This window comes from Streptomyces sp. NPDC056527 (assembly GCF_042794475.1).
Lineage (GTDB): Bacteria > Actinomycetota > Actinomycetes > Streptomycetales > Streptomycetaceae > Streptomyces.
Genome location: NZ_JBHTTQ010000068.1, coordinates 1 through 41248 on the forward strand (window position 1 = coordinate 1; position 41248 = coordinate 41248).

36 protein-coding genes are annotated in these 41248 nt (G+C 72.9%); 17 read left to right on the top strand and 19 right to left on the bottom strand.

What is annotated here, in order from left to right; translation table 11 throughout:
* Window positions 1-130 precede the first annotated feature (130 nt).
* Window positions 131-937 carry a BTAD domain-containing putative transcriptional regulator gene (locus tag ACFQ7Q_RS26440; RefSeq protein ID WP_383559346.1) on the bottom strand — a complete coding sequence of 269 codons (807 nt, stop codon included), beginning with the start codon at window positions 935-937 and terminating at the stop codon, window positions 131-133.
* A gap of 101 nt (window positions 938-1038) precedes the next feature.
* Between ACFQ7Q_RS26440 and ACFQ7Q_RS26445 the strand changes: the two genes are divergently transcribed.
* Genes ACFQ7Q_RS26445 through ACFQ7Q_RS26455 form a run of 3 tightly spaced genes read left to right on the top strand, consistent with a single transcriptional unit; the run spans window position 1039 to window position 5182 of the window.
* Window positions 1039-3228 (top strand): MMPL family transporter, encoded by a 2190-nt coding sequence (locus ACFQ7Q_RS26445; RefSeq protein ID WP_383559347.1) that lies wholly within the window; start codon window positions 1039-1041, stop codon window positions 3226-3228.
* A 53-nt stretch (window positions 3229-3281) separates the two neighbouring features.
* Window positions 3282-4520 (top strand): sensor histidine kinase, encoded by a 1239-nt coding sequence (locus ACFQ7Q_RS26450; protein WP_383559348.1) that lies wholly within the window; start codon window positions 3282-3284, stop codon window positions 4518-4520.
* On the top strand, window positions 4517-5182 hold the full coding sequence (locus tag ACFQ7Q_RS26455) for a response regulator (RefSeq protein ID WP_383559350.1): 666 nt from the start codon (window positions 4517-4519) through the stop codon (window positions 5180-5182). Before ACFQ7Q_RS26450 ends, ACFQ7Q_RS26455 begins: the two co-directional genes overlap by 4 nt.
* Before the next feature lie 202 nt (window positions 5183-5384).
* Here ACFQ7Q_RS26455 and ACFQ7Q_RS26460 read toward each other — a convergent pair whose 3' ends face one another.
* The 3 genes from ACFQ7Q_RS26460 to ACFQ7Q_RS26470 form a co-directional block, all read right to left on the bottom strand.
* Window positions 5385-6131, bottom strand: coding sequence for a maleylpyruvate isomerase family mycothiol-dependent enzyme (locus tag ACFQ7Q_RS26460; RefSeq protein WP_383559401.1), 747 nt, complete (start codon window positions 6129-6131; stop codon window positions 5385-5387).
* A 223-nt stretch (window positions 6132-6354) separates the two neighbouring features.
* On the bottom strand, window positions 6355-7575 hold the full coding sequence (locus tag ACFQ7Q_RS26465; RefSeq protein ID WP_383559351.1) for an MFS transporter: 1221 nt from the start codon (window positions 7573-7575) through the stop codon (window positions 6355-6357).
* 250 nt (window positions 7576-7825) lie between these two features.
* On the bottom strand, window positions 7826-8473 hold the full coding sequence (locus ACFQ7Q_RS26470; protein WP_383559352.1) for an endonuclease: 648 nt from the start codon (window positions 8471-8473) through the stop codon (window positions 7826-7828).
* Between the two features lie 85 nt (window positions 8474-8558).
* Between ACFQ7Q_RS26470 and ACFQ7Q_RS26475 the strand changes: the two genes are divergently transcribed.
* Both ACFQ7Q_RS26475 and ACFQ7Q_RS26480 read left to right on the top strand, forming a co-directional pair.
* Window positions 8559-9785, top strand: coding sequence for an ROK family protein (locus ACFQ7Q_RS26475; RefSeq protein ID WP_383559354.1), 1227 nt, complete (start codon window positions 8559-8561; stop codon window positions 9783-9785).
* Window positions 9786-9943: 158 nt separating this feature from the next.
* On the top strand, window positions 9944-10708 hold the full coding sequence (locus ACFQ7Q_RS26480; RefSeq protein ID WP_383559355.1) for an SAM-dependent methyltransferase: 765 nt from the start codon (window positions 9944-9946) through the stop codon (window positions 10706-10708).
* Here the strand turns inward: ACFQ7Q_RS26480 and ACFQ7Q_RS26485 are convergent.
* Both ACFQ7Q_RS26485 and ACFQ7Q_RS26490 read right to left on the bottom strand, forming a co-directional pair.
* A complete protein-coding gene (locus ACFQ7Q_RS26485; RefSeq protein WP_383559357.1) occupies window positions 10681-11295 on the bottom strand; it encodes a DUF4865 family protein in 615 nt (204 codons plus the stop codon). The two genes, ACFQ7Q_RS26480 and ACFQ7Q_RS26485, sit on opposite strands and share 28 nt — an antisense overlap.
* 29 nt (window positions 11296-11324) lie before the next feature.
* Complete coding sequence (locus tag ACFQ7Q_RS26490; RefSeq protein WP_383559359.1) at window positions 11325-11897, bottom strand: TetR/AcrR family transcriptional regulator; 573 nt, start codon at window positions 11895-11897, stop codon at window positions 11325-11327.
* 180 nt (window positions 11898-12077) lie between these two features.
* On the opposite strand from ACFQ7Q_RS26490, the gene ACFQ7Q_RS26495 reads away from it, so the two are divergent.
* From ACFQ7Q_RS26495 to ACFQ7Q_RS26505, 3 genes are read left to right on the top strand one after another with little or no spacing between them, the layout of a single operon-like run.
* Complete coding sequence (locus tag ACFQ7Q_RS26495) at window positions 12078-12362, top strand: SHOCT domain-containing protein (protein ID WP_383559360.1); 285 nt, start codon at window positions 12078-12080, stop codon at window positions 12360-12362.
* Window positions 12359-13162 carry an ABC transporter ATP-binding protein gene (locus ACFQ7Q_RS26500; RefSeq protein WP_383559362.1) on the top strand — a complete coding sequence of 268 codons (804 nt, stop codon included), beginning with the start codon at window positions 12359-12361 and terminating at the stop codon, window positions 13160-13162. The genes ACFQ7Q_RS26495 and ACFQ7Q_RS26500 overlap by 4 nt, the downstream gene beginning before the upstream one ends.
* Window positions 13159-15720 carry an ABC transporter permease gene (locus tag ACFQ7Q_RS26505; protein WP_383559364.1) on the top strand — a complete coding sequence of 854 codons (2562 nt, stop codon included), beginning with the start codon at window positions 13159-13161 and terminating at the stop codon, window positions 15718-15720. The genes ACFQ7Q_RS26500 and ACFQ7Q_RS26505 overlap by 4 nt, the downstream gene beginning before the upstream one ends.
* Before the next feature lie 118 nt (window positions 15721-15838).
* Here ACFQ7Q_RS26505 and ACFQ7Q_RS26510 read toward each other — a convergent pair whose 3' ends face one another.
* Complete coding sequence (locus ACFQ7Q_RS26510; RefSeq protein WP_383559366.1) at window positions 15839-16450, bottom strand: ATP-binding protein; 612 nt, start codon at window positions 16448-16450, stop codon at window positions 15839-15841.
* Between the two features lie 196 nt (window positions 16451-16646).
* On the bottom strand, window positions 16647-16952 hold the full coding sequence (locus tag ACFQ7Q_RS26515) for a hypothetical protein (protein WP_383559368.1): 306 nt from the start codon (window positions 16950-16952) through the stop codon (window positions 16647-16649).
* Window positions 16953-17127: 175 nt separating this feature from the next.
* On the opposite strand from ACFQ7Q_RS26515, the gene ACFQ7Q_RS26520 reads away from it, so the two are divergent.
* Window positions 17128-18270 carry a PLP-dependent cysteine synthase family protein gene (locus tag ACFQ7Q_RS26520; protein ID WP_383559370.1) on the top strand — a complete coding sequence of 381 codons (1143 nt, stop codon included), beginning with the start codon at window positions 17128-17130 and terminating at the stop codon, window positions 18268-18270.
* Here the strand turns inward: ACFQ7Q_RS26520 and ACFQ7Q_RS26525 are convergent.
* From ACFQ7Q_RS26525 to ACFQ7Q_RS26535, 3 genes are read right to left on the bottom strand one after another with little or no spacing between them, the layout of a single operon-like run.
* A complete protein-coding gene (locus ACFQ7Q_RS26525; RefSeq protein WP_383559371.1) occupies window positions 18230-18730 on the bottom strand; it encodes an SRPBCC family protein in 501 nt (166 codons plus the stop codon). The genes ACFQ7Q_RS26520 and ACFQ7Q_RS26525 overlap by 41 nt on opposite strands.
* Window positions 18731-18786: 56 nt before the next feature.
* Window positions 18787-19224 carry an SRPBCC family protein gene (locus ACFQ7Q_RS26530; protein ID WP_383559373.1) on the bottom strand — a complete coding sequence of 146 codons (438 nt, stop codon included), beginning with the start codon at window positions 19222-19224 and terminating at the stop codon, window positions 18787-18789.
* Entirely contained in the window at window positions 19221-20051 is an 831-nt protein-coding gene (locus ACFQ7Q_RS26535; protein ID WP_383559375.1) for a DeoR/GlpR family DNA-binding transcription regulator, read from the bottom strand. Before ACFQ7Q_RS26535 ends, ACFQ7Q_RS26530 begins: the two co-directional genes overlap by 4 nt.
* A 136-nt stretch (window positions 20052-20187) precedes the next feature.
* On the opposite strand from ACFQ7Q_RS26535, the gene ACFQ7Q_RS26540 reads away from it, so the two are divergent.
* Window positions 20188-22629 carry a hypothetical protein gene (locus ACFQ7Q_RS26540; protein ID WP_383559377.1) on the top strand — a complete coding sequence of 814 codons (2442 nt, stop codon included), beginning with the start codon at window positions 20188-20190 and terminating at the stop codon, window positions 22627-22629.
* On the opposite strand, the gene ACFQ7Q_RS26545 is transcribed toward ACFQ7Q_RS26540, so the two are convergent.
* From ACFQ7Q_RS26545 to ACFQ7Q_RS26560, 4 genes are all read right to left on the bottom strand, one after another.
* On the bottom strand, window positions 22599-25013 hold the full coding sequence (locus ACFQ7Q_RS26545; RefSeq protein ID WP_383559379.1) for a right-handed parallel beta-helix repeat-containing protein: 2415 nt from the start codon (window positions 25011-25013) through the stop codon (window positions 22599-22601). The two genes, ACFQ7Q_RS26540 and ACFQ7Q_RS26545, sit on opposite strands and share 31 nt — an antisense overlap.
* Before the next feature lie 186 nt (window positions 25014-25199).
* Window positions 25200-25808, bottom strand: coding sequence for a hypothetical protein (locus ACFQ7Q_RS26550; protein WP_383559381.1), 609 nt, complete (start codon window positions 25806-25808; stop codon window positions 25200-25202).
* 105 nt (window positions 25809-25913) lie between these two features.
* Window positions 25914-26738 carry an MOSC domain-containing protein gene (locus ACFQ7Q_RS26555; protein ID WP_383559382.1) on the bottom strand — a complete coding sequence of 275 codons (825 nt, stop codon included), beginning with the start codon at window positions 26736-26738 and terminating at the stop codon, window positions 25914-25916.
* A gap of 37 nt (window positions 26739-26775) precedes the next feature.
* Window positions 26776-27249, bottom strand: coding sequence for a DUF6643 family protein (locus ACFQ7Q_RS26560; RefSeq protein WP_383559383.1), 474 nt, complete (start codon window positions 27247-27249; stop codon window positions 26776-26778).
* A gap of 260 nt (window positions 27250-27509) precedes the next feature.
* Here ACFQ7Q_RS26560 and ACFQ7Q_RS26565 point away from each other — a divergent pair, with 260 nt between their 5' ends.
* Complete coding sequence (locus tag ACFQ7Q_RS26565; RefSeq protein ID WP_383559384.1) at window positions 27510-28814, top strand: TerD family protein; 1305 nt, start codon at window positions 27510-27512, stop codon at window positions 28812-28814.
* Here ACFQ7Q_RS26565 and ACFQ7Q_RS26570 read toward each other — a convergent pair whose 3' ends face one another.
* The gene (locus ACFQ7Q_RS26570; protein ID WP_383559385.1) at window positions 28815-29996 is read right to left on the bottom strand and encodes a glycosyltransferase; all 1182 of its coding nucleotides are present in this window, start codon (window positions 29994-29996) and stop codon (window positions 28815-28817) included. It lies immediately after the preceding gene.
* A gap of 58 nt (window positions 29997-30054) precedes the next feature.
* Between ACFQ7Q_RS26570 and ACFQ7Q_RS26575 the strand changes: the two genes are divergently transcribed.
* Window positions 30055-30840, top strand: a complete 786-nt coding sequence (locus ACFQ7Q_RS26575; RefSeq protein WP_383559387.1) for a glutamate racemase — start codon at window positions 30055-30057, stop codon at window positions 30838-30840.
* Between the two features lie 61 nt (window positions 30841-30901).
* On the top strand, window positions 30902-31477 hold the full coding sequence (locus tag ACFQ7Q_RS26580; RefSeq protein ID WP_383559389.1) for a hypothetical protein: 576 nt from the start codon (window positions 30902-30904) through the stop codon (window positions 31475-31477).
* A 180-nt stretch (window positions 31478-31657) separates the two neighbouring features.
* Here the strand turns inward: ACFQ7Q_RS26580 and ACFQ7Q_RS26585 are convergent, their stop codons facing one another.
* On the bottom strand, window positions 31658-32692 hold the full coding sequence (locus tag ACFQ7Q_RS26585; protein WP_383559391.1) for an O-antigen ligase family protein: 1035 nt from the start codon (window positions 32690-32692) through the stop codon (window positions 31658-31660).
* Window positions 32693-32943: 251 nt separating this feature from the next.
* On the opposite strand from ACFQ7Q_RS26585, the gene lnt reads away from it, so the two are divergent.
* From lnt to ACFQ7Q_RS26605, 4 genes are all read left to right on the top strand, one after another.
* Complete coding sequence (gene lnt / locus ACFQ7Q_RS26590; RefSeq protein WP_383559393.1) at window positions 32944-34545, top strand: apolipoprotein N-acyltransferase; 1602 nt, start codon at window positions 32944-32946, stop codon at window positions 34543-34545.
* Between the two features lie 123 nt (window positions 34546-34668).
* Complete coding sequence (locus tag ACFQ7Q_RS26595; RefSeq protein WP_383559395.1) at window positions 34669-35151, top strand: NUDIX domain-containing protein; 483 nt, start codon at window positions 34669-34671, stop codon at window positions 35149-35151.
* A gap of 154 nt (window positions 35152-35305) precedes the next feature.
* Entirely contained in the window at window positions 35306-36067 is a 762-nt protein-coding gene (locus ACFQ7Q_RS26600; protein WP_383559403.1) for a 3-hydroxybutyrate dehydrogenase, read from the top strand.
* Window positions 36068-36124: 57 nt separating this feature from the next.
* Window positions 36125-38014 (top strand): helix-turn-helix domain-containing protein, encoded by a 1890-nt coding sequence (locus ACFQ7Q_RS26605; protein ID WP_383559397.1) that lies wholly within the window; start codon window positions 36125-36127, stop codon window positions 38012-38014.
* A gap of 123 nt (window positions 38015-38137) precedes the next feature.
* Here ACFQ7Q_RS26605 and ACFQ7Q_RS26610 read toward each other — a convergent pair whose 3' ends face one another.
* Window positions 38138-39514, bottom strand: coding sequence for an MFS transporter (locus ACFQ7Q_RS26610; protein WP_383559398.1), 1377 nt, complete (start codon window positions 39512-39514; stop codon window positions 38138-38140).
* A 262-nt stretch (window positions 39515-39776) separates the two neighbouring features.
* Entirely contained in the window at window positions 39777-41141 is a 1365-nt protein-coding gene (locus ACFQ7Q_RS26615) for a tetratricopeptide repeat protein (protein WP_383559400.1), read from the bottom strand.
* Between the last annotated feature and the right edge of the window lie 107 nt (window positions 41142-41248).

Below are 41248 nucleotides of genomic sequence, written 5' to 3' on the forward strand. Positions count from 1 at the left end.
CGAAGGGCTACGGGGGAGTGCGTGCCTGGGGGTACCTCCCAGCGGTAGCTGGGGGAGCGTCGCGGGGCAGGCGGGACTTTCGCAACACGCCCTAGGGCCTGCTGTCCCGGGCCTGGCCCGAAGCCCCGCCTCAGGCCGCCGAACCCCGCTGTGCCGGGCCCCGCCCCACCATGTCCGCGACCCCGCCGAGCAGTGTCGGGTCCTGTCGCAAGATCCGCTCGTGCAGGGCGCGCAGGGCGGGGCCAGGGTCGGCGCCCATGGCGTCCGCGATCCTGTGTCGGGCCTCCTCGTACGCGACCAGCGCGTCGGAGGAACGCCCACCCCGGTACAGCGCCAGGACCAGCAGCGCCACCGGCCGCTCCCGCAACGGATGGGCGGCCACCAGGCGCACCAGCTCGTGGACGCACTCGTCGTACCGCCCCTGCGCGATCGCCCCCTCCAGGCGCGCCTCCAGGACCAGCATCCGCTTCTCCGCCCAGCGTCGCCGCTCGGCCTCCAGATAGGGACCGGGCAGCCCCTCCGCGTACTCGCCGCGCCACAACGACTCGGCCTCGCCCGCCAGTTCCCCCGCCCGGCGCAGATCCCCGGCCTCCCGCGCCGCGATCGCGCTGCGCAGCAACTCCCGCCGCTCGCACAGGTCGTCGATCCGGGCCCCGGTCAGCCGATAGCCGCTGCCCGTCCACTCCAGTCGGGGACCGTCCTGGCCCAGGGCGCGGCGCAGCCCGGAGACGTACTTCTGGACGAGATTGCGTACGTGCACGGGGGTTTCGGGCCCCCAGACGGCGTCGACGAGGCTCTCGTACGCCATCGACCGCCCGTCGAGGTGCAACAGGACGGCGAGCACCGCCCGTTGCTTCGGCGGTCCGAGCGGCACCTCGACGCCTGCGCGCAAAGCCCGCAGCGGTCCCAGGAGTTCCCATCGGATCGTTTCGGCCATGGGCCGAGAGTATCCCGCCGCCTGCCTTCCGGTGGATCTTCCAGTGGATCTTCCAGCGGGCGTTCCAGCGACCGGTCAGTACGTCGTCCGAACGTGGCCCCATGCAGCAAGAACCGTCGCCGCAAGCCGGCCCCCGCACCCCCCTCGCTCCGCTCACCCGCCTCGGTCGACTCGCGGTCCGACGCAGCGGAGCCGTGCTCGTCACCGCACTGCTCCTCTTCCTCGGCCTCGGGGTGTACGGCGCCGGTGCCCAGGCCGATCTCGACCTCGCCCGCTGGGACGCCCCCGGCACCGAGTCCGCCACCGCCGCCCGCATCCTGAGTGAGGACTTCTCGACCGGAAACCCCAACCTGGCCCTCCTCGTCACCGCCCGCGGCGGTGACATCGACGCCCCCGCCACCGCCCGCGCCGCGCGGGCCCTCGCCGACGAGGTCGCCGCCCTGCCGGGCGTCGTGGACACGCGTGCGTACGGGAACGGCGCGAGCCCCGCCCTGCGCTCCGACGACGGCAGCCGCGCCCTGATCCTCGCCCGGCTGGAAGGAAGCGCCACCGAGACCCGTGCCCGGCTCGCCACCCTCTCGCCCCTGCTGACCCGCACCACACCGGAGCTCACCGTCCAGGTGGGCGGCCAGGAGGAGATCTCCCGTCAGGTCGGAGAGCAGGCACGCGCCGACTTCCTCACCGCCGAGATACTCGTCCTGCCGGCCGTCGTCCTGCTCCTGATCCTGGTCTACCGCCGCACCACCGCCGCTCTGATCACCGTCGGGACCGGGCTGCTGTCCGTCGTCGGCACGCTCGCCGGACTGCGGCTGCTCGCCCAGTTCACCCAGGTCTCCACCTTCGCCGCCAACATCGCGCTCGTACTGGGCCTCGGACTCGGCATCGACTACAGCCTCTTCCTCATCACCCGCTACCGCGAGGAACGCGCCTCCGGACACCCCCAGCCGGAAGCCGTCGTCCGGGCCACCGCGGCCGCAGGGCGCACCGTGCTCTTCAGCGGCGTCACCGTCGCCGTCTCCCTATCCGCCCTCCTCGTCTTCCCCTTCTTCTTCCTCAGCTCCTTCGCCTACGCCGGTGTCCTCGTCGTCCTCACGGCGGTGGCCGGCGCCGTCCTCGTCCTGCCGGCCGCCCTTGCCCGCTGGGGCCACCGCATGGAGCGCCCCGCCTCGTCCTCGGCCGGGCGCGGCCTGTGGCACCGGATCGCCCTGCGCGTCCTGCGCCGTCCCGCGCTCAGCGCCGCAGCCGTGCTCGGCGTGCTGCTGATCGCCGGCTCTCCGCTCCTGGGCCTGCGGTTCGGCCTCCCCGACGAACGGACCCTGCCGGCCGGCACCTCCTCCCGTACGACCTCGGAGATCGTCCACCGGGAGTTCGCCGCCGAACCGACCGACACCGTGCATGTCGTCGTGCCCTCGCCGGTGGACCGGACGGAACTCGCCGCGTACGCCGCCGGACTCGCCCGCATCCCGGGCGTCCACAGCGTGGAGCCGCCCCGGTACGGGAAGAGCGGCGCGGCCCTCCTGGCCGTCGTGCCGACCCAGCGGGCGATGTACGGGGACGTGCCGGCGTTCGTGGAGCGGATCCGCACCGCCGACGGTCCGCCCGGCGCCCTGGTCGGCGGCTACCCCGCCGAGACCACCGACTTCCGCGCCACCCTGCTCGAACGGCTGCCGATCGTCGTCGGACTCGTCCTCGCGGCGACGTTCGTCATCCTCTTCCTGCTCACCGGCAGCCTGCTGCTCCCCGCCAAGGCCACGGTCCTCAATCTGCTCAGCCTGTCGGTGATGTTCGGCTGCCTCGTCTTCGTCTTCCAGGACGGCCACTTCGCCTCGGTGCTCGGCTTCACCCCCACCGGCTCGATCGAGCCGAGCATCCCGATCCTGATGTTCTGCATCGTCTACGGACTGTCCATGGACTACGAGGTGTTCATGCTGGCTCGCATCAAGGAGGAGTACGAGCGGACCGGCGACACGGATCGTGCCGTCGTCGAGGGCATCCGCCGCAGCGCACCGCTGATCACCGCCGCCGCCGGAATCCTCGCCCTCAGCTTCGCCGCGTACGCGACCGGCGGTGTCGTCTTCCTCAAGGAACTCGGTGTCGGAGCGGCCCTCACCATCCTGGTCGACGCCACCCTCATCCGGGTCGTACTCCTGCCGGCGACCATGCGGCTCGCGGGCCGCGCCAACTGGTGGGCGCCCGCGCCGCTGCGCCGTCTCCACCGCCGCATCGGCCTGAGCGAGGCGCCGGCTCCCGACAGGGCGCCGGGCGGCGTACTCCGGCGGGAGTACGTGTGATCACCACGCCCGGCTGACGCCCGCGCGGCCCGACCGCGTCTAGCGTGGCGGGCATGGACGAACTGCGCAGAGACGGCGAGGGCGGCCCGCCGCGGGCCCGCCGCAGTCAGGCCGGCCCGCCCTGGCTGCGGCAGTGGGCCGAACGGGAGCCCGGGACCGGGCTGCCCTGGCGGTCCACCTTGCTCCTCGCCGTCTTCGTGATGGTCGGCTCCGGCTTCGCCGCGCGGAACCAGCCGGACCGGGAGTCGCTGGACGCCCTCGGCCGCTCGCTGCTGCTCGTCGGCTCCGCGCTGCTCCTGCTGCGCCACCGCCACCCGGTCCCCGTGGTCTTCGGGACGGCGGCGCTCACCCTGGGCTACTTCGCCGCCGGCTACCCGTACGGCCCGGTCTTCCTCCTCGTCGCCGTCGCCTGTTACGCGGCGGTCGTCCAAGGCCACCGGCGGTCGGCCTGGTGGGCGCTGGGCCTGCTCTGGGTGGGGCATCTGCTCTTCGCCCACTGGCTCTACCGCTATCTGCCCCCGAAGGGGGACTCCGCCGCGCCCTGGGGCCAGGAGATCCCCGTCGCCCTCTTCGTCGTCGCGATCCTCGCCGCCTCCGAACTGGTCCGCGTCCGCCGCGAGCAGTGGGCGCAGCAGCGCGCCGAACGCGCCGCGGCCGAGCGGCGCCGCGCCGACGAGGAGCGCCTGCGGATCGCCCGTGAACTGCACGACGTCCTCGCCCACTCGATCTCCGTCATCAACGTGCAGGCGGGCGTCGGTCTCGCCCTGCTCGACACCGACCCCGAGCAGGCGCGTATCGCGCTCACCACCATCAAGACGGCCAGCAAGGAGGCGCTGGGCGAGGTCCGGCAGGTGCTCGCCACCCTCCGGGCACCGGGCGAGGCCCCGCGCACGCCGGCGCCCGGCCTCGACCGGCTCCCGGAACTGGTCGAACAGGCGGCGTCCGCGGGTCTGACCGTGCGCACCTCGACCGAGGGGAAGCCCGTGGCGCTGCCGCCCGGCACCGACCTCGCGGCTTTCCGGATCGTGCAGGAGGCGCTGACCAACGTGGTCCGGCACTCCGGTTCCCGCACCGCCCGCGTCGTCATCGCGTACCGGTCCGGCGGCGTCGAGCTCCGTGTCGACGACGACGGACCCGCGACCGGCGGCGACAGCGGCGGCAGCGGCAACGGACTCGCCGGAATGCGGGAGCGGGCCGCGGCGCTCGGTGGCACGATCGAGGCGGGCACCCGTCCGGACGGCGGCTTCCGGGTGCATGCCGTCCTTCCCGCCCGCCCGAAGGAGACCCCGTGATCCGAGTCCTGCTCGCCGACGACCAGTCGCTGGTACGGGCCGGCTTCCGCGCGCTCCTGGACGCCCAGCCGGACATCGAGGTCGCGGGGGAGGCCGCCGACGGTGACGAGGCCGCGGTGAAGGCGGGCGAACTGCGCCCGGACGTCGTCCTGATGGACATCCGGATGCCGCGACTCGACGGTCTGGCCGCCACCCGGAGGATCACCGGCGACCCGGCCCTCGGCGAGGTGAAGGTGGTCATGCTGACCACGTTCGAGCTGGACGAGTACGTCTTCGAGGCCATCCGCTCCGGCGCCTCCGGCTTCCTCGTCAAGGACACCGAACCCGAGGAGCTGCTGCGGGCCGTGCGCGCCGTCGTCGAGGGCGACGCGCTGCTCTCACCGGGGGTGACGCGGCGCCTCATCGAGGAGTTCGCCGCCCGCTCGAAGGCCCCGGCCGGGGAGTCAGGACTCGACGAACTCACCGAGCGGGAAAGGGAGGTGATGGCCCTGGTCGGCATCGGCCTCTCGAACGAGGAGATCGCCCGGCGCCTGGTCGTCAGCCCCCTGACGGCCAAGACCCATGTGAGCCGGGCGATGGTGAAGCTGGGCGCCCGCGACCGGGCCCAACTGGTCGTCCTGGCCTACGAGTCGGGCCTGGTACGCCCGGGCTGGCTGGGCTGAGTACGGGTACGGGCCGGGGCCTCGGGGCGGATCCGGCCACGCGTTCCGGATGCGGTGCGGCCCTGCGCCGGGGTCTCGGGGTGGATCCCGCTACGCGTTCCGGGTGCGGTGCGGCCCTGCGCCGAGGGTCTCGGGCGGTCCGGGGTCTCGGGCGGTCCTGGGTCGCGTTCCGCGGGCGGGTCGGTTGTGCGGCGCCGTTCCGTCACGACCAGGTGATGCCCGACGTCTCCCGCCATAGCCGCGCGAGCGACGCGTCTCCCGTCACGGTCACCGCGCCCTCCGGCAGCCGGTTCCAGAGCGTCAGATAGAGACGGTCGGCGGGACCGCTCAGCTCGCAGTCGGCCGGGCCCGCCGCGTCGCGCTCCGTGCGCGGCGCTTCCTGGGAGAGCCGTACGGTCCATACGTCCCCGGTGTCGGTCGCCCGGACCCGCAGGGTCTTCGGCTCCGGTGTGCGGACGCGGCTGCGGCCGCGCGCGTGGAAGGCGCGCAGCAGCTCGTCGATGCCGTCCACGGCGACGACCGGGTCGACCGGGCCCGGAACCCCCGTCGGCAGGGCCGACTCGGCGTCCGCGCGGTGCACGGTCGTCTCGTGCGTCTGCCGCCGCGCCCAGAAGGCGAGCGGGGAGGGAGCGGGCAGGAACGTCCAGCACTCCAGGGTGTCGGGCGCCGCACGCAGGGCGGCGACCAGCAGGGCGTGGCCCTCACGGAAGTGGGCGATGAGTTCCTCGCCGTCGAGGTCCGGCTCGCCGCCGTCGGGGTGGTAGGAGGTGTGGCCCTCGGCGACGAACGCCGTGGCCCAGCGGTGCACCATCGTCGTGTGGCGCAGGAGATCCCGCACCCGCCACCCCGGGCAGGTCGCCACATCGGCGTCCGTGCCCGCCGCTGCCGCGGCGTCCGCCAGGCCCCCGCCCGCCGCGTCCAGGGCCTCGATGTGCTCGTCGATCTTCATGATCCCCATGCGGCGGATTGTGCCAGGGGCGGGCGCGAGAAGGGGTGGAATCCCGCCTGCGGGAGCGACGCGCTGCCCGTGGACGACTGCGAGTGGGCGGCTGCTGGGGTTCGGCTCCGGTAGGCGGCCGACCGTGGGCGGCTGCTGGGGTACGGCTCCCGTGGACGGCCGGCCGTGGGTGGCTGCTGGGATACGGCTCCGGTGGGCGGCTGCTCCGGTACGGCTACTCGGCCGGTGCCGGCACCCGTGCGTTCCGGGCGGCGTAGCCGATCACCGCGGCGCCCGCCGCGAGGACGGCCACGGTGGTCAGGGCGACCGGCAGGGAGAACCAGTCGGCGAGGAAGCCGATCGACGGCGGGCCGAGCAGCATGCCGCCGTAGCCGAGGGTCGAGGCGGCGGCGACCCCGCTCGGGCCGGCGAGCGCTCCGGCGCGGGCCACGGCCACCGGGAAGATGTTGGCCAGGCCCAGACCCGTGATCGCGAAGCCGAGCAGCGCGGCCCACACGCTCGGGGCGAGCGCGCCGAGCACCATGCCGGCGGCCGCCGTCGCCCCTCCCGCCACGAGGGTGCGGGTCTGGCCCAGCCGTTCGAGGAGCGCGGTGCCGGAGAGCCGGCCGGCGGTCATGGTGAGCGCGAAGAGGGAGTAGCCGGCGGCGGCGACGCCCGGGTGCGCGTGGAGGTCCTGTTCCAGGTGGAGCGCGCCCCAGTCGGCCAGTGCGCCCTCGCCGTACGCCGTGCAGAGCGCGATCACCCCGAAGACGAGGACGAGCCCGCGTGAACCGGCCTTCCCGCGGGGTCGGTCGGCGGTGGCGACCGCTTCCGGCGGGGCGGGGGAGGGCTGCCGGAGCAGTACGGGACCGGCGACCGCCGTCAGGAGCAGTCCGACGACCGTCAGGCCGAGGAGATGGGTCGCGGGGGCGAGGCTTCCGGCGACGAGCCCGCCGAGTCCGGCGCCGACCATCCCGCCGAGGCTGAACGCGGCGTGGAAGCTGGGCATCACGGGGCGGCGCAGGGCGGCGACGAGGTCGACGGCGGCGCTGTTCATGGCCACGTTGATGCCGCCGTACGCGGCGCCGAAGACCAGCAGGACGAGGCCCAGGGCGAGCGGGGAGTGGGTGAGGGCGGGCAGCGCGATGGAGAGCGAGAGCAGCACGGCGGTGGCGACGGTGACGGCGTGGCTGCCGTGGCGCCGGCAGAGGCGCCCGGTCAGGGTCATGGTCACGACGGCGCCGGCCGAGACCCCGAGCAGCGCGAGCCCGAGGTCGCTGGCGGAGGCCCCGGTCTGCTGCTTGATCGCGGGGATGCGGACCACCCAGCCGGCGAAGAGGAAGCCGTCGAGGGCGAAGAAGAGGGTGAGGGCGGTGCGGAGGCGGGACAGGGAGGGAGCGGTGTCTCCGCCAGGGCCCCCCGGTACGGCCGTCCGTACTTTGTTTAGTAGCGGCACAAACTCAGGATAGGGGTCGGCGGACACGGATTCAACCCGAGGCGTCGGCGGTGCTCGTCCGGGACGTGGGCGGCGCGCATCCGCGACGTCGGTGGTGCTCGTCCGCGACATGGCAGCGTGCCCGCGACATCGCCGACGCGTACCCGGGACGCGGGCGGCGGCTACCAGGGACGTCGGCCGCGCGTACCGGGACATCGGCGGCGCGCATCCGCGGGACCGGCAGTGCCCGACCGGGAGCCCGACGGGGGCTTCACCCCGAGCTGTCGGCGGTGTCCCTTCTCAGTGACGCCCGCACGAGCGCCGCGGCAAGGAGCGGCAGGTCCTCGCGGGGCACGAGGCCCGCCAGCGCGGCGGGGTCCGTGGGGAGATGCGCGCGCCGGGCGCCCCGCAGGGCGCGCTCGTCCAGGTAGGGGGAGAGTTCCGGCCAGATTCCCTGGACCTCGCGCAGAAAGATGTCGGCGCCGGCCGGGCCGATGCCCGGCATCTCCTGCAACTCCGACCGCAGAAGCTCCACGGAGCCGTCCGCCGCCGCCCGCATCCGCCGCAGATCGCCGCCGTACTCCGCGAGGACCAGCTCGGCCTCCTCGCCCAGCTGCGTCGACGTCCGCTCGTCGTAGCGCCGGTAGCCGCCCTCGCCCAGTACGTCCACCCGCTCCTGCCAGGTGGCGTCCCGCATCCGGCGTGGGCTGCGCATCCCCGCGTCGAAGAGCGCCCTGGCCGTCGCGACGGCCGTCTCCGCGCGGATCCGGGCGCTCAGCAGATGGGCCAGGACGAGCAGCTGGTACAGCGGCTGCGGGGTGTCCTTGAGCCGGATGCCGGCCTCTTCCGCGTACGTCCCGTGCCCCTCGTGCTCCAGCAGGGCCCGGACGCGGGTGGCCGACGTGTCGGAGCGTGCCATGACACCTCCCGTTTCCCGCCGCGTCGGTACCCGCTGGGCACCCGCCGAAACCGCGCCACCGCCCGATCATGGGAGACTCGCCCCCATGAACGGCAAGGCGACGACGACCAAGACACGGCTGGACAGGGGGCGCGGCGCGCTCGGGCCCGCACTGGAGCTGGTGCACACCGGCCGCGCGCCGACGCGTGCCGTGCTCACCGCCGAACTCGGCGTCACCCGCGCCACCGCCGGTGCCGTCGCCGCCGAACTGGAGGCCCTCGGCCTCATCCGCGTCGACTCCAACCCCGGCGCGGCCGCCGGGTCCCAGGGGCGCCCCTCGCACCGCCTCGCCGTCGACGACAAGGGTCCCGTGGCCCTCGCCGCGCAGGTCCACGCCGACGGCTTCCGCGCCGCGCTCGTCGGCCTCGGCGGCACCATCGTGGCCACCGCGCCCGGCTGCGTCACCGTCTCCGCCGACCCCGCCCAGGTCCTGGGCGCCGTCGTGGACGCCGGCGCCGCCCTGCTGGAGGAGAGCGGCCGCCGCTGCGTCGGCGCGGGCCTCGCGGCGCCGTCGGCCGTCGCCGAGCCCGAGGGCACCGCCCTCAACCCGCTCCACCTCGCCTGGCCGGCCGGCGCTCAGGTACGGGAGATCTTCGCGGAACGCGTCCGCGCCGCCGGTATCGAGGGCCCGGCCTTCACGGGCAACGATGTCAACCTCGCCGCCCTCGCCGAGCACCGCCACGGCGCCGGCCGCGGCGCGAAGGACCTCCTCTGCGTCGCCACCGGCCACCGGGGCGTCGGCGGCGCGCTCGTCCTCGACGGCCGTCTGCACACCGGGAGTTCGGGCCTCGCCCTCGAGGTCGGGCACCTCACGGTCAACCCCGAGGGGCGCCCGTGCCACTGCGGCAGCCGCGGCTGCCTCGACGTCGAGACCGACCCGCTCGCCTTCCTCACCGCCGCCGGACGCGACCCCGGACCAGAGGTCTCGCTGCTCCAGCAGTCGCGCGACCTGCTGCGAACCAGCCCCGACGACCCGGGCGTACGGGCCGCGACGGCGGAGCTGATCGACCGTCTGGGGCTCGGTCTCGCCGGCCTCGTGAACATCCTGAACCCGGACCGGATCATCCTCGGCGGTCTGCACCGGGAGCTGCTCGACGCCGACCCCGACCGACTGCGCGCTGTCGTCGCGGACCGCAGCCTGTGGGGTCGCAGTGGTGGAGTGCCGATCCTCGCCTGCACGCTCGACCACAACAGCCTGGTGGGCGCAGCGGAGTTGGCCTGGCAGCCGGTGCTCGACGACCCGCTGGCCGCTCTGGGCAGGCCGGTGATGTGAGGGACCGGACGGTTCGACGCGGCGCGAAGACCCCGCACGCCGGACGGTCCCGCGCGGCGTGAAAACCTCGCACGCCGGACGGTCCCGCGCGCCGCGTGAAGGCCTCCGCGCGATATCGGCTTGGGCGGACGGTACGGCTCGCACTAACGTTCCGCTCCATGACCGATAACGATCTTCCTCCGCGCCTCGGCAGCCTGACCTTCCACGGGCCGCTCTCCGAGGCCCGCGCCACCCGCATGATCGAGCGGCTCGCCGCCGCGTCGCCCGCCACCGTGCTCGACATCGGCTGTGGCTGGGGCGAGTTGCTGATGCGCGTCCTGGAGGCCGCGCCCGGATCGACCGGCGTCGGCATCGACATCAACGCCGAGGACCTGGCCCGAGGCCGGGACCTCGCCAAGGAACGCGGACTCGCGGACCGGGTCGAGTTCGTGGAGGAGTCGGCGCTCGGCACCACCCGCGGGCCGGTCGACGCGATCCTCTGCCTCGGCTCCAGCCAGGCCCTCTGCGACCCCGACCAGCCGCACGACCCGGCAGCCGCCCTGCGCGAACTGCGCCGCCTGGTACGGCCCGGCGGCCGGGTCATCCTCGGCGAGGGCTTCTGGCAGCGCACACCGACGGACGAGGAGCTCGCCGGGATGTGGCCCGGCGCGCACGCCGGTGAGCACTTCCTGCTCGGACCGCTCGTCGACCTGGCGATCGAGGCCGGCTTCCGCCCCGCGTGGATCGAGACGGCCGACGCCGACGAGTGGGAGGAGTTCGAGTCCGGCTACCGCAACGACACCGAGCTCTGGCTGGCCGCCCACCCCGACCACCCGCTCGCCGCCGAGACCCGTGAGAAGGCCGACCGCCAGCGTTCCACCTGGCTCAACGGCTACCGCCGGGTGCTCGGCATCGCCTATCTGACGCTCGTGCCGGTGGGCTGAGCCGCCAGATCCGCCCGCTCCGGCTCCGACACGTGCAGCACCTGGAAACGCTCGCTCGCGCCGGAGCCGGAGCCCCGCTCCGAAGCCGCGGGCTCCCGCGCCCACAGGGTGAAGTGCACCAGCTCCCAGTGCCGCGGATCGATCGCGAGCGCGCTCGCCACCACGCCGTCCGCACGGGACTCGCGTGCGTGGCGGGCGCGCGCCTCCGCCACCGCCTGCGCCGGGGCGAGGTCCAGCGGCACGGGGGACCGGCGGCGCGTCGCGGTCCGTGGCGCCATCGAGGCCGCCGGCCCCTCCTCGTAGGCGAGACCCGTCCAGTGCTGCACCACGGGCCGGCCGAAGTCGTTCACGATCCCCTGGAATCCGGGGCCCCAGAGGAACGAGTGCATCCCTTCCGGCGCGGTCCAGAGGTAGAACGGCGCGTACTGGTTCACCGGTGAGCCGTCCCCCCGTTCCCTGATCAGATACGCCTTGAGGCCGAGACCGGGGAAGTCGTCGAGGAGGTGACCCCTCGTCGCGACCCGCTCGCGGATGATCCCCATGTCGTAGTCGGCGGGCAGGGTGATCTCGTACTGCATGGCATCCATCGGGCGGTCTCCGATTCTCTGGTGCGCGCTCAGGCGGTACGGCCCGACAGGGTCGACAGCAGGGCGAGCAGGCCGCGGACGGCGGTGTCGAAGGAGGCGGGGGAGCCGGACGCGCGGGCCAGCACATAGCCGCCCTGCACGGTCGCCACGATCGTGGCCGCAAGCTCGGCCGGATCCAGGGGCCCGGTGAACTCCCCACTGTCCAGGCCCTCCTGGACGACTCCGGCGAGCCCGCCGCGCAGCCAGTCGAGCGTCTCGTCGACGGGAGCGCGCAGCTCCGCGCTCGCGACGACGTCCGGGTCCATGGTCAGCCGCCCGACCGGACAGCCGCGCAACACATCGCGCTCGCGCAGCAGATACGCCTCCAAGCGGGCGTACGCCGAACCCCCGCCGCCCAGGACGGCTTCCGTCGTCGCCCGCATCTCCTCCGCCGTACGACGGATCGCCGCGAGCGCCAGATCCGGCTTCCCGGCGAAGTGGTGGTACATGCTGCCCTGCCCGGCACCGGCGGCCTGCTGGATCGCCTTGGGGCTCGTGCCCACGTAGCCACGCTCCCAGAGCAGCTCCCTGGTGGCCTCGATCAGTCGGTCGGACGTCGTCATGGCGACAGTGTACATACCAGTAGGTACAGAGCTGCCGAACGTGCGGGGAGCAGCCGTGAGCACGGCCCGTACTCCCCACGTCGTACGGACGAAGCCGCTGGCCGTACGACGACCCGGACCCCCTCCGCGAGCGAGTCTCGAAGCATCGCCACGCGACACCCGCACGAGGAGCTGAGAGACATGAACACACTCGCCCACGCCGGACCCGGCCCTTGGGTCCTGTTCTTCCCACTCGTCTGGGCGGCCGTGATCCTGACCGTGGTCACCGTCCTGCGCCGCACCGGATGGATGCGCGGCCGTCGCGGTCGCGGACCGCGCCCGGCCTACGACGAGCAGTCCCCGATCGCGCTCCTCGGCCACCGCTTCGCGGCCGGTGAGATCGACGAGGACGAGTACTGGCGGCGGCTGACCGTCCTGGAGGAGCAGTTCGGTCGCACCGCGGGTCCGAAGGGGCGTGCGACATGACCACGACCACCATCGCGGCCGCGAGTGCCGCCCGGGTCGTCGACGCCGTGAAGGTCTACGGCGTCGGCGACACCGAGGTCAGGGCCCTGGACGGGGTGAGCGTCGACTTCCCGGCCGGCAGGTTCACCGCGATCATGGGGCCCTCGGGGTCCGGTAAATCGACCCTCATGCACTGCGCCGCCGGGCTCGACACCCTCACCTCCGGCGCCGCGTTCATCGGCGACACCGACCTCTCGGCCCTCGACGACCGGCGCCTGACGCTGCTGCGCCGCGAACGGATCGGCTTCGTCTTCCAGGCGTTCAACCTGCTGCCGACGCTCACCGTCGCCGAGAACATCACCCTCCCCCTGGACCTCGCCGGAACAACCCCCGACCGGGCAGGGCTCGACGCCCTGATCGACACCGTCGGCCTGCGCAACCGGCTGCACCACCGGCCGAGCCAGCTCTCCGGTGGCCAGCAGCAACGCGTCGCGGTCGCGCGCGCCTTCGCCGGCAACCCCGACGTCGTCTTCGCCGACGAACCCACCGGCAACCTCGACTCGCGCTCCGGCGAGGAGGTGCTCCGGCTCCTCGGCCGGACCGTACGCCGGACCGGCCGTACGGTCGTCATGGTCACCCACGACCCGGTCGCCGCCGCCCACGCGGACGAGGTGGTCTTCCTCGCCGACGGCCGGCTCGTCGACCGGATGACGGAGCCGACGGCCGAGCGCGTCCTCGACCGCATGAAGGCGTTCGACGCGAGGTCCACCACTGAAGCGGCGGTCAGCGGCCCCGCCACCCGGGGGGCGGTCCGGTCATGAACGCCGCCCTAGCCTCGCTGAGGCTCAGCCTCTCCGCGCTGCGCGCCCACAAGCGGCGCCTCGTCGGCACCTTCACCGCCGTCCTGCTCGGCGTCGCCTTCCTCACCGGCACCCTCGTCATGGGCGACACGCTGCGCGCGAGCTTCGACTCGCTGTTCGGCAACGCGAGCAGCGGTACGGACGCCGTCGTCCGCAGTACGAGCGTGGTCACCGTCGAGGGCGAGAGCCAGGGCACCCGCAGCCCCGTCGACGCGTCCCTCGCCGCCACGATCGCCAAGGTGCCCGTCGTCGCCGCGGCCGTTCCCCGGATCGAAGGCGCCGGCCAACTCGTCGCCGCCGACGGCGACCCCATCGGCGGCCAGGGCCCGCCCACCCTCGCCGGCAACTGGATCGAGGACGCGGAACTCAACCCGTACGCCCTGGCCGAAGGCCGCGCCCCGGAGAAGTCCGGCGAGGTCGTCGTCAACCGGGGCGCCGCCGAGACGGGCGACCTGTCCGTCGGCGACACCACGGTCCTGCGCACCCCCGACCCGGTGAAGGTCACCGTCGTCGGACTCGCCACCTTCGGAGGCGAGGACGGCATGGGCCAGGTGACGTACACCGGGATGACCCGCGCCGACGCCGAGAAGTACCTCACGCCGAAGCCCGGCGACGCGGCGGGCATCCTCGTGCGCGCCGGCCCCGGCACCTCGCAGCAGGAACTGGTCGACGCGCTGGCGCCCGTGCTCCCCGAGGGCGTCGAGGCGATCACCGGAGAGCAGTCCGCCGCGGAGAACACCGAGATGATCTCCGGGCAGTTCCTGACCCTCTTCACCACCTTCCTGCTGGTCTTCAGCGGAGTCGCGCTGCTCGTCTCCGTCTTCTCGATCCACAACACCTTCGCCATCGTGGTCGCCCAGCGGACCCGTGAGAACGCGCTCCTGCGCGCACTCGGCGCCTCCCGTCGCCAGGTCGTCGGCTCGACGCTCGTCGAGGCCGTGGCCGTCGGCCTGGTGGCCTCCGCCGCGGGGCTTCTCGGCGGCATAGGGGTGGCGGCCGGGCTCCAGGCGCTCTTCCCGGCGATCGGCTTCCCGTTCCCCGAGGGCGCCCTCGTGATCAGCGGCCTGTCGATGGCGTTGCCCTTCGCCGTCGGACTCCTGGTCTGCGTCGGCTCGGCGCTGATGCCGGCCGTGAAGGCGGGCCGTACGGCTCCGCTCGCCGCACTGCGCGAGACCGCGGTGGACGAGTCGGGTACCTCGCGCCTGCGCGTCCTCACCGGCTCCGGACTCCTGCTCGCCGCGATCGCGGTCGTGCTCACCGGCGTTCTCGCCACCCCTTCGCTGTGGCTCGCATCCGCCGGTGCGGTGCTCGCGCTCGCCGCGTTCGTCGTCCTCGGCCCGGTGGCCTCCTCGTCCGCGGTACGGGTCCTGGGCGGCGTGTTGCGCGGGACGAACCGCGGGCTCGCGCGCCGGAACGCGCTGCGCAGCCCCAAGCGGACCGCGGCGACGGCCACCGCGCTGATGATCGGCGTCGCCGTGGTCTCGCTCTTCACGGTCTTCGGCGCCTCGCTGAAGGCGACGATGGACCAGACGGTGGCACGCTCGTTCGCCGGTGACGTGGCCGTCAGCACGCCGTCGTTCGGCGCCGGTGGCAGCGGGCTCAGCCCCCGGCTCGCCCCGGCGATCGCCGCACTGCCCGAGGTGGAGACCGCCGTCGGCCTCGGCCAGGGCGTCGCGGAGATCGACGGCGAGGGACGGGCCCTGACCGTCACCGAACCGAGCGCGCTCGCCCGCTCCTTCGACCTCGGGGACGTACAGGGGTCGCTGAACGGCCTCGGCGGCGACGGCATCGCCGTCGCGGACACGGAGGCCGCCAAGTCCGGCCTGCGGCCGGGCGACACCACCGAACTGGCCTTCACCGACGGCAGCCGGCACACCTTCACCGTCAGGGCCGTCTACCAGCAGTCCGAACTGGCCGGCGACTATGTCGTCAGCCGCGAGGCATGGGCCCCGCACCGCGCCCAGGACTCCGACACGCTCGTCGCCGTGACCTTCGAGGACGGCGTCTCCGCCGACGCGGGCAAGGCCGCCGTCGAGAACGTCGCCGAGAGGTACGGCAACCCTGAGGTGCAGACCCGCGACGAGTACGCCGCCGCCTCGGCGGGCGGCATCGACATGATGCTCACGCTGGTCTACGCACTGCTCGCACTGGCCGTCCTGATCGCCCTGCTCGGCATCGCCAACACGCTGACCCTCGCGGTCCACGAGCGCACCCGCGAACTCGGCCTCCTGCGCGCCGTCGGACAGACCCGGTCGCAGCTGAAGGCCATGGTCCGCTGGGAGTCCGTCCTGGTCGCCGCCTTCGGCACCGCCGGTGGACTCGTCCTGGGCGGCTTCCTCGGCTGGGTGCTGGTCACGGCGTCCGACGGGGCGAGCGACAGCGCGTTCGCCTTCGCCGTACCGCCGTTGCAGCTCGCCGTCGTGGCGCTGGTCGGCCTGACGGCGGGCGCCGTGGCCGCCTGGCGCCCGGCCCGGCGGGCAGCCCGGCTGGACGTCCTGCGGGCCATCGCGACGGAATGACGCCGACGCCGGACCACGCGTACCGGAGCACCCGTATCGGATCTTGGATATCGGATCCTGGATCTTGGATTTTGGATTTTGGATCCGATACGAGTGCTCCGGTACGCCCCGCCCCGACTCAGCCCGTGAGGACCGAGCGGGCGACCGCAGGGGCGCGGGCCGGCTCCGTCGGGGACCCGAAGGGCACGCCCTCCAGCCCTGTGCCGTGCGCGCCGCGGAAGCGGCTCTGGTCGACGAAGGGGCCGTCGGTCGTCGCGCCGTAGACGGCGTGCGAGCGGGAGGGGACGGCCACCGCGGGGGTCGGCGCGGAGAGGGTGAACCACACGACCTTCCCCGTATCGCCGTGCGGTCGGATGCCCCAGCTCTCGCTGACCGCCTCGATGATGGCCAGACCGCGGCCCGACGTGGCCAACTCGTCGACCCCGACGAGGTCCTGGGCCCCCAGGACCCCCGTCCCACCGGCGAATCCCGGTATCCGCGGGTCGTGGTCATGGACCGAGACCATGAGTCGGTCGAGCAGCAGCTCGATCTCGACGGTGCACCTCTTGTCCGGCTGTGCATGCCGGTGAACATTGGTCAGCAGCTCGGTGACACCGAGCGCCGCATGGTCGATCAACGCATCGAGATGCCAGTAGCGCAGATGCGCCGATACGATTCTGCGGACCTGACCGATCCGCGACGGCAGGGCCTGGAGCTCCACCGTGCAGTGCCTGCTTGGCTCGCTGATCACGGCTGCGACTCCCCGAAGTAGGTCCGGAAGAAGACGAAGATTCGGATCTTTCATGCGGTAATGCAGGGCAGCGGGCTGGATCACAGCGTCACCGCCGGTAAACCCTCGGTGAGGTGGTACCAGCGTGAACCAGTGGTGAGGGGCCCGCAACTCGCGGCGACCCACCGCAGGTCATCGGGGTGTCATCACTCCGCGCCTACCTCTTCTTGGCGGCCCTCTTCAGCGCTTCGAGGAAGCGCCCCGGGCCCGCCGCCCGGTCCTGTGGCCCGTCCATGGTCAGGCGGTATCGGGTCCCGTTGACCGTGGCCACCGTCTCGTCCGGCTTCGCGAACCAGGGCCGACCCGCCCGTACGGACCCCACCGGGGCGCTGTCGATCTCGCTGCCGTAACTGGTCAGCAGCGACAGCCGGCCGTCCTCGATCCGGACCTCGCCCGCCCGGGTCAGCGAGCGGGGCCAGCGCTCGATCCGTACACCCGTGGCCGTGAACTCGGGCTCCGTCATATCGCTCCGCCCCCTTCGCACCGGTTGTTCCGACCAGTGTGCCCGGCAGGCCGCAGGCGCACCAGAGCGCCCCTCTGCAAGGGACTCCTATGGACCCCCAAAGTGAACGTTTGCGCAGGTGAGCGAGTTATCGTCACCAGTGGGGACCATCGGGGGGACGATTGGAGAGGGACGCATGAGCACCACGGAGAACACGGTGTCGAGCAGCGCGCCACAGGCCGCGGCCACCATCGACGTCGACCGCAGCGACCCGGCGTACCGCGCCTGGCTGAAGGACGCCGTCCGCAAGGTCCAGGCCGATGCCAATCGCTCCGCCGACACCCACCTGCTGCGCTTCCCGCTCCCTGAGGAGTGGGGCATCGACCTCTACCTCAAGGACGAGTCGACCCACCCCACCGGCAGCCTGAAGCACCGACTGGCCCGCTCCCTCTTCCTCTACGGCCTCTGCAACGGCTGGATCCGCCCCGACAAGCCCGTCATCGAGGCGTCCAGCGGCTCGACGGCCGTCTCCGAGGCGTACTTCGCCAAGCTGATCGGAGTGCCCTTCATCGCCGTGATGCCCCGCACCACCAGCCCGGAGAAGTGCCGCCTGATCGAGTTCCACGGCGGCCGGTGCCACTTCGTGGACGACTCGCGCAAGATGTACGAGGAGTCCGCGGCCCTCGCCGAGCGGACCGGCGGGCACTACATGGACCAGTTCACCTACGCGGAACGGGCCACCGACTGGCGGGGCAACAACAACATCGCCGAATCGATGTACCAGCAGCTGAGGCTGGAGCGGTACCCCGAACCCGCCTGGATCGTCGCCACCGCGGGCACCGGCGGCACCTCCGCCACCATCGCGCGCTATGTGCACTACATGCAGCACGACACCCGCATCTGCGTCGCCGACCCCGAGAACTCCTGTTTCTTCGACGGCTGGACGAACAACGACCCGCTCGCGACCTCCGACTGCGGCTCGCGCATCGAGGGCATCGGCCGGCCCCGGATGGAGCCGAGCTTCGTGCCGGGCGCCATCGACCGGATGATGAAGGTCCCGGACGCGGCCAGCGTCGCCGCCGTCCGCGCCCTGGAGGCGGCGATCGGCCGCAAGGCGGGCGGCTCCACCGGCACGGGACTGTGGAGCGCACTGAAGATCGTCGCGGAGATGGTCGAGCAGGGCCGTACCGGCAGCGTCGTGACCCTGATCTGCGACCCGGGCGACCGCTACCTCGACAAGTACTACTCCGACGCCTGGCTGGCCGACCAGGGCCTGGACATCGCGCCCTACGCCGCCGCTATCGACCGGTTCCTGGAGACGGGTTCCTGGCCGGAGTGAGCCGCCGGTCCAGGCTGCGCATCGCGTCGCGGAAGGACTTCCCGACGCCCGGGCGGGCGAGGCGCATGGCGAAGAGGCAGGGGCCGGGCCCGTCGACGGCCATCGTCCAGCGGACCCGGGTGCCCGAACCGGCGGGGGAGAGGGTCCAGTCCTCCAGCATGGCTGTGACGCCCGGTGCGTTGGTCTCGTCGATCCGGTAGGCGTAGCGGGTGTCCGGTTCGTCGGCCATGATCGTCTCGTGGAAGACGATCCCGCCGCGCAGCCGCACCGTACGCCCGGCGCCGTCGGCGGTCGGCGTGGCGGAACTCACCGGCGCGAACCAGGCGGGCATGCTGCCCAACTCCACCGCCAGCGAGCGGTGCACGGCGGACGGCGGGGCCGCCACCTCCGCCGTGAACACGAGACGAACGGGCGCGGATGTGGCGAAGTCGAGCTCCACGGGCCTGAGTCGGCGTGCCATGGGACCGTACCTCCGAAGGGCGGGGCTGAAGTGCGCACACCCTAGCTGACGTTCTGTCACATGCCCAGCAGCCCGTCCATCGCCCGACCGAACAACCTCCGCCCGGCGAGGGCCAGTACGGGATCGAGGAAGCCCGGCACCCCGCGCACCCGAAGCTCCTCCACCCACACCGCGCGGGAGCCGCCGCCCGCCGTCCCGTGGACCTCGATCTCGGCCCGCCCGAGCACCACCCGGCCACGCTTCTCCAGCCGGCACCTGCCCGGCCGACCGACCGCCGGGGGCTCCCAGCGGACGACCTCCATCGGATCGTCGAAGGCGAGTCGCCCGACGCCCGTCCGGGCCACGAAGCGGGTTCCCACGCCCGTGGCTCCGGGGGAGAGAAGCCGTGTCCGGGTCAGCGGCACCAGGCGGCCGTGCGCACGGAAGTCGGTCAGCCGCCGCCACGCCTCCTCCGCCGACAGGGCGGAGGCGCGCTCGACGCGGAAGAGGCTCACACCTCGTCTTCCTCGTCCTCGCCCGCCACCACCAGACCCGGCAGCTGCTCCGCCATCTCCGCCCGGGTCTGCGACGACAGACCCGCGTCCGTCACCAGGGTGTCCACCTCGTCGAGCCGGGCGAACGAACTCAGACCCACCGTCCCCCACTTGGTGTGGTCCGCGACGACCACGACCCGGCGCGCCGAGCGGATCAGACGCCGGTTCGTCTCCGCCTCCGCGAGGTTCGGGGTGGAGAGCCCCGCCTCCACCGAGATCCCGTGCACCCCGAGGAACAGCACGTCGAAGTGGAGCGAACGGATCGCCTGGTCGGCCACCGGCCCCACCAGCGCGTCCGACGGGGTCCGTACCCCGCCGGTCAGCACCACGGCCGCCGCGCCGGGCCGCGTCTCGCCACCCGCGTAACCGGCCGTGTGGAAGACGTCCGCGACCCGCACCGAATTGGTCACCACCGTCAGATCCGGCACGTCGAGGAGCTGCTCCGCCAGGGCGAACGTCGTCGTACCGCCCGACAGCGCGATCGCCGAACCCGGAGCGACCATCCGCGCCGCCGCCCGCGCGATGTCCTCCTTCGCACCGAGCTCCAGCGCGGACTTGGCCTCGAACCCCGGCTCGTGCGAACTCGTCTCCACCACCGGCACCGCGCCGCCGTGCACCTTCTCGACGACACCCTGACGGGCCAGCGCGTCCAGGTCCCGGCGGACCGTCATGTCGGAGACATTGAGCCGCCGCGTCAGTTCGTTGACCCGTACACCGCCACGCCGCCTTACCTCGTCCAGAATGAGGGCGCGCCGCTGCTCCGCGAGGAGATTCTGATGGTCGCTCACCACCGGGGGCCGTTCCTTCCGAAGGGGACTGGGGGATTGCCGTCGGATTCGGTGAGAGCCCGTGCACGAGCGCACGGCCTTCCGCGATCCTGTTGCCTGTCGTCGAATCCTGCCACCCAGAGAGCGAGACACCGACGTGTCCCCTGCCACACCTGCCCCGAAGAGCGGAGGTGCGGCGCTCGAGCTCCTCGTCCACGGTGTCGGCGGCGCCACGCCGCAGGACATGCTGGGCGACCCCCGTACGGTCCGGGTCACCGGCGACACGACTGCCGCCATGCACCGCCGTACCGACGACCTCGACGCCGAGGACCACCCCGAGCGCTACGCCGAACGGCCGGTCCCCGAGGCGTACTGCTGGTCCAACCTCACCTCCGGCAACGGCGCCCGCGCCCTGTGGCTGCTGCTCCTGCCCTTCATGGTCGCCAACCTCGCCCACTGGATGCGCCCGCCGGCCAAGGGGCGCCCTCGTCTCGTCCGGCTCTACGGGGTCCTGGTGCGGCTCGTGGCGCTCACCCTCACCGTGCTGCTCACCGCGGCCGCCTGCGAGGTCGCGCTCGATCTGACGGCCTGGCAGTGCGCCGGATCGGTCGCCTGTACGGAGGACCGCTCCTGGCTCGGCTTCCTCTCGGCCGAGCGGGGCGGCTGGTGGTCCCAGCCGGGCCGCCGCCTCGGGCTCGCCGCCGTGGTCCCGGCCGCGCTCGTGGGCCTGCTCTGGTACCTCTCCAACCGGACGTGGAGCGCGTACGAGGCCCAGCGCCCGCCCACGGGGTACGACGACGCGCCCGCGGAACCGACGGAACCCGAGCCCGCGGAGGCCGAGTCCGACGAATCCGACTCCTCGGCGACGGCGGACACCGAGAGCGCCGACGGTGCCACCCCCACCGAACTCCGCCCCGCCCTCGGCCGGCCGGGGTTCTGGTACGGCCGCCGCCTCGTCGCCCGGCTGCGCGCCGCGCACACCGCCGCCGGCTTCCTGACCGTCGCCGCGGCCGTCACCGGTGCCGCCGCCCGCCACGACCGGGACGCGTCCGGCGGTCTGCCGGAAGCCTTCGCCTGGTCCCTCCAGGCGGCCTTCGTCGTCCTCGCCGCCGTCGTCCTCCGTGTCGTCTGCCGCCGCGGGCGCAGCGAGAAGCGCCTCGACCTGCGGCTCGAACGGGCCCTGGTGTCCTGGCTGCCCGGCGCCTCCCTCATCCTGCTCGCCCTCGCCGTGCTCCACGCCGGCTGGTCCCGCCCCGAGTGGCGCTCCGCCGGCACCCTGCCCGGCGACGCCGCCTTCGGCGTCCTGACCCTCGCCCAGGGCGGCCTCGTCGTCGCCCTCGGAGTGGTCGCCCTGCTCCTGCACCGCCCCCACCGCGAGCCGCGCACCGCCCTGTACGGCCTCGGCGGCCCCGCCGTCGCCATGCTGGCCTGCGCCCTCGGCGGCGTGATGTCCGGCGGGGTCGCCCAGCGGATGGCCGACTGGCTCGACGGCTCCGGCACCCCCGGAATGGGGGCGGGCTCCCCTGTCGCCCCGCCCGTGCTGCTGAGCTGGCAGGCCTCGGTCATCCCCGTCCTGCTCCTGATGCTCCTCGCCCCGGTCGTCTTCCTCGCCGTACGGACCGCGCGCGCGGCCCGCCGCCTCGGGCCGGTCGTCGAGGCCGAGTACGGCACCGAGGACCCCGACCCGGTCCGTACGGCACGGATCGCCGCGGGCCGTGCCACCGCCGGGCTCACCGACGCCGCTCCCGTCCTCGTCGGGATCGTCTCGGGCGCGACCCTCCTGCTCGGTGCCGCCTCCGTCGCGGGGGCCTGGGCCAGCGGGAACGTCCCCGGCCGTGCCTTCGACGGCGCACACCCCGCGATCGCCTCCGCGGCCGACACGGCCCAGTCGCTCGGCTCCTGGATGATCGGCTTCGGCTTCCTGCTCTTCGTCACCTGGGGCCGCCGCGCCTACAAGGACGCCTCGGCCCGTCGCACCATCGGCATCCTCTGGGACGTCGGCACCTTCTGGCCGCGCGCCGCGCACCCCTTCGCCCCGCCCTGTTACGCCGAGCGGGCTGTGCCCGACCTCACCTGGCGGATGAGCTCCTGGACCCGGCGCACCGGTGGGCGGCTCGTCATCTCCGGCCACTCCCAGGGCAGTGTGCTGGCCGCGGCGGCCGTCTGGCAGCTGCCGCCGACGACCCGCGGACGGGTGGCGCTGCTGACCTACGGCTCCCCGCTGGAGCGGCTCTACGGCCGCTGGTTCCCCGCCTACTTCGGCCCGGGGCCGCTGCGCGCCCTGCACCGTACGGTCCACTGCTGGAGCAACCTCTACCGCGCCACCGACCCGATAGGCGGACCCGTACGGGTGCCCGCCGAGGGGGCCAAGCCGGCCGTCGACCGCGCGGTGCTCCTCGATCCGCTCGTCTACGGTCGCACCCACGAGCACCCGCTGCCGGAACCGATCCTGGGCCACTCCGACTACCAGGCCGATCCGGTGTTCGCCGCCGAACGGTCCGTACTCCTCGACCGGTTGCCGCCCGCCCTGCCACGCCAGCGTGACGCAGGGGCCGACGACCAAGCGGATCAGGGGAGTTCGGGAAGGTCCTCGGGATAGAGCAGGGTCAGGTCGTCCGTGCTCACCTCGGCGAGCACGGCGACCCGTCCGGCGTGCCGCTCCACCATCGACTCGAACGTCTGCCGCGCGGTACGGCCGTTGCCGAACGCCGGCCCCTTGGGCAGCTCGGTGAAGTACTTCCGCAGCGCCTCGTCCGTGCCCTCCGCCAGCCGGTACTCGTGCTCGTCCGCCTGCTGCTCCACGATCCGCAGCAGCTCGTCCGGAACGTAGTCGCTGAAACTGATGGTCCGTGAGAAACGGGAGGCGACACCGGGGTTGACCGTAAGGAAGCGTTCCATCTCCGCCGTGTAGCCGGCCACGATCACCACGACCGCGTCGCGGTGGTCCTCCATCAGCTTCACCAGGGTGTCGATCGCCTCGCGCCCGAAGTCCCGGCCCGAGTCCTCCGGCGACAGCGCGTACGCCTCGTCGACGAACAGCACCCCACCGCGCGCCCGGTCGAAGGCCTCCTGCGTGCGGATCGCCGTCGAGCCGATGTGCTCGCCGACCAGGTCGACCCGGGACACCTCGACCAGATGGCCGCGTTCCAGGACGCCCAGCGAGGCGAGGATCTCCCCGTAGAGCCGGGCGACGGTCGTCTTGCCCGTGCCCGGGTTGCCGGTGAAGACCAGATGCCGGCGGACCGAGGCGGCCTTGAGGCCGGCCTCCTGCCGCCTGCGCCCGACCTCGATCATGTTCGTGAGCGTGCGCACCTCGTGCTTCACGCTCTCCAGACCCACCAGCGCGTCCAGTTCACCGAGCACGTCATGCGAGGAGCGTGCGTCGATGGCCGGCTCGGGGACGGGAACGGCAGGAGGGACGACGGGCGTGCGCGGCGCGGGCACCGTACCGAGCAGCCCCGCCGACTGCGTCGCCGTCAGCACGGTCCCGGCGTCCGGGGCCGGAGGCGTACGCACCGCGCTCTCGTCACTGGTGCAGTCCTCCACCACCGGGCCCTCGTCGGGAAACTCGTACCCGCCGCGGGCGCAGCGTTCCGTACGGCACTTGCGCAGGGTCGTACGGCAGCCGTCCATCACATGGAAGCCGTAGCCGCCGCTGCCGGTCACCCGGCAGCCGTGGAAGGAGCCTCGCCCCTCGGCGGAGACGTAGAAGCCGGCCTCGGCGGGCGAGGTGACCGTGCACCGCTCGATCGTCGGGTCCGCGCCCTTGGTGACGATCACCCCGGTCTGCACGGAGTCGATGGTGCAGCCGCCGAGCGTCCCGCCGCTGCCGTGGTCCCGGAACCAGGCGCCCGTGGACGCCTCCCGGATCCGGCAGTCGTCGAGTTGCGCGGTCGCGCCGTCGCTCACCGACACCGCCGTGTTCCGCACCTGCGACAGGTCGCTGTCGACGACGTCCGCGCGCGAGCCGCGGTCGAGGACGAACAGCGCGTCCGGCACGTCGTGCACCCGGCACGCGTCGAGGACCGCGGTCGCCCCGTCGCTGATCCAGACCGCCGGGTAGTCGCCCGTACTGTCGTGGATCTCGCACTGGTTGGCGTCCACCCGGGTGCCCGGGTCCCACACGGAAAGACCGTTGCGGCCGAAGCGGCGCACGGTGGAACGGGTCAGCGTGAGCACGGAGCGCGAGCGCAGGTCGATCGCGTTCTCGGGGATGTCGTGGATGTCGCAGTCGGAGAGGGTGAGGACCGCGTCCGTGTCGAGGGTGATGCCGTCGGCCGAGGTGCGGTGCACGGAGGAGTCGGTGAGGTGCGCGGTGGCGCGGGCCGCGATCTGCAGACCGGTGCCCTTGATCTCGTACACCTCGCAGCCGACGCCCTCCAGGCCGCTGCCCTCGCCGTTGACGGTGATCCCGGCGCCCGAGGCGTGGTGGACCCGGCAGCGCTCCAGACGCGGATGGGCGCCGCCGCGCACGGAGACCCCGGACTGCCCGGCCGCGACGATCTCGCACTCCTCGAAGACCCCGCCGGCGCCGTCGAGTACGGCGATGCCGACGCCCGCGGGGTTGTCGACGGTGCAGCGCCGGACGGTGGGGCGCGCCGCGCCGCGCACTTCGAGGCCGGCCGCCGAGCGGGTCACGATCCGCAGATCGAGCAGTTCCGGAGTGCCGTCCTCGACGAGCAGCGCGGGCGCGGCGGAGTCCTGTCCTTCCACATGCAGATCCTGGATCGTCGCGGACGCCCGAACGGTCAGCGGTACGCCGTCCACGGGGGCGATCCGCACCGAGCCGACACCGCCTTCCGAGCCCCGCAGGGTGACAGGCCGTTCGATGACGAGGTTCTCCCGGTAGGTGCCGGGCGCGACGGTGAGGACGTCGCCGTCCCCCGCGGCCTCCAGGGCTGCGGCGAGGGAGGCGTACTCACCCGTGCGGCGCCGCCACCGCGATGTGCCGGTGTGCGTCACCTGGACCGTGCCCTGTGCCATGGGTGTGCTCTGCCCCCGCCTCATGCGTCGCTGCTCATCGGATGCCCCACCGTAGCGCGCGCGACGGCGGGGGGTTGACGGGTCGGCCGCTCATGCCGGGTACGTCCGGTCGACGGGTCGGCCGCGTACGCCGGTGGGCCGGAGGGGAAGGGACGGCTGGTCGCGGGGGCGTGCGCTGTCCGACGGTCAGCTGCCCGCGCCCGTACGTCCCCAGTCGGGACCGGCCTTGGCCCATGCGCGGTCGAGCCGTTGGTACCGCCGGTGTACCAGCCGCCGTACGACAAGACGCCTGACCGCCTCGACGAAGACGCCCACCAGGGCGGCTGTGAGCAGGCCGATGGCGATCGCGTGGGCATGCGCGGTCTCCGGCAGCATGGGCGCCGTGACCGGGCGCCCGCTCCGGTCCGTCCAGATCCGGAACGTGGCGCCCGGATCGGCCAGTTCGCGCCGGGTGGTCACCGTGCCCGTACGGGGCGTGCCGTCCGGTGCCGTCCAGCGGGCCACGACCGAGCGGCGGAGCGGCTGCTCGTCGGCGGACTCGGGGCTCGTGAGACCCGGCGCCGGGGTGTCGGCGAGCCGGACGACCCGGGCCGTCGTGGGCTGGCGCAGTCGGTGCTGGGCCTGGACCGCGCGCTGCAGGGAGGCGTCGGTGCGCACCCCGGAGAGCCAGCCGGCCGTCGGCACCGCCAGCGCGAGGAGCACCACGGCCGTGAGCGCGACCCACGCCTCGATCACGTCCGTGGTCCGGCGCAGGGGATTGTGCCGCCAGCGCCAGACTCCGGTGGCTGCTCGCATGCCTCGCACCCCCTCGTCCATGGCTCTCTCAACGAGTCTGCCCCCGGGGAGGGTTCCCTGCCTGTCGGGACGGGAAGTGTGACGATCGCGCGGCGGTCCCCCGCCTCAGTCGATGATCTTGACCTCGTCGCCCACCCGGATGGTGCCGACGGTCTCGGGCACGAGGTTCTGCCCGAAGATCAGCCGGCTGCCGTCCTTGCGGTGGAGGGCGAGCGTCCGCAGCGGCTCCTTGCCGCGCTTGGCGGTCCGCTGGTCGGTGGTGGTCACGACACAACGGCCGCAGGACCTGGCGACCCGGAAGGTGACCTCGCCGACGGCGAGCCGGGTCCAGCCGTCCTCGGCCCAGGGCGCGGTCCCGTCGATGACCACGTTCGGCCGGAAGCGGTTCATCGGAAGGGGGCCCTCGTCGGCGTGATCGCCCTGGGCGATCAGCGAATTGAGGGCGTCGAGGGAGGCCGTGGTGGTGGCCAGGAGCGGAAAGCCGTCCGCGAAGCTCACCGTCTCGCCCGGCAGTGCGAACTCGGGCTTGATCGGACGCCGGTGCGCCGGCTCGTCCATGTGGACGAGCCGGACCTCGGTGTCCAGATACGCGCTGAACCACGCGTCGGCCGCGGGATCGGCCGGGACCGCCTCCACCGGAGTCTCGAAGACCTCCACCCGGATCGTGGACGACGGCCGCGGCACCTCGACCGACAGCGGCGGGCGGCCGGACGCGGACACCCTGATGCCACCGTCCGGCAGCGGTTCGGCCGAGGCCAACGCCATCTGCGGATGACGGCGTTGGGTCACGACCTTGCCCGACGGGTCCACGACGGCCCAACGGCGGTCACCGGCCAGTCCCCATGGCTGGACCTCCGCCTCGGCGGGTGCGTAACCGCGCAGCGCCTTGACCGGGTGGACATGGACGGAGCGCAGGCGAGGGATCGACATGTCGCCATCCTGCCAGTAGCTCCGTGTTTGGTGTCGCTCAGTACCCCTGACCCTGGTACGGGCGGTTGTAGGGGTCCTGGTACTGCACGGGCGCCGGAGCGGGGCGCGCAGCGGGGCGCATCGCCTCGTATCCGGTACTCACCGGACGCTGCGGCTGCTGCGGCTGGCCGCCCGGGTAGCCGCGGGTGGCGGCGGGCTGCTGGGGGATGTACGGCGCAGGGGCGTGCTGCAGCGGAACGGGGGCCATCTGCTGCTGCATCGGCTGCGGGTAGCCGTAGGAACCGCCGCCGTTGTAGGCGGGGGAGGGCTGGCTGGGGCCCGCCGGGAGGGCGGGCAGGGCCGCGGGCAGCGCCGGCAGATAGCTGTTGCCGGTGTCGTACGCGGAAGGCACTCGGATCGGGGCGATCTGAGGCGTGCCCCGCTCCGCGACCAGGGAGTCGTAGATGGGGGTGTCGGGGAACGACGGCGCGGTGTAGTAACCGCCGCCGTAGGTGGAGCGGGGGGAGGTCATGGCACATAAGTTAAGCCCACGATGTGCTGGTTGGGGAGCCCGATAAGAGGGTTGTTTGACGGGTTCTGAGTGACCGTCGATCCTTAATGCGATCGAACGTGACAAAAACGGTCGCGCCGAGAGGGTCCGGCAGGCCGCTGATCTTGAAAACACGAGCTGGGAAGGGGTTACCCACGGGTTGCTCGGGGTGCCCGCGGTGACCCCGCATTAAGTTGACGTAAAGAAATCTTGATGTGCCGCGAGCGTGACTGGGGGGGATCATGTCCATGCTTAAGGGAGCCAATGTTCCGGTGGCGGCGCGCACTGTGCGCGTCGAATTGGGCTGGCGTTCAGGTGCGGGGGTGCCGGATGTCGACGCCTCGGCGCTACTCCTTGTGTCGGGAAAAGTGCGCTCCGATACGGACTTCGTTTTCTACAACCAGCCGGAGCACGCGTCGGGCTCCGTCCGTCATGAGGGAAAGCTCGCCGCGGGGGGCGGGGCCGAGGACGCGGACGGTGCCATGACGGACGTCGTGACCGTGGATCTGGAGCGGGTGGAACCGGTCGTCGAGCAGATCGTCCTGGCGGCCTCGGTCGACGGCGGGGGCTTCGGCCGGGTCCCGGGTCTGTACATACGCGTGGTGGACGCGGACAGCGGGGCGGAGATCGCCCGGTACGACAGCGCCGACGCGACCGTCGAGACGGCCTTCGTCCTCGGCGACCTCTACCGACGGCACGGGGCGTGGAAGTTCCGGGCGGTGGGCCAGGGGTACGGCTCCGGCCTGGAAGGGCTGGCCACGGACTTCGGCATCACGGTCGAGGAGCCCGAGCCCCCGGCCGCGGTGGAGCCGCCCGCCCCGGTCGAGGTGGCGGAATCGCCCGCCCTGGCCAAGGTGGCGGAGCCGCCCGCCGACGCCGTGGTGGCGCCCTCCGGGAACGTCTCGCTCACGAAGATCACCCTGACGAAGGAGTCGCCGAAGGTCTCCCTGACCAAGCAGGGCGGCACCTCCGGCACGCTGCGGGTGAACCTCAACTGGCAGGTGCGCAAGCAGAACACGGGCTGGGGGGTCAGACTCGGCCGAGCGGTCGGGAAGCGTGCTGCCGCCCCTGTCGACCTCGACCTCGACCTCTGCGCCCTGTACGAACTCGCCGATGGCAGCAAGGGAGTCGTCCAGGCGCTCCAAGGCTTCGGGTCGCTGCACGAACCCCCGTACATCCATCTCGACGGGGACGACCGCACCGGGGACGTCGACTCCGGAGAGAACCTCACGGTCAATCTGGACCACACCGCGGAGTTCCGCCGCATCCTCGTCTTCGTGACCATCTACAGGGGCGCCCAGAGCTTCGCCGGCCTGGACGCCACCGTGACCCTCCAGCCCCAGCACGGTGCCCCCGTCGAGTTCTCCCTCGACGAGTGCACCGGCCCGGCGACCGTCTGCGCGCTCGCCCTGCTCACCCAGGAGGACGGCGACCTGATCGTCCAGCGGGAGGCGCGCTACCTCGACCCGATGCTCGGGATCAGCATGCAGAAGACCGCCGACGAGGCGTACGGCTGGGGCATGAAGTGGACGCCGGCCGTCAAGTGATCACCGGTCCGGGGCCGGTCGGGGGCGGGCATAGGTCCGCCCCTTCCAGGCCGCGCCCCGGCCCCTGTAGTGCTGCACCGCCGAGTCCACCGTCATGAGGAGATAGAGCAGCGCGGTGAACGGGAGCGTGGGAGCCAGCCAGAGCGGCTGCCGGTAGTAGCGGAGCATCGGGACGTACGTCCCCGCCATCACCGCCCACGCGATCCCGCCGGTCCAGGCGGCCGCCGGGTCCGCGCCCACGACCCCGGCCACCAGCGCCGCCGGGGGAGCCAGGTAGACCAGGGCCAGCCCGGCCACCGTGCCGGCCAGCACCAGCGGATTGTGCCGGAGTTGGGCGTACGCGCTGCGCGAGACCATGCGCCACAGGTCGGCAAGGCGCGGATACGGGCGGATGCTGTCCACCCGCTCGGCGAGACCCAGCCAGATCCGTCCGCCGGCCCGCCGCACCGCGCGGGCCAGCGACACGTCGTCGATCACCGCCTGCCGGATCGAGTCCGGCACCCCCGCCCGTTCGGCCGTCGACGTCCGCAGCAGCACACAGCCGCCGGCCGCCGCCGTGGCCAGGGGGCGTCGGCGGTTGATCCAGCGGAACGGATACAGCTGGGAGAAGAAGTAGACGAAGGCCGGCACGACCAGCCGCTCCCAGAAACTCGCCACCCGCAGCCGGGCCATCTGGGACACCAGGTCGAGGTCGCCCCCGACGGCCGCGGCCACGAGGCGGCGCAGACTGTCCGGCTCATGGGCGATGTCGGCGTCCGTCAGGAGCAGGAACTCAGGGTCACGCGCGCGTGCCAGTCCGATGCCGTGGCGCAGCGCCCAGAGCTTCCCCGTCCAGCCGGGCTCGGGCTCGCCCGGCGAGGCCACGGTCAACGGCAGCCCTCCGTAGCGCGACGCCAGCTCGCCGGCGAGCTTCCCGGTGCCGTCCGAGCTGCCGTCGTCGACGAGAACGACCTCCGCCTCACCCGGATAGTCCTGCGAGAGCAGCGACGGCAGGCTCAGCGGAAGCACCTCCGCCTCGTCCCGCGCCGGCACGACGATCGTGACCCTGGGCCAGTCGCCCGGCCGCACGCGCGCGTGCGCCTTGGGCAGGCGTTGATCGGTACGCCAGAAGAACCCCTGACCCAGCAGCAGCCACCCCCAGGCGGCGAGCGAACCCGTGGCGATCCAGGCAATGGCGCTCATTCGCCGCAGTCTGCCCCAGATCGCCGGGGACGCAAGGGTGGTCGGCTAGGGTGATCGGGTGAAGATCGCGCTCATGGACTCCGGAATCGGCCTGCTCCCGGCAGCGGCCGCGGTTCGCCGACTGCGGCCCGACGCGGATCTGGTCCTCTCCTCCGACCCCGACGGGATGCCCTGGGGCCCGCGGACGCCGGAGGACCTCACGGACCGCGCGCTGACCGTCGCCCGGGCCGCCGCGGCGCACGAGCCCGACGCGCTGATCGTCGGCTGCAACACCGCCACCGTGCACGCCCTCCCCGCGCTGCGCGCCGCGCTGGAGCCCTCTATCCCGGTGATCGGTACGGTCCCCGCGATCAAGCCCGCCGCCTCGGAGGGCGGCAAGGTCGCCATCTGGGCGACCCCGGCCACCACGGGCAGCCCGTACCAGCGCGGTCTGATCCGCGACTTCGCCGACGGCGCCGAGGTCACCGAGGTGCCGTGCCCCGGCCTCGCCGACGCCGTGGAGCATGCGGACGCGGCCGCCGTCGAGCGGGCCGTCGCGGCGGCCGCCGCCCTCACCCCGACGGACGTACGGGCCGTGGTGCTCGGCTGCACGCACTACGAACTGGTCGCCGAGCGCATCCGCGCCGCGGTGCAGTCCGCCGACCTGCCGCCGGTGGTTTTCCACGGCTCCGCGGGGGCAGTCGCGGCACAGGCGCTCCGTCGCATCGGCGCGGAGCCCGCGCCCACCGCGACCCCGTCCGGCGGCCTCACCGTGCTGTTGAGCGGACGGACCTCGGACCTGCCGGCCGCCGCCCTGAGCTACGCGGAAGGCCGCCTGCTCCGGGCCGCGGCGCCCGCCCGCTGACGAGGCGCCGTCCGGTGCCGCACGGGCGCCGTACGAGCGGAACCTGAGTAGGCTGCCACGCATGAGGGACCATTTCGGACATCCCCAGCACTCCGGGCCTCTGGACAACTCGGCGCCGTTGCCGGAGGTGTGGATCGGCCGGGCCACCAACCGCATGCAGTGGGTGGCCGCGGTCGCGGGTGCCGGTTGCATGGCGCTCGGCATCACCCTCGCGGTCGACTCGGCGTGGACCTCCGGCATCGCGGCCCTGCTGATGGCCGTGATCGGCTGTGTCGCCGCTGGGCTGCTCGTCCTGTTCGGGACGCTCGCCTTCGTCCATGTCGAGGTCAAGGTGGACCAGCGGGCCATGGAGGTCCGCTGCGGCCACATAGGAGTGCCGCGTCGGCGCATCCTGCTCGCCCATGTGGTCGGCGCCGACTACGTCGCGAAGGTCACTCCCCACGAGTGGGGCGGCTGGGGCTACCGCTGGCGCCCCGAGAAGGGCAAGGGGGTCATCGTCCGCCGCGGCGAGGCGCTGGTCCTGAGGCTGGACGACGGCCGGACGTTCACGGTCACGGTCGACGACGCCGAGTTCGGCGTCCGCGTCATCCGCGACCGGCTGCTCCCCCCGACACCGACGGGGCCGACGGGCGCCTGAGCGTACGGGGCGTCGCGTGTCGGGCTCCGGAGTCGGGCGGTGGGCGGTCGGTGGCTTCGCTCGGGGGTCCGGCGTCGGCCGGTGGGCGCTCGGTGGCTTCGCTCGTCGGGGGTCCCACCTCGGGCGATGGACCGTCGGTGATCTGGCTCGTCAGCCCCTCAGCCCTCAGCCCCTCAGCCCTCAGTCGTCGGTCGGCGCCGGTGCCGCGCGGGCCGTCGCCAGGCCCGCGAGGAGTCCGGCGCCCGCGGTCACCGGCGTGAAGCTCAGCGCGTTGCCCACCGTCGCGAGCGCCGCCAGGGCGGTCAGGGTGGCCGCCGCCGTCAGGACCACCGCCGTCCGCCGGGGCGAGGTCCACAGGCCGCACACCAGCCAGCCGTACGTCGCACCCAGCAGGACGACTCCCGGCACTCCCTGCTCCGCCGCCTGCTGGAGCGGGGCCGAATGCGGCTTGCCGTCGGCGTACAGGGTGGTCCGGGCGGTGGGGCTCAGCGCGCCGAAGCGCTCCGGGCCCACCCCGACCAGCGGGTTCTCCTTCGCCATCGAGGCAGCGTCCTGCCACAGCAGCACCCGGTGCCGGGTCAGCTGGCCCTCCAGGGAGACCGCGAGCCCCTCGGGGAGCCGCTCCTCCGCCACGGCCCAGGACGCCCCCACGAACAGTCCCGTCGCCAGCGCGAGCCCCGCGAGTCCGAGGAGCCGGCGCCGCATCCGCACCGCCGCGAGAGAGCAGAGCAGGACACCGAGCGCCGCGACGAAACCCACGACGGAGCCCAGGGCCAGCGCCACGCCCGCCACCGCGAGCGCGAGCGACCGCATCAGGAGACGGACCGGGACCGAATCGGTGGCCGAGGCCGCACAGCAGGCCGCCCCGGCGGCCAGGACGAGCAGCGCCGCGGCCGCACCCGTGTGACCGGGAGGTACGGAACCGGCGGGGGTGGTGCCCGGGATGCTCGGCCCGGAGGTCAGCGCGAGGCCGAGCGCGGCCAGGGAAGCGGTCGCCGAAGCGGCCACGGGGAGCAGAGTGCCCGAGATCCGGCCGCAGGCGTAGCCCGCGGCGAGGGCGAGGACGGCGAGGAGGACACCCTCGGGGCGGGCGTCCCGGCCGGTGGCGGCGACGAGCGACCACAGCACGACGACGCCGAGGATCAGCACCCCGGCTACATCCGGCGCGCGCCCACGCTCACGCACGGCGGCCCGCTCAGCCGCAGGTGCAGCCATCCCCGTCGACCCCCCGCTCCGTCTGGCCGACACCGTAACGGGGCTTTCGGGGTTTGGGGAGCGCATGCGCAGGAACGTTGCTGCAGAAGTGAGGAAATCGTGAGGACGCCCGAGCCGCGCCGTGCGCGACTGTGGTGTCCCACCGCGCGCGGCTCGGTGCCCCGTCGCGCGCCGCCTCGTCACGCCGCCTCGTCCGTCGGCCGCCCTAGCCGGAGTCCTCGGGGCCCGGTACGCGCCGTAGACTCCGCAAGGTGAGCACCACGATCACCCCCGTCGACGCCTCAGGACCCGCCGCCGCCCCGGAGCCCGGTCCGTCCGGCCTGCGGCGCCTCGTACGGCCGGGAGCGGCCGTGCTGTCGGGCGTGCTGCTCTTCCTGAGCTTCCCGCCCCGACCGCTGTGGTGGCTCGCGCTGCCCGCCTTCGGCCTGCTCGGCTGGACCCTGCGCGGCCGCCGGCCGCGGGCCGGGTTCGGACTCGGCTACCTCGCCGGTCTCGGCTTTCTGCTGCCGCTGCTGATCTGGACCGGCTCCGAGGTCGGCCGCTTCCCGTGGATCGCGCTCTCCGCGGTCGAGGCCCTCTTCATCGCCGCGGCCGGTCTCGGTATCGCGGCCGTCTCCCGGCTTCCCGGCTGGCCGGTCTTCGCCGCCGCGGTGTGGATCCTCGCCGAGGCGGCACGCGCGCGTGTCCCCTTCGGCGGTTTCCCCTGGGGCAAGATCGCCTTCGGTCAGGCCGACGGCGTGTTCCTGTCCCTGGCGGCCGTCGGCGGCACCCCGGTGCTCGGCTTCGCCGTCGCACTCTGCGGCTTCGGGCTGTACGAGGTGATCCGCCAGGTCCGTGCGTACCGCTCCACGGGCGTCGTCCCGCGCGGCCCGCTCGCGGCGGCCGCGCTCACCGTTCTCGTACCGGTCACCGGCGCCCTCGCCGCGCTGCCGCTCGTCGACGACTCCGCGGAGGACGGCACCGCGACCGTCGCCGCCGTCCAGGGCAACGTGCCCCGTCTCGGCCTCGACTTCAACGCGCAGCGCAGGGCCGTCCTCGACAACCACGTCGCCCGCACCGAGGAACTGGCCGAGGACGTCGCGAACAAGAAGAAGCCCCGGCCGGACTTCGTCCTGTGGCCGGAGAACTCCTCCGACATCGACCCGTACGCCAACCCCGACGCGGCCGACGCCATCAGCGGTGCCGTCCAGAAGATCGGCGTCCCGACCGTGATCGGCGCCGTCGTCGCCCCGGACACGGGGAAGCTCCGCAACACGCTGATCCAGTGGGAACCGGTCAAGGGACCCGTCGCCACATACGACAAGCGGCATGTCCAGCCCTTCGGCGAGTACATCCCGATGCGGTCCTTCGTACGGATCTTCAACAGCAACGTGGACCGCGTCAGCCGCGACTTCGGCCCCGGGACCAAGGTGGGAGTCTTCGACCTCGCCGGGACCAAGGTCGGCCTCGCGACCTGCTACGAGGCCGCGTTCGACTGGGCCGTGCGGGACACCGTCACCCACGGCGCCCAGCTGATCACCGTACCGAGCAACAACGCCACCTTCGGCCGCAGCGAGATGACCTACCAGCAGCTCGCCATGTCGCGGGTGCGGGCGGTCGAGCACAGCCGCGCGGTCGTCGTACCGGTGACCAGCGGCGTCAGCGCGATCATCGAGCCGGACGGCGAGATCGTGGCGCGGTCGGAGATGTTCACCCCGGACGTCCTGGTCGAGAAGGTGCCGCTGCGCTCCTCGCTCACCCCGGCGACGCGGATGGGCACGCTGCCCGAGGCGCTCCTGGTGGGCGTCGCGGCCGCCGGGCTCGGCTGGTCGGTGCTGCGGGCCGTGCGGGCCCGTCGGAGCCGCGAGGCCTGAGGGGCACGCCGGAGCCGCGAGGCCTGAGGGCTCTCACGGGGTCGCCCGGCCCCGGGTCCGCCCGTCGACGGGGCTTGATCGCAAGTGAGCGTTCTTGATCCAGAGGGGGCTTAGGGTCAAAGCATGGGTACTCCTGACTTCATCCGCGAACTCCGGGCCAGCGCCGGCCACCAGCTGCTCTTCCTGCCGGGTGTGAGCGCCGTCGTCTTCGACGACCGGGGCCGCGTGCTGCTCGGCCGCCGGACCGACAACGGAATGTGGTCGATCGTCGGCGGCATCGTCGAGCCGGGCGAGCAGCCCGCCGCGTGTGCCGTCCGCGAGGTGTTCGAGGAGACCGCCGTGCACTGCGAGGTCGAGCGGGTCGTGCTCGTCCAGACCCTGCGCAAGCCCGTCGTCTACCCCAACGGCGACCAGTGTCAGTTCATGGATGTCACCTTCCGCTGCCGCGCGGTCGGCGGCGAGGCGCGTGTGAACGACGAGGAGTCCACGGACGTCGGCTGGTTCGAGGTGGACGACCTGCCGGAGATGAAGCGGTTCTCGCACTTCCGGATCGAGCAGGCGCTCAGCGACGAACCCACATGGTTCGACCCCATGCCCCAGAGCTGAAGTATGGGCGCTGAACACATCGGTTGGCGGTGGGACGCTTCATAAGGTGCGGAGCATGAGCGCCCCCACCACATCAGGTCCCGCACCGGCACAGGTCTCGGCACCACTCGCACAGGGCCCCGCACCCGCCGCCACCCCCGCGCCCGGCTCCGTCATGCTCGACCTCGCCGGTCGCACGGCGCTCGTCACCGGCGCGGCCGGCGGCATCGGCCGGGCCTGCGCGCTCCGGCTCGCCGCCGCGGGGGCCCGGGTCAGAGCGGTCGACCGGGCGGCCGACGGGCTGGAGGAGCTCGTCGAGGCGGCCGACGGCCTCGCCGGCGCCGTCGAACCGCAGCTCCTGGACCTCACCGACCTCGACGCCGCGGAGGCCGCGGCCGCCGGCACCGACATCCTCGTGAACAACGCCGGACTCCAGCTCGTCCGCCCCATCGAGGAGTTCCCGCCGGAGGTCTTCCACACGGTTCTCACCGTGATGCTGGAGGCCCCCTTCCGGCTGATCAGGGGCGCCCTGCCGCACATGTACGCGCAGGGCTGGGGCCGGATCGTGAACCTCTCCTCCGTGCACGGCCTGCGCGCCTCCGCCTTCAAGTCCGCCTATGTGGCCGCCAAGCACGGTCTGGAGGGACTCTCCAAGACCGCGGCGCTCGAAGGCGCCCCGCACGGCGTCACCTCCAACTGCGTCAACCCCGGCTACGTCCGCACACCGCTGGTCGAGCGGCAGATCGTCGACCAGGCCGCGGCCCACGCCATCCCCGCCGAGCGGGTCCTGACCGACGTCCTGTTGAAGGACTCGGCGCTCAAGCGGCTCATCGAGCCGGAGGAGGTCGCCGAGGCGGTGCTCTATCTCTGTACGCCGCAGGCGTCGTTCATCACCGGAACCTCGCTGGCCCTCGACGGCGGCTGGACCGCGCACTGACGACAGGTTTTCCACAGGGCTGGTGCGATCACCCCTACGACAGGTATCCCTGTGTCCATGTCCCATGAACAGGTCTCCTACCTGGAGCTCCTCGCGCGAGGAGCCGCCACGGAGGGCTTCGATCGGCCCGTGCTGCTCGCCCGTGCGAGCGGCGCGGGCCCCGAGGAGCTGGCCGAGCTCGAACAGGCCAAGCAGCTCGCCCTGCGCGTGCGGGCCGAGCTGGAGGGCAGGCGCCGCCGCGAGGCCGAGTTGTCCGCCCTCTTCGAGACCGCCCACGACCTCGCGGGACTGCGCGACCTCGACGCCGTGCTCCGCGCCATCGTCCAGCGCGCCCGCTCCCTGCTCGGCACCGAGGTCGCCTACCTCAGCCTCAACGACCCGGGGGCCGGAGACACGTACATGCGCGTCACCGAGGGCTCGGTCTCGGCACGCTTCCAGCAGGTCAGGCTCGGCATGGGCGAGGGGCTCGGCGGTCTCGTCGCCCAGACCGCCCGGCCGTACGTCACCGAGAACTACTTCGACGACCCCCGCTTCCAGCACACCGCCACCATCGACTCCGCCGTGCGCGACGAGGGCCTCGTCGCCATCCTCGGTGTGCCACTGACCCTGGGCAGCCAGGTGATCGGCGTGCTGTTCGCCGCGGACCGGCGCGCCCGCGTCTTCGAACGGGAGCAGGTCGCGCTGCTCGGCTCCTTCGCCGCGCATGCCGCCGTCGCCATCGACACCGCCAACCTGCTCGCCGAGACGCGCTCGGCGCTGGCCGAGCTGGAGCGGGCCAACGACATCATCCGCGAGCACAGTGGCGTGATCGAACGAGCCTCGGAGGTCCACGACCGGCTCACCGAGCTTGTGCTGCACGGCGGCGGCGTCCACGACGTGGCCGCGGCCGTCTCGGAAGTCCTCGGCGGAAGGGTCGAGTTCATCGACGCCGGTCTCGACTCGGCACGGCTCGCCGACGGCCACGCGCTGCGCGAGGGGGACCGCTGGGTGGCGGCCGTCTCGGCCGGCGGGGAGACCTTCGGCGCCCTCGTCCTGCACGACCAGCCCGACCTCGACCCCGTCGACCAGCGCACCCTGGAGCGCGCCGGCCTGGTGACCTCCCTGCTGCTGCTCGCCCGCCGATCGGCCGGCGAGGCCGAACAGCGGGTGCGGGGCGAACTGCTCGACGACCTCCTCGACGCCCCCGACCGCGACCGCCGGCTGCTGCGCGAGCGCGCCGCCCGCCTCCGTACCGATGTCGACGCACCCCACGTCGTGCTCGCCGCACGCATGGACAGGACCGGCTCCGGCGGCGAGGCCGACGCCGGGGTACGGGAGAGCGCGGACCGTCAGCGACTGTGGTCGGCCGCCTCGCATCTCGCCGCGACCCGGCAGGGGCTGGCCTCCGCGCGCGACGGCGGGACGGTGCTCCTGCTCCCGCTCGGACCGGGCGAGTCCGCGGCCGAGCTGGCCCGGCAGACCGCCAAGCACCTCGGCGGCGCGCTGCGCGAGAGCGTCACGGTGGGCGCCTCGGCCCCCGTCGCCTCGCCCCTCGCCACACCCGAGCGGGTCGCGATCGCATACGAGGAGGCACGGCGCTGCATGGACGCCCTGCGCCTGCTGCACCGCTCGGGCGAGGGCGCCGCCGCCGAGGACCTCGGCTTCCTGGGGCTGCTGCTCGCCGACACCCGGGACATCGACGGCTTCGTCGACCGCACGATCGGCCAGGTCGTCGCGTACGACGAGCGGCGCGGCACGGACCTGGTGCGCACGATGGACGCGTACTTCGCGAGCGGCATGAGCCCCGCCCGTACGAAGGACGACCTCCACGTCCATGTGAACACCGTCGCCCAACGCATCGACCGCATCGGCCGCCTCCTGGGCCCGGACTGGCAGTCCCCGTCCCGCGCCCTGGAGATCCAGCTGGCCCTCCGCCTCCACGCGATGTCGTCGGCCGTCACCCGCTGACCGGCGCCGACGGACGCCCGGGCTCCGAGCACATCGAGTCGAGCACCGGAAGCCGACGACACGAAACGGCCCCCTCGGCCATCTCGGCCGAGGGGGCCGTTCGGTCCCCGTCGAAGAGTGCGGTCAGGCGTCGGCGCGGACCGCGGCGGTCTCGGTCCGCGTGGCGTCCTCGGCCACCTCGGAGAGGTCGCGGTTACGGGTCTCCCGGGCGCACGCGATGGCGACGACCGTCAGGAGCGCGGCGGCGATCACGTACAGGGCGATCGGCGTCGAGGAGCCGTAGTCGGCGAGCAGTGCCGTCGCGATCAGCGGAGCGGGGGCACCGGCGGCGACCGAGGAGAACTGCGCGCCGATGGAGGCGCCCGAGTAGCGCATCCGGGTCGCGAACATCTCGGAGAAGAACGCTGCCTGCGGCGCGTACATCGCCCCGTGCAGGATCAGGCCGACGGTCACGGCGAGCAGCAGCGCGCCGAAGGTGCCCGAGTCGATCAGCATGAAGAACGGGAACATCCAGGCGCCGACGCCGACCGCGCCGATCAGATAGACCGGGCGGCGGCCGATCCGGTCCGACAGCGCGCCCCAGGCCGGGATGACGGCGAAGTGGACGGCGGAGGCGATGAGGACGGTGTTCAGAGCCGTCTGCTTGGACAGGCCCACCTGGGTCGTCGCGTAGACCAGGATGAACGCGGTGATCACGTAGTAGGAGATGTTCTCCGCCATGCGGGCGCCCATCGCGATCAGCACATCGCGCCAGTGGTGCTTGAGCACGGCGACCAGCGGCATCTTCTCGACCTGCCCGGCGGAAGCGGCCTTGCGCTCCTCGGCGGCGGCCAGCGCGGCCTTGAAGACGGGCGACTCGTCGACCGAGAGCCGGATCCAGAGACCCACGATGACCAGCACACCGGAGAGCAGGAACGGTATGCGCCAGCCCCACGAAAGGAACGCCGAGTCGGAGAGGAGCGCCGTGAGCGCCGACAGCACACCGGTCGCGAGCAGCTGCCCGGCCGGCGCGCCGGTCTGCGGCCAGGAGGCCCAGAACCCGCGCCGCTTCGCGTCCCCGTGCTCGGAGACGAGCAGTACGGCCCCGCCCCACTCACCGCCGAGCGCGAAGCCCTGCACCAGACGCAGCACGGTCAGCAGGACGGGAGCGATGGACCCGACGGTCGCGTGGGTCGGCAGCAGTCCGATCGCGAAGGTCGCGCCACCCATCAGCAGCAGGCTCAGCACCAGCAGCTTCTTGCGCCCGAGCCGGTCGCCGTAGTGCCCGAAGACCAGCGCACCGAGCGGCCGCGCGGCGAACCCGACCGCGTAGGTCAGGAAGGAGAGCAGCGTTCCGACGAGCGGGTCGGACTCCGGGAAGAACAGCTTGTTGAAGACCAGCGCGGCGGCGGAGCCGTAGAGGAAGAAGTCGTACCACTCGATGGTGGTGCCGATGAGACTCGCGGCGACGATGCGCTTGAGGTTCGACTCGGCGGGTGGAGCCGACGCGGGGGAGGCCATGTGCACCACTTCCAGGGATGTACGGGGACGTTTTCGTGTTGCCACACCGTAGAAACACGCAGGTCACCGGCGTATGTGGTGGGACACCATAGTTCAGGACCTCGGGGTGCGCGCCGCCACCATGGGGGGCTTCCGGGATTCGAGCGGCGGCCCGGGCAGGACCGAGAAGGGGCTGTCCGAGTTGCGCTGTTCGTGCGTCATCCGGAGGTGCTGCCGGCCCGGCCGTCCGACAGAGACGAAGTCTCTCGCTCGGAGGGGCGAGTCATGTCCGCATCTCGATCAATCGGTTCGCGAGCGCGCTGCGGTAGCGGTCGATCCCCTCTCGGTCCAGCCCGAGAAGGGCGGCCAGTTCATGAAGGCATTGCGTTGCCTCCACCAGGGTGTCGCAGTGGGGGTTGCAGGCCATGAACCGTCGGAACACGCGGTTCGCTTCATCCTCCGTGCCCGTCGACAGAGCGGCCAGGAAGACCGCGAGCGCCCCGTATTCGTCCCTGGGATCCCCGGCGCCGATGGAACGCCAGATGCCGGCCGCGTCCCGGAAACCGTCCACCGTGGTGATGAGCATCGCCCTCTGCAGCTGATACTCCGTGTTCGCCGGTTCCATCCCGAGCGCCTGCTCGATGTCGCCGCGCGCCGCGCCATGGTGGCCGGCCCGACGCCGTGCGGCCCCTCGGTTGGCGATGGCCCAGGCGTAGCGGGGGTTGAGCCGGATGGCGTGATCGAGGTCGGTGATGGCCTGCTCGTAGCGGCCGGCCAACCGGTGCACCACCCCACGGTTGGCGACGGCCCAGGGGTAGTCGGGGTCGAGCTCGTCGGAGCGCTCGTGCGCGGCCCACTCCCGCGCGACCGGCGCAGCCTGCCCGGAGATGACGACGACGACGTTCAGGGGCAGATCACCGTGGTCGTCGTCCAGCACGACGCTGCGCAGCCAGGCGTCCAGGAACGGCTCGGTGCGCTCCCAGGTGTCGAAGAAGAGAACCACCCAGGAGTGCCGGTCGGCCGCCTCCGCAAGCCCCTGGACGAACGCGGGGGTCAGTACCCGTAGCGGGTCCAGGACGAGTTCGGCGTCGTGATGGTTACGGAAGCGGCTGCTGACAACGGCGCGCATCCGGTCCGCCCCACGCGCCAGTTGATCGACATCCAACGCGGCTGCGGCGGGTCCGATCACCGGCGCCAGACTCAGGGCGCCCATCCCGATCTGCGCGGCCGTCCTGCTCGCCGTCGACACGGTTCCGTCTCCACAGTCGACGGCAGGGAGTGCGAGTGCGGCATCGGCCTCGTGCCGCTGCTTGTGGTAACGCTCGACGGTGGTCGCGAATCTGCTCAGTGCCTGCCCCTGGCGCGCCAACTGCGCGCTGATGGACTCCATGGCCTCGATGGGGCTGTTGGCATCCTCGTTCACCACCGCCGTGACAGCGCCGGCGGCTCGGGCGGTTCCCTCCCAGTGGCGTATCAGCGACGACTTGCCGACGCCCGCCACCCCGAACACGTGGAAGAGGTAGTCCGCCTCCCCCGGATCGAGGCACAGGTTGGCGTGGAAGGACTGACGTTCCTCGTGACGCCCGATGAAGCCGGTACGCCTGTGGGCCCTGTTCAGCTCCTGGCGTGACGGCCGACGCTGGCTCATGACCACCCCTTCCCAGGGTGCCCCACTCGCGGGGAGACAGGGAAGCCCCGGAAGGCTCACGGTGTCGGGGCGGCTCACCCCATGTCCGTGGGCACGCGCGGCGAGCG

Bases quoted from the DNA above. Each gene is read 5' to 3' on its own strand.
- ACFQ7Q_RS26475 (WP_383559354.1), top strand. From the start codon at position 8,559: ATGAACGGCAAGGCGACGACGACCAAGACACGGCTGGACAGGGGGCGC.
- ACFQ7Q_RS26505 (WP_383559364.1), top strand. From the start codon at position 13,159: ATGAACGCCGCCCTAGCCTCGCTGAGGCTCAGCCTCTCCGCGCTGCGC.
- ACFQ7Q_RS26445 (WP_383559347.1), top strand. From the start codon at position 1,039: ATGCAGCAAGAACCGTCGCCGCAAGCCGGCCCCCGCACCCCCCTCGCT.
- ACFQ7Q_RS26605 (WP_383559397.1), top strand. From the start codon at position 36,125: ATGTCCCATGAACAGGTCTCCTACCTGGAGCTCCTCGCGCGAGGAGCC.
- ACFQ7Q_RS26550 (WP_383559381.1), bottom strand. From the start codon at position 25,808: ATGCGAGCAGCCACCGGAGTCTGGCGCTGGCGGCACAATCCCCTGCGC.
- ACFQ7Q_RS26545 (WP_383559379.1), bottom strand. From the start codon at position 25,013: ATGGCACAGGGCACGGTCCAGGTGACGCACACCGGCACATCGCGGTGG.
- ACFQ7Q_RS26580 (WP_383559389.1), top strand. From the start codon at position 30,902: ATGAGGGACCATTTCGGACATCCCCAGCACTCCGGGCCTCTGGACAAC.
- ACFQ7Q_RS26520 (WP_383559370.1), top strand. From the start codon at position 17,128: ATGAGCACCACGGAGAACACGGTGTCGAGCAGCGCGCCACAGGCCGCG.
- ACFQ7Q_RS26595 (WP_383559395.1), top strand. From the start codon at position 34,669: ATGGGTACTCCTGACTTCATCCGCGAACTCCGGGCCAGCGCCGGCCAC.
- ACFQ7Q_RS26570 (WP_383559385.1), bottom strand. From the start codon at position 29,996: ATGAGCGCCATTGCCTGGATCGCCACGGGTTCGCTCGCCGCCTGGGGG.
- ACFQ7Q_RS26600 (WP_383559403.1), top strand. From the start codon at position 35,306: ATGCTCGACCTCGCCGGTCGCACGGCGCTCGTCACCGGCGCGGCCGGC.
- ACFQ7Q_RS26485 (WP_383559357.1), bottom strand. From the start codon at position 11,295: ATGGATGCCATGCAGTACGAGATCACCCTGCCCGCCGACTACGACATG.
- ACFQ7Q_RS26480 (WP_383559355.1), top strand. From the start codon at position 9,944: ATGACCGATAACGATCTTCCTCCGCGCCTCGGCAGCCTGACCTTCCAC.
- ACFQ7Q_RS26470 (WP_383559352.1), bottom strand. From the start codon at position 8,473: ATGGCACGCTCCGACACGTCGGCCACCCGCGTCCGGGCCCTGCTGGAG.
- ACFQ7Q_RS26555 (WP_383559382.1), bottom strand. From the start codon at position 26,738: ATGTCGATCCCTCGCCTGCGCTCCGTCCATGTCCACCCGGTCAAGGCG.
- ACFQ7Q_RS26495 (WP_383559360.1), top strand. From the start codon at position 12,078: ATGAACACACTCGCCCACGCCGGACCCGGCCCTTGGGTCCTGTTCTTC.
- ACFQ7Q_RS26500 (WP_383559362.1), top strand. From the start codon at position 12,359: ATGACCACGACCACCATCGCGGCCGCGAGTGCCGCCCGGGTCGTCGAC.
- ACFQ7Q_RS26615 (WP_383559400.1), bottom strand. From the start codon at position 41,141: ATGAGCCAGCGTCGGCCGTCACGCCAGGAGCTGAACAGGGCCCACAGG.
- ACFQ7Q_RS26525 (WP_383559371.1), bottom strand. From the start codon at position 18,730: ATGGCACGCCGACTCAGGCCCGTGGAGCTCGACTTCGCCACATCCGCG.
- ACFQ7Q_RS26490 (WP_383559359.1), bottom strand. From the start codon at position 11,897: ATGACGACGTCCGACCGACTGATCGAGGCCACCAGGGAGCTGCTCTGG.
- ACFQ7Q_RS26565 (WP_383559384.1), top strand. From the start codon at position 27,510: ATGTCCATGCTTAAGGGAGCCAATGTTCCGGTGGCGGCGCGCACTGTG.
- ACFQ7Q_RS26610 (WP_383559398.1), bottom strand. From the start codon at position 39,514: ATGGCCTCCCCCGCGTCGGCTCCACCCGCCGAGTCGAACCTCAAGCGC.
- ACFQ7Q_RS26515 (WP_383559368.1), bottom strand. From the start codon at position 16,952: ATGACGGAGCCCGAGTTCACGGCCACGGGTGTACGGATCGAGCGCTGG.
- ACFQ7Q_RS26450 (WP_383559348.1), top strand. From the start codon at position 3,282: ATGGACGAACTGCGCAGAGACGGCGAGGGCGGCCCGCCGCGGGCCCGC.
- ACFQ7Q_RS26585 (WP_383559391.1), bottom strand. From the start codon at position 32,692: ATGGCTGCACCTGCGGCTGAGCGGGCCGCCGTGCGTGAGCGTGGGCGC.
- ACFQ7Q_RS26560 (WP_383559383.1), bottom strand. From the start codon at position 27,249: ATGACCTCCCCCCGCTCCACCTACGGCGGCGGTTACTACACCGCGCCG.
- ACFQ7Q_RS26440 (WP_383559346.1), bottom strand. From the start codon at position 937: ATGGCCGAAACGATCCGATGGGAACTCCTGGGACCGCTGCGGGCTTTG.
- ACFQ7Q_RS26460 (WP_383559401.1), bottom strand. From the start codon at position 6,131: ATGAAGATCGACGAGCACATCGAGGCCCTGGACGCGGCGGGCGGGGGC.